We start from the raw sequence: 57,146 nt of genomic DNA, 5'->3' as shown, positions 1-57,146 counted from the left end.
CGGCCTTCACATCGATGTCGAGGCCATAGGTGGTCAGGATTTCGCGGGATTCGCGCTCCATCCGGCGCTTGTCGACCAGACCGAAGCGGTTGGTCGGCTGCCTGCCGATGAAGAGATTGTCGATGACGGTCATGTTCGGCAGGAGGTTGACCTCCTGATAGACCGTGCCGATGCCGAGTGCCTGGGCCTGCTGCGGCGTCGTGAAATTGACGTTCTCGCCATCGACGGAGATCATACCGCCATCGGGAATATAGGCGCCCGTCAGGATCTTGATCAGCGTCGATTTGCCGGCGCCGTTTTCGCCGAGAAGTGCGTGCACTTCGCCCCGATGAAACGCGATATCGACGCCGTCGAGCGCCGTATGATTGCCGAATGTCTTGGTGATGCCCGCCGCCGCAAGCACGATCGATGGATGCTCGGTCATATGCCTCTTCCCCCACTCCCTTGAAGCTATCCCCTGCTGACGCCGGGAGAAAGCGACAGCGACCCCGCCACCAGGGAGGGCGGGGTCGTGCCGGGAGGGTTACCTTAGTAACCGAGGCCCTTGCGGTTGTCATACTCGCCCTGCGGGTTGTCCGCAGGCGTGTAGAGCTTGGATTCCGTAATGATGAACTTCTCCGGCTGCTTGCCGTCCTTCAGGAATGCGTCGAGCGCATCGAAGGCAGGGCCGGCCATGTTCGGGGTCAGTTCCACGGTCGCATTGGCTTCGCCGGCAACCATGGCGGCGAAGATATCCGGAACGGCGTCGATCGAGACGACGAGGATGTCAGTGCCGGGCTTCAGGCCGGCATCCTTGATCGCCTGGATGGCGCCAACGGCCATGTCGTCATTGTGGGCATACATGGCGCAGATATCCTTGCCGCCGTTTTCAGCCTTCAAGAAGCCTTCCATGACTTCCTTACCCTTGGCGCGGGTGAAGTCACCGGTCTGGCTGCGGGCAATGGTGATGTTCGCCTTGCCGGCAATTGCTTCTTCGAAGCCCTTCTTGCGGTTGATCGCAGGCGTAGAACCGACGGTGCCCTGCAATTCAACGACCTTGCACGGCTTATCGCCGACTGTGGTGGCGAGCCATTCGCCGGCAACGCGGCCTTCCTTCACCTGGTCGGATGCGACCGAGGTCAGGTAGAGATCCTGCGGAGCGTCAACGCCGCGGTCGAGCAGAATAACCGGAATTTCGGCTTCCTTGGCTTCCGTCAGAACGTCTTCCCAGCCGGTTGCGACGACGGGAGCAACGAGAATGGCGTCAACGCCCTGGGCGATGAAACCACGGATGGCCTTGATCTGGTTTTCCTGCTTCTGCTGGGCGTCGGCGAACTTCAGTTCGATGCCGCGCTTTTCAGCTTCAAGCTTGGTGACGGAAGTTTCGGCAGCGCGCCAGCCCGATTCCGAGCCGATCTGCGAGAAGCCGACGGTCATGTCTGCAGCCATGGCAGACGAGCAGCCGAGTGCAATCACGCTTGCGCTGAGCGCAAGCTTGCGAAGAAATGTCATGATGTCCTCCCTTGAAAAGACACCGCCTCCACGGTGCCTGACACTATGCATAGGCAAAGGTTCGATAGCTGTAAAGTCCAAAAGTACTATTATATGTTGTGCAATGCAGCATAGCCTTGAGCTACACTTCACCGCCCAACACCGCAACCTGGAAGGTCAAAAGGTTAACAGGCCCCGAAAGCACTGGCCGAGTATAAACGAAGCACGAGAGGGAGGAAGCCCTGAAATACAGGGGTTACAGCCCCACCCCCCTAGATCTCGTAATTTTCTGTTAACCAGTTTTCTTTATATGTCCCGATGCACGATGCCTGTGCCTCCGCATGAGCGATTCCGGCTCCCGCTATTCGAGACAGGAATACCCAATGGCAGTGATCACCTTCGCGAATACGAAGGGTGGCGCAGGAAAAACGACTGCGGCCCTTCTTCTGACCACCGAACTTCTCCACCGCAACTACCGAGTTTGCGTGATAGACGCCGACCCCCAGCGATGGTTCTCGAAGTGGTACGAAGGCGCTGCACTGATGCCGAGGCTCTCCATCGAAACCTACGTGTCGGCGCCAACGATCCAGAAAATCGTCCATGAGCGCCGCAGCCAGTGGGATTTCGTCATCGTCGATCTTCCGGGCCTTCAGTCACCCCTGCTCGCCTCGGCCGTCGGCTTGTCGGATCACGTCATCGTTCCGATCCAGGGCTCGAGCATGGATGCCCAGGGTGGCGCCCAGGTGCTCGATCTCCTGCGCTATCTCGACCGCAAGGCAGGCATCCGCATTCCACACTCCGTCGTCCTGTCCAGGGTCAATCCGGCCATCACGACCCGTTCGATGCAGGCAGTAAAGCGCCTACTGTCGGAACAGGACATCCGCGTCTTCGACACAGCGATTGCCGAACGCGCCGCCTTCCGGGAAATGTTTGACATGCATCGCCCGCTTCGAAAGCTCGACAATGCCCCAACCGCGGGCGGCGAGAAGGCGATCCTGAACGCACGAGCCTTCGCCGACGAGGTGCTGTCGCACGTCGACGTCGGTGCAGCAGCAGCCCCCGCCTATGCCGCAAGACGCGATCCACAGCCCCTGGAGACAGCGGCCTGAGGGGCACACCCACAACACAACCACCGGAAGCAGAAACACCTGCGAGGCGCCGTGCCCAACAGCTCGGCGCCTCCTTGCGTTTTCTGGTCATTTTGCGACAGCGATGTCGCTGCTGCAATTTTGCCTGATAACTTCTCTAGCTTTCGCCAAATCACGATTCCGTCAGGCGTCGTGAGAGCCAATGAGGAGATTGCGGCGTAAGAGCTGACGGAACAATGCGGGAGATGGGGTCTGATCGCCACATTGCCGCCGGAATTAATCCGGACCTCAAGACCGGTCCGGACGAAATTCTCATCTGTCATTCCTTATAAAGCAGCTATCGAAAGGACCACCGGTGCACCAAAAAGATACAATTTTCCGCAGCGCAAAATTGCACTGGTACCATCTGCAACCGATTTACGGCACACCGAGAAGCCAACTAATTCACTGATAGAAGTACGTATTTTTTTGAGAAAGTGACATGAAACGCCAGAACCGGATGTTGCAGCCCAACAATTTGTCTAGAATTTTCGCGGCACTGCAACATCTTGACACCACGGACGTTCTCCCGGACCATTCCTGCACTTGGCTAAGTGGGTGAGACTTGTTCAACCGGTTGTGACCGAAGAAGGGTTTTGTGGCGTTGTCGAAAGATTGGAGCTGCAATGGATTACACTAGCAAGATCAGGGTGCTGGTTCTGGACGACAATCCGGTCCTCATCGACGGGCTGAACTTCCTCATCAACTCCACCCGCCAACTGCATGCGATTGCTCTGCCGCAACGCAACCAAAAGCTGTGCGAAGCCATCGAAAAGCTCGAGCCCGACGTGATCGTGGCGGACCCAAACTTTCTGGATGGACTGCTCTGCGAATGCGGCCTGGAACTCAAGGATCTTCGCGCCACTACCAAACTGATCGCCTATTGTGATACCCGGGAAACCCAATCCGGGGAAACCTACGTAAACCGCGGCTACAGTGGTGTGGTCACGAAGACAGTCGCCAGCCCACGCCTGCTGCGCGCGATCAAAAGCGTCCATGCCGGTGATATCGTGATCGACGAAACCGTGCTCGCTCTGCCGGATAGACCATCCATACCATGCGCAATCGACCAGCGGAAACTGTCCATAAAGGAGGAGTTCGTCCTCCGCCATGTGGCTCTCGGCAAGGCGATGAAAGAGATCGCGGCTGATATTCAACTGAGTGCGAAGACGGTTGAGACGTACAAGTATAGAGCAATAAAAAAGCTTGATCTTCGAACCAGATCAGACATTGTGAATTATGCGATAAGCGTAGGCTGGCTGCAGCACTAGTAATTTTACACAGAAATTTAAAAAGCCGCGTCATTTTGATTGCGGCTTTTTTGCGTGTCAATTTTTCGTTTATCATAAAATTCTGAAACTTACTTCCAGAAAGACGGGAAATTCCTGACACTCGTCGTATTTTCCTGACTTTGATCAGGACAGCAATGCTGCCAAGTCTACTGCCGACATTAACGGAAGTTAACAATCGGCAAGCCCCAAGCTCGGGTTCTGCCGTCAGGACAGAGGGCAGCAAATGGCTAGGATCAGCGTATTTGGGATCGGTTATGTCGGCGTCGTCGCCGCGTCATGCCTGGCAAAGGACGGCCATGAAGTGGTCGCGGTGGATATAAATCCTGCCAAGGTGGACACAATCAATCGCGGTAAGACCCCCATCGTCGAAAAGGGCCTTGAACCGCTGATCGAGATGACGGTGGCGAATAGGAGCCTCCGGGCCACACTTGATATTGATGAGGCGATCGCCGCCACTGATCTATCCTTTGTCTGCGTGGGCACACCGAGTGCGCCGGATGGTTCCGTCGGCCTGACCTATGTGGTCAAGGCCTGCGAAGCCATTGCTGCTGCGATCGCACGCAAGAAGGCTTTCCATTCCGTTGTCGTTCGTTCGACCATCGTGCCCGGTACCATGGACAAGGTCTGCATTCCGGCATTGGAAGCAGCCTCCGGCCTGATTGCTGGCAAGGATTTCGGGGTCGGTTACTACCCCGAGTTCCTGCGCGAAAGCACCGCCATCGAAGATTACTACGATCCGGGCCTGATCGTGTTCGGTGCGATCGACGAAACGACCGACAAGATCCTGCACGAGATCAATGCCGGTCTGCCCTGTGTCTGCCACTCGGTGCCGCTTGCGACCGCCGAGATGATTAAGTACACCAGCAACTCCTGGCGCGCCGTGAAGGTCACCTTCGCCAACGAAATCGGCAACATCGCCAAGGCCTGCGGCGTCGATGGGCAGCAGGTCATGAAGATCCTGTGCTCGGATCTCAAGGTCAACATTTCCCCCTACTTCATGCGCCCGGGTTTTGCCTTTGGAGGCTCCTGCCTGCCCAAGGACGTGCGCGCGCTCCGCCATCTGGCAAAGGAAGCGCATGTCGAAAGCGCCCTGCTCGACGCAGTCCTCGAAGCCAACGAAGCCCAGATCGACCGCGCTGAGACCATGGTTTCCCAGATGGGCGGCCAGACGATCGGGATGGTCGGCATCAGCTTCAAGACGGGCACCGACGACCTGCGCGAGAGCCCGCTGGCGAGCCTCGCCTCCCGCCTGATCGCGAAGGGCTATGACCTGAAGATCTACGATCCCTTCGTCCAGCAGGCCTATGCCGAGGGAATGAGCGGTGCAGGTCGCGGTAACGACACCTCGATCGATCTGAAGAACCGACTGGTCGGCGAACTCGACGATCTCATCGACTCCTCGGATGTCATTCTCGTCGGCAATCACTACGCCGAGGCCATGCAGGCACTCGACCAGTCGAGCGATAAGGTGCCGATGGTCGACCTGCTGCGCATCCGGCCGGACATCCGCTCGTCCGGCACCTACCAGGGCATCTGCTGGTAAGGAGCGCCGATATGCTGGCCCACGTCATCTATCTCTTGTCCATGACGATCCTGGCGCTCAGCGTGCCGCACCCGACCGTATCCGCGGTCTCCGGCACCCTGATCACCGTCGGACTGATTGGCGCCTGGCGTTATGCCTGGGCCGGGATCAACCTGGCGCGGGCCGCCTATTTCCTCAACTTCGCCTATCCTCGGCGGCGCCGTCAGGCCGCCGAGGCCTATACGGCCCGGGGTCTGAAGGATCATGCCTACTTCCTGGTCACGACCTACAAGATCGCCCCTGAGATCTCGACCCGCGTCTATCGCTCGATCTTCGAGGCCGCCTTCCGGGCAACCGGTGGCGCAACCATCGTCGCCTCTATCGTCGACGAGGCCGATGCGCGCCTCATCCGTCGGGTCATGGCATCGGTTGCCCTCCACCATCCCGGCCGCGAAGCGACCGTCGGCCTGAAGATCGACAAGATCGAGGGCACCGGCAAGCGTGACGCGCTCGCGACCTCGCTGCGCTCCATCGCAAGGCTCAATCCCGGCCGCAACGACATCGTCATCTTCGTCGACGGTGACAGCTGCGTGCCCCATGATGTCGTCGACCGCAGCATTCCCTTCTTCACAGATCCGAGCATCGGCGCCGTCACCACCGACGAACTCAGCGACACCCAGGGTGGCCGCCTGTTCCGCGACTGGTTCGACCTCCGCTTTTCGCAGCGCCACGTCATGATGTCGTCGATGTCGCTGGGCGGACGTGTACTCACCCTCACCGGTCGCATGTCGATCTTCAGGGCGAGTCTGGCGACCGATCCCGGCTTTGTCGACCTCGTCCGCAACGATTTCATCGACCACTGGCGTCTCGGCCGTGTCCACTTCTTGACCGGCGACGACAAGTCCACCTGGTTTTGGCTGCTGCAGCGCGGCTACAAGATGCTCTACCTGCCGGATCTCTGCACCCTGTCGATCGAGACGCAGCCCAAGGACGGTTTCTTGGAGTCCGCGACGACGCTGATGACCCGCTGGTTCGGCAACATGCTGCGCACCAATGCCCGTGCTCTTGCCCTTCCCGCCTCCCGCATCGGCTATTTCACCTGGTGGTCGATCCTCGATCAGGCGCTGTCGATCTGGACGACGCTGGCCGGCCCCGCGAGCATCCTGCTTGCCGCCTTCTTCGTCAGTCCCTGGATACTGCCGATCTATCTCGCCTGGGTCATGTTCACCCGCTACCTCTTCTGTACGGTGATCATGAGTTTCCGCGGCGAGAGCTTCCCGATCACCTACCCCTTCCTCCTGTATTTCAGCCAGGTCGGCGGCGCGATCGTCAAGAGCTTCATTCTCTTCCGCCTCGATCGCCAGAGATGGACCCGCCAGTCGGGCTCCGGCCCCAACCGGACCATCCCTCTCGGCCAGCGCTGGCGCGCCTTGAGCTCCACCTACATGCACTGCCTTGCCCTCGGATGGCTCATCCTCGGCGTGGCCTATGTCGGCAACATCATCTAACCCCCGAAGGACGGTAACCATGGATATCGAAACGAAGGCCGCACGCGACACCGCTTCCCAGGGCTACACCGGACAGACCGAGAGCTTTCCGGTCCTGCTTGACACGGGGACGGAACATCCAAAGACCAATATCCCCTTCGTAACTGTTATCGACGGGCGCCAGTTCACCGGCCGCAGCCTCTCCCTGGTGTCCGCCACGGTATCAGGTCTCGCTGGCCCGGAACTCGAGGGCAAGGAACGGATCGCGGTCCTGCGCTTCGACTTCGATGGCTACACGATCTCGCTGCAGGTTGATGTCCGCATCAGCCGCACCCATGCCGAAACCGGCGAGGTCCGCCTCGATTTCCTTGAGCCGACAGGCGAACACCTGCCGACCCTGCGTTACCTCCTGAACAGCTATATCGCGGGTGACATCACCTCGGTCGACGGCATCATCAGCCTGCGGGAGAGGGCAGCAGTTAGCGGCAGCAAGAAGCAGGCCGGTCAGGCGAGCATCGGCAACATCGTCGGTCGCGGCCTGAAGATGGCGGCAACCGTTGCCTTCAGCCTTGCCCTTGCAGGGATCGCCGCCAACCTCGTCTACGAGCGCGTCTTCTCCAAGGAAGTGAAGCAGCTTGCGGTGCTGTCTGCCGGCGGCCAGCCGTTGCGCGCCATAGCCAGCGGCCAGATTTCCTATCTCGATCTCGGCGCGACCCGCGGCGAAGTGCTTTACACTCTGCAATCGGTCTCCGGCACGACGCTCAGCGTCAACATGCCCTGCGATTGCCGCATCCTGCCGACCCGCGCCGGTGAAGGCTCGACCGTCATGGCCGGCGACGCGATCGTCGAGGTTGTCGACGAAACGGCAACCCCGGTCGTTCAGGCCGTGGTCTCCGCCGATCAGGCCAAGCAACTCGTCTCCGGTGACATCGCCGAACTGCGTTTCTCGGATGGCAAGGTTGCCTTCGGCGGCCTCGCCCAGAATGCCGAAGCCCTGACGGCGGTGGGCAACGAAGGCGAGATGCGTGCCTTGATCGAGCCGAATTCCGAACTCGGCAGCGAAGCCGTCGGCTCCCCCGTCTCCGTCCGCATCATCAGCCAGCGCATCTTCACGCTCCGCCAGAAGCTTGGCCAATGGTTCAGCGAAGGAGCGGCAAGCTGAGTAGCCCGTCCAGGCAGACTATCCCGCGCAATCACTCCAACGGATTCACAGGAGCAGCCATGCAAGACGTTCACCCCCTTATCCTCTGCGGAGGAATCGGCACGCGCCTCTGGCCTCTGTCGCGTACGGAACATCCCAAGCAGTTCCAGCGCATCGACGGCAATTCGGAGACCACGTTCTTCCACGCAACCGTTGAACGCCACCGGGCGCCGGGCTTCGCCGATCCGATCGTTGCCGTCAGCAGCGCACATGTCGCAACGGTGCTTCGCCAGCTGAACGACCTCAAGTGCCCGGCCCGCATTCTCGCCGAGCCGATCTCGCGTAACACCGGTCCGGCCGTACTCGCAGCCGCCATGACGCTTGCCAAGACGGATCCCGCATCGCTGATCTGCGTCATCCCCTCCGACCATATCGTGAAGGGCGACCTGCCGGCCAATGTGCTTGCCGCCCGCAAGGCTGCCGAACAGGGTCACATCGTCCTCTTCGGCGTTCCGCCGGAATACCCGGAAACCGGCTATGGCTACATCGTTGACGGCGGCGCGCTCGACGACCTCACCTGCGCCCGCAAGGTGTCGAGCTTCATCGAAAAGCCGCCGGTGGAAGTCGCAACGGCCCTTATCGACGCCGGCGGCGCCTACTGGGCCTCGGGCTTGAGCCTCTTTCGCGCCGACGTCCTGATCGAAGAGTTCAAGCGCCTAGATCCTGTTACCTTCGAGGCCGTGAAGAACGCGCTCGATCATGGCCTGGAGACCGTACACGCTTTCTATCTCAATGCCGAAGCGCTGCAGCCGGCCGCCAATCTGCCGACCGAGTCCATCGTCTTTGAACATTCGCCGCGCACCGTGATCGCTCCCCTCCTCGTGGCATGGAGCGATGTCGGGGCGTGGAATGCCCTGCACCACATCGCCGAGAAGGACGAGGACGGCAATGTTCTGAGCGGCGACGTCATCAGCATCGACACCCGCAACTCCTATGTGCGGGCCTCCGGCAAGCTCGTCGCCGTTGTCGGCATGGACGACGTGGTCGTGGTCGACACCGACGATGCCCTGCTCATCACCACGCGTGATCAGGCCCAGCAGGTCAAGCAGATCGTCAAGAAGCTCGAGAGCATCAAGCGCCGCGAACTCGCCCAGCACATGCGCAACCAGATGGCCTGGGGCGAGGTCCGCCGCGTCCAGTCAGGCCCGGGTTACGAGCTGCGAATGATGACGTTGCGTCCCGGCACCATGCTTCCGATCGCCGAAGATGCCTCGTCACACCGCATGGTGACGGTCACGACGGGATCGGGGCTTCTGAAGACAGGTGCCGTCACCCGACCGCTGCGCATCGGCGACAACTTCGAAGTGCCTGCCGGCGAGACGGCGTCGATCTATTGCGGCCCGGAAACCGAAATGCAGCTGGTCGAAGTCGTCTGCGAAATCGCAGTCGCCGCATCCGTCGATGCGGTGGCCACCCTGCAACTCGTGCACAGCTGAGGAATGGCGATGCGCAAGGGGCTCCCTCTCCTTCTGACACTCCTGATGACGTCGACCGCTCCCGGCCTGCGCGCAGAGAGCTCCGGCCACGCTGATGTGGCCGGGCTGACCCGCACGGTTTCGGAGATCAGAGGACAGCTTCGCGACCCCGCCTCACGAAAGGACGACGTGCGCGCGCTCCTCTCCGGTCGCTTGGCCGAGGTTCGGCAGGACGGCGCCGAAACGCCGCTCGCTTTCGACCGCCTCGCGACGGCCGGCAAACTGGATACCGTTCCGATCGACTTCATGTTGGCCCAACTGCACTTGCAGACAGCAAGGCATTTCAAGGTCGAAATCGAAAAGGCGCTGGCCAACCGCGCCGCCCCGGCGCTCTTCATCCGCGGCGGCTCGATGACGCTCGACCAGTTGCTAGCCGAAGCAGCCAGCAGCCACCCGGGCGCTGTCGAGCGCAAGGGAGGGAAAGTCGTCTCTCGTTGGCCGATCGTCATCTGGTCCGATTCCGCGCTTGTGATTTCCCCCGGGCAGTCGCTGGAACTGTCGACAGAGGATGGTGCCTTCATCCTCAATTCCGGACTTTTAACCGTGGATGGCGGCGAACTCTCCGCTTCCGACGGCACCAACGCGGGTCTCAACGCCTTCCGCCCCTTCGTGGCGACCGCCATGACCGGCGCCGTGCAGGCAAGAGGGGCCCGTTTCAATGGGCTCGGCTTTGGCGGCGCCGGCGCAACCAGCGGCCTGTCCGTTCTCGGCGCAGCCCTCTTCCCCTCCAGGATTGCTTCCTATTTGACGGACAGCAGCTTCGAGAACATGTCGGGCATCAGCCTCGAAAACACCCATCGGGTGGTCGTTTCGGACAATCACTTTTCCGGTGGAACAGGTCCGGCCATCGCACTGAAAGGCGTCGCCGGAGCACAAATCCGGGACAACGTCATCACCGGCACCACCGAAGCGCAGGCAATCGATGTGCAGAACACCAGTTCTTCGATCGACGTCACCGGCAATATCCTCATCGGCAATCGCGGCAGCGGCATCTTCGTTGCCAACGATGCGCGCGACATTGCAATCACCGGCAATCTCCTGTCGGGAAATGGACGCGGCGGTGTCTCCGTTGTTCGAAGCGCCTGCGTGACGATCGCCGACAATATCGTGCTGTCGAACAGCCAGGTCGGGATCAAGCTGCGCGCCAGCCACGCGTTGACCCTGTCGCGCAATGATCTGGTCGCCAATGCCGGCGCGGGTGTCTCGATCATCGACCAAGATGAGAACGCACGCGTCGTCGTCGACGGCAATGTCTTTACTGGCAACAAGTCCGGCATCCATGGCGGCGCCGCGAGCGAAGTAGCTCTGACGGCCAATGACTTTGGCGGCCAGTTGCCGATCCTGCTCGATGGCGAATTCGCCCCGTATGTGCCGCATCTCTTGCGGACAGCCGCCGGCCCCGAGGCGGGCAGTAGCGCTCTCACCATTCACGCCAACACGTCGTCCGCCGATCCGGTGGACTGCAAGACCGGGAGCTGACAATGGTTTTCTCGTCAGAGACTTTCCTGTTTCTCTTTTTACCGCTGTTCCTGGCCGCCTATTACCTCACGCCGGACCGGTTCAAGTCCTGGACCATTCTGTTCGGTTCCTACCTTTTTTACTGCTGGTGGCGACCGGACTTCCTGTTGCTGTTCGTCGGCGTGACGGCCTGGGCCTATGGCTGTGGCCTCATGATCGAACGGTGGGAAGGCCAGGCAAAGGCGAAGATCCCCCTTATTCTCGGTGTCGTGGGCTGCCTTTCGGTCCTGGGCGTCTTCAAGTATCTGAACTTCTTCGTCGACAGCTTTGCCGCCTTGCTCGGCACGACGCCAGATGAACTCGGTGTCCACTGGCGCCTCATCCTGCCGATCGGCATTTCCTTCTACGTCTTCCAGGCCGTAGGCTATGTCATCGACGTCTACCGCAAGGACACGCCGGCGACCCGCAGCTTCGTCGATTTCGCTGCATTCATCGCGCTCTTCCCCCAGTTGATCGCCGGCCCCATACTTCGCTTCAAGGATTTGGCAGACCAGTTCCACGAACGGACCCACAGTCTCGCCCTGTTCTCGACAGGCCTTGGCATCTTCACGATAGGCCTTGCCAAGAAAGTGTTGTTGGCCGATTCGATCGCCCCTGTTGCAGACGCAGCCTTCGCATCAGGCAACGTCACCTTCGTCGAGGGCTGGCTCGGTGCCGCTGCCTACACGCTGCAGCTCTATTTCGACTTCTCCGGCTATTCCGACATGGCCATCGGGCTTGGCCTGATGATGGGCTTCAAGTTCATCCGCAACTTTGACACGCCCTATGTCAGCGCCTCGATCACCGAATTCTGGCAGCGCTGGCACATCAGCCTGTCGACCTGGCTGCGCGACTACCTCTACATTCCGCTCGGCGGCAATCGCTTGGGACCGTTGCGCACCTACCTGAACCTCTTCCTGGTCATGCTGCTCGGCGGCCTCTGGCACGGTGCCGCCTGGACCTTCGTCCTCTGGGGGGCCTGGCACGGCGGCTGGTTGGCAGTCGAGCGATACACCGGCTACGCCCGCGCCGGCTTCAGCAAGGCCTTGACCGTCCCGACAACGCTCCTCCTCGTTATCATCGGCTGGGTCATGTTCCGCGCCGCAAGTGTTGGTGAAGCCTTCTCGGTCTATGCCGGCATGCTCGGATTGCACGGTATGGCGCCGAGCCTGGAATTCCTGGCAAGCGTCAACCAAGAGCACCTCGTCTTCATCATGATCGCCCTCGTGGCCGTGGTGATGGAGCCTCGCTTCAAGCACCTGACCGATCCGGACCGCGTGCCGCTCATCGGGGCTCCGCAGGTGGCGGCCGATGGCACGGTGATAGCAACGTCATCGATCGCCTATCCGCTCGCGATGACCGCACTCCTGGCGCTGACGATAGCACGCCTTGCCGAGCAGTCGGCCTCACCCTTCCTCTATTTCCAGTTCTGACAGGAGCAAGACCATGCCCAGTCTGCGCCAATACACAGCCACACTGCTTCTGCCCTCCGCCTTCTTCGGCTACGCGCTCTATGCGAATTCAGCCCTGCTGACGACTGCGGCCTCGCCGGCAGCCCAGGCCTCGGAGGCCAGGAACCTCTCGCTTTCCTATGTCATGGACGGCGAAGCGACACGCGATCTCGATACGCTATACAAGAACGAGCTGCCGCATCGCGCGGCGTCCGTTGGCCTCTTCGGCAATGCACGTTACGCACTTCTCGGTGCGGGCCGAAAGGGTGTCATCGTCGGCGACGATGGATGGTTCTTCACCGCCGAAGAATTCAAGACGGTATCGACCAGGGACCTAGACGACGCCGTCCAGCGCATCGTGGAAGTCCAACGAGAGCTCGAGGCCCGGGGCATCCATTTGGTGCTCGCGCCGCTCCCGGCAAAGTCCGACCTTTATGCCGAAGACGTGCCCTCGCTCGTCCGCAGCCCCGCGATGGCCGATGCCTACAGCGACTTTTCGACCGCTCTTCAGAAGCAGGGGATCATCGTCGCCGATACCCGCGCGGCAATGCTGACGGCAAAGCCCTTCGGCGACATTTTCCTGAAGTCGGACACGCACTGGTCGCCGGCCGGCGCAAAGGCCGCAGCGGAAGCAATCCAGTCGAGCCTCCAGATGAGCGGCGTCGATCTGGCCCCTCAGGAGCTGACGGCGCAGTGGCAGACCCCGGTCAGCCTGTGGGGCGATCTCACCAAGTTCGTCACCTCTCCAGACTATGCACCAACGGTCGGACTGGCGGAGGAAAGCGTGCCGATCTACCGGACGCGGGTCAGTGAGGCGGCAAACGGCGCCGACATCTTCGGCGACGATTCCTCTGTCCCGGTCATGCTGGTCGGCACCAGCTACAGTGCCAACGAGAACTGGTCATTTGCCGACTTCCTCCGCGAAACGCTGCAAGCCGACGTCGTGAACGTGGCGAAGGAAGGCCTCGGCCCCGGCGTTCCGATGATGGACCTGCTTGCCAGTTCCACGCTCGACGAAGCCGCCCCGACCGTCGTCGTCTGGGAGTTCCCAATCCGCTATCTCGGCACCAAGACGCTTTGGCAGCGTGACGGTGAGACCAAGACGGAGGGCGGCAATGTCTGATCGTCTCGTCCGCCTGCTCTGCTCGGCCCTGGTCGGGCTGCCTCTGATGGCGGCCTCACCCGCCCATGCGGTCAAGCCCTTCTTCCCGCGCAACCCGCCCGAAGCCGCCGAACCCGCCAAGCCGGCGAAGCAAAAAACGATGGGCCCCGCCTCGCACCTGCCCCTCGCCTTGCAGGAGGCACGCAAACGGCTGCTGGCCGGCAAGCGGGTTTCCTACCGGGAGCTTCAGGCGCTCGCCGATGCCAAGGACGGGATCGGCGCCTTCAAGCTAGCAGAGCGGATCCAGAAACAGGGCGACCCGAAGCTTGCAACCGACGCGCTGCACTACTTCGCCATCGCCGCCTACCACGATCGCGGCTACGCGGTGCGGCACATGATGGACATCCTCGGCAACGACAGCCTGGAGCTTAACCCTGCCCATGTCGAAAGCGCAGAGGCGGCCCTTCGGCGCGAGGCACGCAAAGGAAACGACCAGGCGGTCGAGGGTCTCATCAGGCTCTACAGCGAGGGCCGGCGCTTCGGCGACAAGCGCGACGAACTGGAATCCCTGCTCGCCTCCGGCAAGGGCAAGAAAAGCGGCGACACGGCCTTCAAGCTCGCCGTGCTTCTCCTCTCCGATCGCGACCGCACGCCTGAAAAGACCGAGCAAGCCAGTCGATTTCTGACGATCGCCAAAGAGAACGGCAGCATCGGGATGAAAGCGGCAGCCAGCAACCTTCTGGCCCAGCTCGAGCCGAAGTCCAGTGAAACAAACATGGAGGTTATGCCATGACCCGAGTTCGCAAGACACGCATACTCGCCGGCACCGCACTTGCGGCCGTCATCGTGGCGTCCGGCCATCACGCCCAGGCCGAAATGCCGGAGAGGGATGCTGCCTCGGGCTACGGATGCCGCAGCCTGGAGGAAATCGCCGAGCTTCAGATGATCGAAGGACAGGATGGGATGTTCTTCCGCATCCTCGCCGATCTGCGCCTTCAGCACGCTTTCACCGATCAGACCGTCGATCATCTTGCCGCCATGGCGAAAGCCCTGGAGAAGAATGGCACGACCCTGATCTATGTGCCGCTTCCAACCAAGTCGCAGGTTCTTCCGGAACTCGTGCCGGAACGCGCCTCCCTTTATGGCTTTGATGCCGGCATCGCGACGGAAATCTACGACGATGTCGTTCGCCGCCTGAACGACAAGGGCGTCGCTGCCGTCGACATCGCCACGCCGATGCGGAAGAACAACCGTAACAGTTTCGGCGAGTATTCCTTCTTCCAGGCAGACTTCCACTGGACGGCCCATGGCGCTGACGTCGCAGCCAAAGCGATCGGCGACCGGCTGAAGGCGTTGCCGGCCTATGCCGACGTGACCCCGGTCCGCTTCGACATGCGGGACGTTCCACCGCCGGAGGAATTCTCGAGCATGCGCGAAATGCTGCAGAAGCACTGCATCTCGCATGTCCCGACCGTGACAGCACACACCTACGAGGCTGTGCGCGTCGAGGACGACGCAGCCGATTCAGGGGCCATGGATATCTTCGGCAGCGGTGATGAGACCACCATTGCCCTGATCGGCACCAGTTACTCCGACAAGCCGATCAGCAACTTCTCTGGCTATCTGGAGCACTGGAGCAGCATCCCAGTCGAAAACTACTCAATCTCGGGCGGCAACCAGTTCGGCTCGATTCTCTCCTACATCACCTCCCGCGAATTCCAGGAGCGGCGTCCTCGTTTCCTGATCTGGGAGAACCCGATCTACAACAATCTCGGTCAGTATGGCGCAGCCCCCTGGGCGGAGATCGTCGCCGCCTCGCTGGGCGATTGCAGCCCAGCCATTCCCGCCAATGCCAGCGGAGAGAACGCGGTAGAAGCCGATCTTTCAACGACGAAGCTCAGCAACGACGATGTCATCCTTGCCGATATCGGCAGTGACGTCAGCCGCAAGGCAACCTTCACGCTCACCGGCGCCGACGGCACTGTGCGCACCCGCTCCATCGAACGCGGTGACCGACTGCGCTCCACCGGTCGCTATTTCTTTTCGCTCGGCGGCTTCCCCGAAGGTTCGATCGAGAAAGTGGCCGTCAGTTTCGACGCCCCGGTCGACGACACCACCACCCTATCCATCTGCAAAACCAATACTGGAGAACAGTCATGATGACCAAGGTCCCCACCCGCTTCGCCCTCGCTTCCTTCGCGGCCACCCTCGCGCTGTCGACTGCGGCTTTCGCCGACGACGGCGGGCTCTATGAAAAGCCGCTCGATCCCAACTCCGCCTTCGTCCGGGTGATTGCACCGGGCGCGACGACGGCATCCGTGCAGAACAGCGCATTCAACCAGCTTGAAGAGGGGGTCTCGCCCTATGTGGCCGTCGCCCCGGGAGACATTCCTGTCTCCTCCAGCTTTGGCGAAGGCAGCGTCAAGGCGAGCGCCGGCAAGTTCTACTCCGTCGTCGTCACAAACGCGGGTGCCACGACCGTCGTCGACGACATGACCAAGAACCCGTCCAAGGCGACGCTTTCGCTCTACAACCTCACCGAAAAGGCCGCGATCGATCTCTTCGTGCCCCAGGCAGGCGCAGAAGCCGTTTCGGATGTCGATAGCGGCGGCTCGAAATCCGTGGCCCTCAGAGCACCGCTTGCCGTCGATCTGGTCGTTCGCGAAGGCGACAAGGATCTCGCCAAGCTCGACAAGGTCGAATTCAAGCGGCTCGCCGGTGTGACCATCGTGGTCACCGGCGAAGGCGATCAGGTCGACGCAGTCGCCGTTCCCAGCACCATAGCCCGATAATTATTGAAGACAGGTTCCGGAGGTTTATCATGACGATTGCAAGAATGGCGAAATCGCTGCTGATGGCAGGCGTGATGACGATGGCCGCCGGAACCCCGGGGCGCACGGCCGCCATCGACGTCCGGTTCGCACCGCCGGACGTCGAACTGCCGAAGCAGGCGGTCTGCGCACCACGCGTCCGCGACGAAGACATGATCGCCGAATGGACGGCCTGGGACCAGAAGGCCCTGCCCAAGCGAGCGACCTTCGCGATCACCCGCGACATGAACCGCATGCGCGATCTCGATGCGCGCAGGTTCGAACCCATCATCACCCGCATCCAGGCGCTGATGCCGACGGTCAAGAAGAACTACGACGAAACCGACGCCCTGTTCGATCGTGTCAAACTCATGTTGGCCAAGGGTGAAGGCGACAAGGTGCGCGACGAGGGCCTGGTGCAGAAGCTCATCGACGCCGGCTCCCACCCGGCAGGCTCGCTCAACACACTCGCCGACTATCTGATCGAGGGCCGTGGTATCGCCCAGGACAAGCAGGCCGGTCTGAAGATGAAGGTGCAGTCGGCCTATGGCGGCAATGCCGATGCGATCCTCGATCTCGCCCGCATGACCGAAGAGGGCCAGACCGTCGACGGCTGGGACATCGAGCCGGACCTTGCCGTCAACATGGCCTTCGGCTCGCTGGTCGGTGTGCTGGACGAAGGCATCTGCGACCGCATCAGCCGCGTGGCCCGCGAGTATGACGATGGCGAAGTGGTGGTAAAGGACCCGCAGCTGAGCATGGCCTGGTATCGCTTCGCCGCCGATCTCGGCGACACGGCCGCAGCCTGGGAAGTCGCGGAATTGAACCTGCTCAGCGAGAAGATCGTCAAGGACAACAACGTACTTCTCAAATACCTGGAGAAGGCAGCCGACGGCGGCAACATGGCCGCTATCCTGGAAATGGGCCGCCTCTATGCCGAGGGGGCCCTCGTGCCGCGCGACAGAAAGAAGGCCTTCGACTATTTCAAGCAGGCGGAAGCCGCCGGAAACCAGGCCGGCATCATCAAGCAGGCGCAACTGCTCGAGCAGACCAAGGACCGGTCACCGGAAGATGCGGCTGCCTATGAAGATCTCCTGCGGCGGCTGATCGCCCGCAACGATCCGCCGCCATGGGCCTTCACTCGTCTCGCGCGTGTCATCCAGGCCCGCGACGGCATCTGGAAATCGGCAGCGGAGGTCAAACCGCTCCTGGAAGAGGCCGTCAAACTTGGCGACATCGAGGGGGGCATCGACCTGGCAGAGCTTCTCATGCGGGAAGACCTGTCGCCCGAGACTATAGCCCGGTCGACCGACCTTTTGTCCGGCGCCATCCACATCAATGGCGAAATCAATGCCATTGCCAAGCTGCAGCGCGTTTACCTCTGCATGGATCCGGCCGGCCCCGACATTGAGGCGTCCAGATACTGGTCGAATATCGAAGCTGGCGCTGGCAACAAGACCCTCAACCTTGCACCCGAACAGATCGACAAGCTGCCGGAACTGAAGGATCCGATGGTCATTGCGGCCATCCAGACCCAGGCGCTTTATGGCCGAGCCAGCGCACTGGCGCTTTACCAGCGCTACCTGAAGGGCGCGGGCTACTCCGACCAGGTGCTCAAGTTCTGGGCGGAGCGTGCGGAAGTTCGGCGCGGTGCCACCGTCGAAGCCGCACTCCTCGAGTTCAAGCAGAACCTGGAGAAGGGCCGCATCAACGATGCCAAGCGCAGCATCCAGATGACTGGCGAAGGCATGACCGTCGATGCCGGCCTGAGCTTTGCCCGCTTCCTCGTCAACAATTACGCGACCGATCCGGAAAGCGTCGCCCTTGCCAGGGAGATCCTGACGCCGCTGGCTGAGACCGGGTCGGGCCGGGCCGTCGGGCTGCTAAAGGACCTGGAGGGTTCCGACACGCAGACCAGTTCCTCTCCACTAGAGCGTTTTGGTGAGGTGATGCGCGACCGCGGCGACATGTCAGCGCAACTGCTGCTGGCCGAAAACGCGACCTCGGAAGAGGACCAGGCACGCCTGTATCGCCAGGCCATTAGCACGCAGCGCTGCGACTACGACGACACGATGGCTCTTGCCGAGTTCTCCATCCGGCATCAGCGCCAGGATGCCGAGCGTTGGCTCGCGATCGCAAGCCACATTGCTGGCGACGACGCCTGGCGCAAGGTCAAGATCGCCGATGTCTACATGGCGCTCAACCAGCCGAAGACCCGGGAACGGGCGCTTGACCTGTACCAGGAAGCGCGTCTCGGCGGCGAACCGGCCGCCTTCTACCGCCTCGTCAAATACTATGCCGACGACGCGACCGAGAGCTACGCCCCAGAGAAGGCGAGCGACATCTTTGTCGACCTCGTGGAAAGCTCTGACATCAAGGACGTGCCCGAAAAACTCCTCATGCTGGCCAACATGAAGCCGGATATCCGGCGTCAGGTGTCGCAGCGTATCGACGTACGCGGGCTCTATCAGCAGGCGGCTGAAAACGGCCAGCCCGTTGCCATGCGGGAAGTGGCGAAACTCCTGCGCAGCGATGCGAAGGACAGCACATCAATCCTCGCCGCCTTCATCTGGCTGAAGAAGGCGGCAGAGGCTGGCGATGCGGAGGCAATGTTCCTTCTGTCGCAATCCTACGCCTACGGGCTGGGCACGCGCCCGGCTCTCGACGACGCACAAACCTGGATGGCACGCGCGGCAGAAGCCGGGCATCCCGCAGCCACCCAGGTCCTGAAGCTCAACAACGCAGGAACGGAGGGCTGACCATTGGCCGATCTCACCCATTGGACACTGAACCGCCATATCGCAGCCTCGCTGCTCGCAATCACAACCGCCATGGCGACGGCACCAGCGGCGCAGGCCGCCGACGAGACCTGCTTCAAGACGCCCACGCCGGTCATGAGTCTCGGCTTCGGCAGTCGCTATGAGGCCGATTCCAAAAGTCGCTCCGACATCGATGAAGAGTCCGATGCGGCGGTGACCAAGGCACTGAAGCCGATAGACCAGTTCATCCAGAACCTCGCCAAGATCGTTTCAAAGGCACAAACCGAGAAGGACATCGCAACAAGGCGCGCTTACCATCGCTGCGTCGTGGATTCCGTTTACGCCTGGGCGAAAGCGGATGCTCTCAACGACATGCGCACATTCAACGCCAAACTGTCGGTACCAGCACGGATCGGCGGCCTCGCCATCCTCTTTGCCGAAAGCCGTGACCAGGTTCCGGGGCTCCATGACCGGGAACGCACAGTGGAGAAGTGGTTGCAGAAGCGCGCACAGGAGATCGTCTACTTCTTCGAAAACGAAGCGACCAAGGGGGCAGCCCGCAACAACCTGCGCGCCTGGGCCAGCATGGCTGTCGGCGAGGTCGGGGTGCTCAACCGGGACCGCGGCCTTGTCGAATGGTCGATCCTCAGCAACAACACAATGATTACCAATGCGGCGACCGATGGCAGTCTGCCGTTAGAAATGAACCGACAACGCTATGCCTTGCACTATCAATTGCATGCCATGACGCCGCTGGTCGCCTCCGTCGCAAGGCTCTGCGAGGCAGGCTACGGCAAGGGCGGTGCAGATCTCGAGAAACTGCGGACCATGGCGCACTTTTCGGTCAAGGCCGTGAAGGATCCGAAGATCGTGCAGAAGATCAATGGCAAGAGCCAGACGGTGAAACCGGGGCTGAAGAACAACCTCACGTCATTGGCCTGGCTCGAGCCCTATGTGGCGCTCACCAACGATCTGGACATGGAGAAGGAATTCGCTTCGCTGAGACCGCTTTCGAACTCGAAGCTGGGGGGAAACCAGACGAATCTCTACGACGATCAACGGATCAGTTGCACCATCACGGTACAGAACTGACCAGGATCAGTCCGAGGACAGCCGGATACGGTGACCGATCAGGGGCTGCTCGCTTCGGGCAGCTCCTGCCACGGCGGAGTCTGCTCCACGGTCCATCTGCCAGTCCTGGATTTCGAGCTGGACGAGCGAGCGGACGGCGTCGAGCGAACGCTCGCGGCCATGAGTACCAGCCAGCGCTTCGCCCAGGCGGCCCAGAAGGTCTTCGGTCGGATTATGCGGGGACTGCGTCACCTTGGTGCTCCTCTGACGACATCCTGCTACAAACATGGGCATTGCGGAAGTCGTTCGCCATCAAAGCTGGCCCCAAACACTTAAAAAAGTCGCAATTCCTCGTGAGCGGCGCCCCAAGCACGCCGCTTTCGAACAGAATGGCAAACAAAGTGTGATGGTCAGTCAGCGGCGGCCGGAAGGCTCAGGGGGCGTTGCGCCCCCGGAGTTGGATCAGGCTGCCATGCCCCAGGCGGACGGATCGTCATCGCCGAACATGCGCTCGAGGCTGAGGAAGCAGATCATGCTCTTGTCATGGGCGATGATGCCATCGGAGAAGGCCGCACTCGGGCCGGTCGCAGCCGGAAGAGGCTGCAGCGTGCTGCCGGACACGGTCAGAATGTCGGACACGCCGTCGACCAACAGACCGACGGTCATGCCGTTGACTTCGGTGACAACAACGGCACTGCGCTCCGTCGCCTGGGCGGCCGGCATGCCGAGCTTGACGGCGAGATCGACGATCGGGATGACCGTTCCGCGAAGGTTCATGACGCCGAGAACTTCATAGGGCGAGTGCGGGATGGGCGTAACGGGAGCCCAGCCGCGGATTTCGCGGATCGATGTCGTCTTGACGCAGAACTCCTGTTGATGAAGCCGGAAAGCGATGATCTCGAGGGCATCGGCGGCGTTCGACGTGGTATTCATCTGCGATTTCCTCCTGCTGCAAGCCTGCGTCGGCTGGCACCGTGTCACGATGTTGGTTCACCGGGGATCCCGGCGGCAGAGGCCTGCCCTGCACTCCAAATCAATTTAGCCCACCAGTAATTAAAGAATATCTAAATCAATCGGGAGAATGCACAGCTGGTGCCGCGGACATGGCCGTCACCGGGCGAGCATGGTGAAATGCGCCATCTGTCCGGCACTCCACCAGGAAAACTCTCGCAGCAGCGATGGCTCGACCGCGCCGATGCGACCACCGTGAAGACTGAGCCTCCCCGGGGTCGTCGCGATCGCCAGCACATTTCCAACATGCTGGCGAGAGACCTGAAACCGCTGTGACAGAGCATCGTAGGTGAGCGCGAGCGGCCAGTCTTCACCCAGCGCGCCGGCCAGGTGGGCGCCCATGACGGCACAGAGCATGAGATATCCGCTGTCGCGACCGGTGAAGTCGACGACCGTCTCGAAGGGCGTGAACAGGACATCCATGGACTGGAACGCCACAGTCGATCGACCTATGAGGCGGCATACACGGGATACATCGGCGTCGAGCGCCTCTCGCAGCGTGTGATGTTCGAGCAGGGCGGACGCGGAAATGAAGGTGAGAGGGGAGCGGGCGATCTCCATCACGAGGGGCGGCGTGGGCCGCAACCTGATCTCTCGCCTGTCTCGCGCATTCTGTTCTGCCACGACGTAGCCACCCGCCCGAAGGCCAGAGACGAGATCGCTGACCTGGCGAGCGCTGCCGGGCACCAGCGTCTGCAGCAGGGTCATGGTCGGTGGGGGGCCCGTGCCCTCATCAAAACGTGCCGACAACCCGATCAGCATATAGCAGGTGATGTAGCGCATCTTCTGCGCAAAGATCTTGTTGGCCGGCCAGCGGAAAGCACTGGCCTCCACCATGTTCCGGCAATAGGCGAACACAGCCCTGTCGAAGCCAGGATGGGCGAGATAGGTGCTCGCCAACTGCCAAACGGGTTCCCCCAGGTGCTTCTCGACACCCGGGTGGACGACCAATCGGTCCCGATCAAGTTTGGCACGCAATTGATCCATGGGCGCAACTCCAGATCAGAGTTGCGCATAGGAGGCCAATTTGCAGGCGACGTCGATTGGTAAATCTAGTAGTCAACCCTAATCAACGAAGACCTTAAGGCTCAGTATGACGCCTCGCTCTGATTTAGGGAACGCGTTTGGCAAGATCATAGGCTGCGGCGCATCGCTGGCCGGATGCGCAATAAGCGAGGATCGGCCCCGACTGCCGGCTGATGATCGCTTTCAGCTCGCGCGCCTGATCAAAGGATATGGAGCTTGGGACGACCGGAAGATAATGCGCGTCGAGCCCGACCTGATGCGCAGCGCTTTCGATTTCGTCGAAGGCCGGCTGGGAGAAACCTTCCCTGTCTGGGCGCATGCAGATCACGGTCTTGAACCCGAGTTCGGCAATCGCCTGCAACTGCTGTGGCTTGATCTGGGCGGTGACATGGAAACTTGGATCGATGCTGCGGATGCTCATGACAAGTCCTTCGTGCGGGCGCTGAGCTTCATACTCCGTCATCGCAATACATTACATTTTTCATATATAATAGTTATCTCGTCGCGTGTCAACACTTGCCAGTCCGAATTTCTCATATATATTCGTATCTATGAAGATTGATCCTGAACAGATGAAGGCTGGTGCCGATATGGCCAGCGAACTGCTCAAGTCGCTATCCAATCGATACCGACTGCTGATTCTCTGCCGGCTTGCCGACGGCGAGCACTCCGTCGGTCAGCTTGCCGAATTCCTCGGGATCCGCGACAGCACCGTGTCGCAGCATCTGGCGTTGTTGCGCCGGGAGAAGATCATCATGGGGCGGCGCGACGGCCAGACCATCTGGTACCGGATCGAGAGCGAACCGGCGCGCGCCATCATCGGCACTCTGTACGACAGCTTCTGCAAAACATCCGACTGCACCGCCTGACGCGGCAGCCGACACCGTCATCCATTCTGCGGATGACGGGTTGACACAGACTTACCTAATATATACGTATCATCGTAGATATGTATCTTAAGGAGAAAAACATGTCGATTGATCGCGCCGTTCTCGTCTTTGCAGGCTTCATGATCCTGCTTTCCCTTCTGCTGACATACTTCGTGCATCCGGGCTTCGTCTGGTTCACCGCCTTCATCGGCGTGAACATGATACAGTCGGCCTTCACCGGCTTCTGCCCGGCGGCCACGATCTTCCGCAAGCTGGGGCTGCGCTCCGGCACAGCATTCTGAGGAACAAGTCATGCCGAAATCCGCCTTCATCGCCCTGTTTGCGGCTGCGACAGCCATGGGACTGACCGTCAGCCATGCCGCTGATCTCAAACTCGAAGCCGTTGACATCACAGAGATGAAGGCGGTCTACGGCCAGATCCAGCCACGCAACAGCGTACTGGCCCGTGCAAGGCTGGGCGGCACCCTCGTCCAGCTGAATGTCACCGAAGGCGACATCGTCAAGGCTGGCGATGTGATCGCCGAGGTGAAGGACGACAAGATCGACTTCCAGATCAAGGCCGTCGATGCCCAGCTTCTGGGCCTGAACGCTTCCCTGCGGGATGCTGAGGTCGAACTGGATCGTGCTGACCGGCTGGTGCGCAGTGGCGCCACCAGCACACAGAGCCTCGATCAGCTTAAGACCCAGCTGGACGTCATGACCAACCAGGTACGCCAGGCAGAAGCTCAGCGCTCCGTACTCGTCCAGCAGGCGTTGGAAGGCGCAGTGCTCGCCCCATCTGAAGGGCGTATCATCGCTGTTCCCGTGACCCGCGATGCCGTCGTCATGGCGGGCGAGACGGTTGCGACCATCGCTGGTGGCGGTTTCTTCCTGCGGCTCGCGATCCCCGAGCGTCATGCGCAGGACCTCACACAAGGGGCACCGATCCGCATCGAGGCCAGCGGCACGACGCTCGAAGGCGAACTGGTCAAGATCTATCCGCAGATCGAAGGCGGCCGGGTAACAGCCGATGTCGAGGTCAACGGGCTCGATACCCATTTCGTCGCGGCAAGGGTTTTGGTGGAACTGCCGATCGGCAAACGCCCCGCACTGGTGGTGCCGGCAGCCTCACTGTCGAACCGATCAGGCGTCAACTTCGTCGCTGTGCGCGAAAACGACCAGATCGTTGAGCGCGCCGTGGTCGCTGGCGAAACCCTGGAGATCGGCGGAGTGACACAGGTCGAAATACTCTCAGGCCTCGCGGCCGGCGATATCGTGGTGACAGAATGAGCACTCCCGTCGACAACTCCCCCAATCCTCCAGGGCCGGATGACGATACGCCAATGACCAATCTGGGCATTGCCGGCCATTTGACGCACGCCTTCATCAAGTCGCCGCTGACACCGCTCTTCCTGATCGCCGCCTTCGCCTTCGGTCTTGTGGCCCTGCTCTCACTCCCGCGTGAGGAAGAGCCACAGATCTCCGTGCCCATGGTCGACATCATCGTCCAGGCCCCGGGCCTGCGCGCCGACGATGCGCAGAAGCTGATCACCGAACCGCTGGAAACCATCGTTAAGAGCATCAACGGCGTCGAGCACATCTACTCCCAGTCCATGGACAACATGGTCATGGTCACCGCCCGCTTCCTGGTCGGCACCTCCTCGGATGCCGCGGTGCTGCGCGTCCACGACAAGGTGCGCGCCAACATCGACCGCATCCCGGTCGGCATCGCCGAGCCGAAGGTGGTGGGCCGTGGCATCGATGACGTTGCGATCGTCACCCTCACTTTCTCCCCGACGAAAGACGCGAGCGGCCATGTGGGCGCAAACGACCTGACCCGCATCGTCCGCGAAGTCCGCAACGAGATCGCCAAGGTCGAAAATGTTGGCCTCACCTATGTCGTCGGCGAAACCAACGAGATCATCCGCATCTCTCCACAGCCGGAAAGGCTCGCCCTTTACGGCATTACCCTGCAACAGCTTGCCGGCAAGGTCGGCGGCGCAAATACCGCCATGCCGGCCTCTCAGGTCCGCGAAAACGGCCTCCAGATCGACGTAATCGCAGGCGAGACCCTGTCCACACCGGCCGAGATCGACAACCTGTTGCTGACAGCTCGCGATGGCCGCCCCGTCTACGTCCGCGATGTCGCGACCATCGACTTTGCCACCGACACCAGCGAAGCCCTCGTTTCCACCCTGCGCAAGGACGGCGACACAGTCGAACGCGTGCCCTCTGTCACGCTTGCCATCGCCAAGCGCGCCGGCTCCAACGCGGTCGTGGTCGCCGAAGCGATCCTCGCGCGCGTCGAAGCCCTGGAAGGCAAGCTGATCCCTGAGGACATCCGTGTCGAGATCACCCGCGACTACGGCGAAACCGCGAATGAAAAGGCGAACGAACTCCTCTACCACTTGGGCCTCGCGACCGTTTCGATCATCGCGCTGGTCTGGCTGGCGATCGGCAGGCGCGAAGCGCTGGTCGTGGCGATCGTCATTCCCGTGACGATCCTGCTCACCCTCTTCGCTTCCTGGCTGATGGGCTACACGCTAAATCGGGTGTCGCTCTTCGCGCTCATCTTCTCGATCGGCATTCTCGTCGACGACGCCATCGTCGTCATCGAGAATATCGCCCGCCACTGGGGCATGGGCGACAAGCGCTCGCGCCGTCGCAGCGCCATCGAGGCGGTCGCCGAGGTCGGCAATCCGACGATCGTCGCGACACTGACCGTCGTCGCCGCCCTCCTGCCGATGCTCTTCGTCTCCGGCATGATGGGCCCATACATGAGCCCGATCCCGGCCAATGCCTCGGCCGCGATGATCTTCTCCTTCTTCGTCGCCGTCATGGTCACCCCCTGGCTGATGCTGAAGATTGCCGGCAACGCACCCGTGCACACCCATGCCGATCACGAGACCGGCGGCATACTGGGCCGGATGTACGCGGCGACTGCCCGCCCCATCCTTGCAACAAAGACCCGCAGCTGGGTCTTCCTGATCCTCGTAGGCGTACTGACGCTCGGATCGCTGAGCCTCTTCTACACCAAGCATGTCACGGTGAAGCTGCTTCCCTTCGACAACAAGTCGGAGCTGCAGGTGACGATCGACCTGCCGGAAGGGTCATCCGTCGAGGCGACCGATGCCGTAGCCCAGGCCGTGGGGCGCACCGTGCTCAATATGCCGGAAGTCGTGTCCGTCCAAACGCATGCAGGAACAGCAGCCCCCTTCAACTTCAACGGTCTCGTCCGCCACGCCTATATGCGTGCCGCTTCCTATCAGGGTGACGTGGCCATCAACCTGACGCCCAAGGCAGAGCGTGATCGCACGAGCCACGACATTGCGCTTGATATCCGCCGGAAGATTTCGGGCATTGCCATGCCCGAGGGCACCAGCCTCAAGGTCGTCGAGCCACCACCGGGACCGCCGGTCATGGCAACTCTGCTCGCCGAGATCTATGGCCCGACGCCGGAGATCCGGCGCGCCGTGGCCGAAAAGGTCGAGGCAGCCTTCCGCTCAGTGCCCTTCATCGTCGACGTCGACAACTCCTATGGCGTGGAAGCACCGCGCAAGCGGCTGGTCATCTCGACCGACGACGCGGAATTCTACCGTGTCGAGGAAGGCGATGTCTTCGACACCATCGCGATCCTCGCGAACGGCAAGACCATCGGCTACTCGCATCGCGGCGAAGGCCGTCCGCCGATCCCGATCCGGCTGGAACGCGCCAAGAGTGAGAAGGTGATCGACGAGCGTTTCCTCTCGACGCCGATGCCGGCCAACGTCCTGCCCGGCGACAAGGGTGTCGTCGAACTCGGCGATGTCGTGCGCGTCATCGACGAGAAGACCACGCTGCCGATCTTCCGCCACAACGGCATCAATGCAGAAATGGTGACGGCGGAACTCGCCGGAGACTTCGAAGCGCCCCTTTATGGCATGCTGGCCGTGCAGGAAGCGATCGATGCGCAGGACTGGGCGGGCCTTCCCAAGCCGGTGATCTCGCTCAACGGCCAGCCGACCAACGAGGATCGGGCAACGCTTCTCTGGGATGGCGAATGGGAAGTCACCTGGGTGACCTTCCGCGACATGGGCGCCGCCTTCATGATCGCGCTGCTGGGCATCTACATCCTCGTCGTCGCCCAGTTCGGTTCGTTCAAGGTGCCGCTGGTGATCCTCACACCCGTGCCGCTGACCTTCATCGGTATCCTGGGCGGCCACTGGCTCTTCGGCGCGCCCTTCTCCGCCACCTCGATGATCGGCTTCATCGCGCTTGCCGGCATCATCGTCCGCAACTCGATCCTGCTGGTGGATTTCATCCGCCACGCCGATCACACCGGGAAAACGCTGACCGATGTCCTGATCGAAGCCGGGTCGATCCGGTTCAAGCCGATCCTCCTGACGGCGATTGCCGCGATCATCGGTGCGGCCGTTATCCTGACGGACCCGATCTTCCAGGGTCTGGCAATCTCGCTGCTCTTCGGCCTGATCTCGTCGACCCTGCTGACGGTTTTGGTGATCCCCGCAATCTACCGGGTGCTACGCACCTGAAAGGACTGAGCTGAGGAGATATGGCCGCGCCGCAAGCGCGGCCATTTTCATTTGGACAGAAGATTCTCGACATACCCCCTTCAAAGCGACATTAAAAAGTGTAAACTAAATTTTACACTCAAGCTGAGGCGGGACCCATGGCCCAACCGTTCCCATTCGCCGCCATCGTCGCCCAGGAGGACATGAAGAAGGCCCTCCTGATGGCGGCCGTCGAGCCTCTGCTCGGCGGCGTGCTGATCTTTGGCGATCGCGGCACGGGAAAATCCACGGCAGTCCGCGCCCTGACGGAGCTGCTGCCACCGATCGAAACGCGCGACGGTTGCCGCTACAACTGCCTTCCGGCAGAGCCGCAACCCGCCTGCACCATCTGCAATCCCTCGAGCGGCCTGAAGCCACCTGCTGTCGTCAAGCACCGCGCACCGATGATCGATCTTCCTCTGGGCGCAACGGAAGATCGTGTCTGCGGCTCGCTCGACATCGAAAAGGCCCTGGTCGCCGGGGAAAAGCACTTCGAGCCCGGGCTCCTGGCCGCCGCCAACCGCGGCTTCCTCTACATTGATGAGATCAACCTGCTGGAGGACCATCTGGTCGACCTCCTCCTCGATGCAGCAGCCTCTGGCGTCAACGTCGTGGAGCGCGAAGGCCTGAGCATCCGTCACGCGGCACGCTTCGTCCTTGTGGGCAGCGGCAATCCGGAAGAGGGAGATCTCAGACCGCAATTGCTCGATCGCTTCGGTCTTTCCGTCGACGTCCGCACCATCGACGATCTCGACCAACGCATCGAGGTGATCCGTCGTCGTGATACCTACGAGACGGATCCGCGCGGTTTCATCAAGCTCTGGTCCAAGCGCGACGCGGCGATCGGTCGCCGGGTCATCGCCGCGCGAGAAATTCTCCGTCAGGTGGAGATCCCTGATCATGTGGTGAGGCGCATGTCGCAGCTCTGTTTGCGTCTCGGGATCGACGGCATGCGCGGCGAACTGACCCTGATGCGCGCAAGTCGCGCCGCGGCCGCGCTTTCGGCGCGCCTGCTGGTCACCTGGGACGATGTCGCGGATATCGCACCCATGGTGCTTTGCCACCGCCTGCGCCGCGACCCACTTGACGATGCCGGGTCTGCACCCCGCATCGAGCGCGCTCTGGCGTCGATCGACGACACCGGCAAAGACCGTCACGCCCATGGCTGAACTTGGTTCCCACGACGCCTATGAGAAGGCCCTTGACGACAGGGGCGCGGAACTGTGGGCGGATGCGCGGCTGGCGATCGAGCTACTTGGCCTGGGAGGCGCCAGCCTTGGCGGCGTCTGGCTCAAGGCCCGGTCTGGTGGCGTACGCGATCACGTCATTTCCCTCCTGCAGGAACGCCTCGGGATCGGCTTTGTCCGCCTGCCACCCGGCACATCTGCGGCCAATCTCTCAGGCGGCGTCGATCTCGCGGCAACCGCTGCCACAGGAAGCCTCGTCCGGCAACAGGGTCTTCTGGCTCGGGCCGAAGGCGGCGGACTGATGGTTCCCATGGCGGAGCGCCTCGATCCGTCGCTCGCGGCTATGGTCGCCCGCGCAATGGATCAACCTCGAGAGAGCGGCTTTTTGCTGGTCGCCCTCGACGAATCCCTCGATGATGAAGCCCCGCTTTCCAGCGGACTGGCCGATCACCTCGCGCTGCGCATCGATCTCGACGGCATCGGCTGGCATCACGTGAGCGCCCTGGAGTCAGAGCCGGCACGACCGTGGAACTCGCTGACCAATTGGCAGGATGTGACGATCAATGATCGACTGCTGAAAGGCCTTGGCACCCTCTCGCAGATGGCCGACCATGGCTCGACACGCATATTGGCGCATCTCGCACGCACGGCACGACTTCTGGCGTGTCGCGAGGACCGCACGGCAGTTGAGGAGCGCGACGCGCTGACAGCCCTTCGCCTGTGCCTTGGTCTGCGACTGACGCCTCAGGCTGAGGCGCCCGCCGAGCAGCCGGAGGATCCATCGACAGATGCTCATCCGAAACACGACGAAGAACCGATCGGCCCCTCGGATTCGACAGACCCGGCCGATCAGGATCAAGACAGCAATACCGACAAGCCGACACAGCTCGACGCGCTGACGGAAATGCTGGCGGCCATCAAGGCAGGTGCGCTATCGGCAGATCCCTGGCTCACCATCGCCCAGCGCCCCAGCCGCAATGCGGGTGGGGCGGGTAAATCTGGTGACCTGCACAAGAACACCCGGCGGGGCCGGCCTTTCGGCATCGGGCTGGCGCCGCCCCATCCGGAGGCCCGGCCCGACATCATCGCGACCCTGCGCGCAGCAGCGCCCTTTCAGCGTATCCGCGCGGCCCAACGTCAGGCTCTGGGTGTGGCGAACCCACTTTCTTCGACAGGGACCACGGCGCCGCGCGCCTATGTCAGCCGCGATGACTTCCGGTATCTGCGTCTGCGCCATGCAGCCCCATCCACGGCAATCTTTGTCGTCGACGCCTCCGGTTCCACCGCACTGGAACGCCTCGGCGAAACCAAGGGCGCGATCGAACAGCTTCTGGCGCGCTGTTATGTCCGCCGCGACGAAGTAGCCTTGATCGCCTTCAGGGGCACAAGCGCCGAGCTGCTTCTGCCACCGACCCGGTCGCTCACTGCCGCGAAACGCAAACTCGCCGCCCTTCCCGGCGGCGGGCCAACGCCGCTTGCCGCGGGGCTGAAAGCCGGCCTTGAGCTGGCGCTCTCCGTCGAGCGACGCGGCAGCAGCCCTGTGCTTGTTCTGCTGACCGATGGCAGCGGCAACATCGCCCTTGACGGCACCCCTGACCGGGCCCTGGCCGCCGAAGAACTCTCGCGTCTTGCCCGAACCTGCAAATCCAGGGACTTGAAGACGATCTGCATCGACATTGCACGCCGCCCCCGCGAAAGCGTGACCACTCTTGCAAGCATGCTCGGCGCCGACTTGCACATCTTGCGAAAAGCCGATGCCGGTCATGTGTCGCAGCTTGTGGACCGTTCGATGCAGGAGGCGCGCGCATGACACTCGGGCGCGATCGACTGAACTGGGAAACGGACGGCCGCAACTGGCCGAACCGCAGCGCAAGCCAGTTCGTGAAGACCAACGCTTGTGACTGGCATGTCCAGATCGCGGGGCCGGACACCGCACCGATGATCCTGCTGCTGCACGGCACAGGCGCGTCCTCCCATTCCTGGCGGCATCTCCTGCCGCTGCTCAGCACGCGCTTCCGCGTCGTGGCGCCTGACCTCCCAGGCCACGGCTTCACCCGTCCGCGCGGACCAACGGACCTCTCGCTTCCCGGCATGGTGCGGGCACTCACGGAACTGCTCTCCGGGCTCGATCGCTGCCCCGCCGTCATTCTTGGACATTCGGCAGGTGCGGCCATCGCCGTCACGCTGGCGGCCAGCAAGGCCTCTGCCGTGCCGCGCCATGTCATCGGCATCAATGGCGCCTACCTGCCGATCCGTGGCAACGCACTGTTTTCGCCGCTGGCCAAGGCGCTCTTCGCCAACCCCTTTTCCGCCTCGATGTTTTCCCTGATGTCACGGGCGACCCCGCTCGGCGGCAATCTGCTGACCGCGACCGGCTCACCGATCGATGAGGAAGGGCGCGCGATCTACCGCATGTTGCTCGCCTCCCCCGCCCATGTTCGAGGCGCGCTCGGCATGATGGCCGCCTGGGACCTGTCCCGCTTTGACGCCACCTTGCAGCGCCTGCCCTTTCCTATGACGCTCATCGCCGCCAAGGACGACCCCATGGTACCGATCGAAAACTCCAGCCACGCAGCGCGACAGGCTCCTGGGAGCCGGCTCGTGCTGACCGACACGGGCGGACACCTTCTGCATGAATGCCGGCCCGCCGACATCGTGCGGTGGCTGGACGAGGCCATCGGAAACGAAAGACCGAACGGAGCGGACGCAGCATGAATGTCGCCAGCCGTTTTCCCAGACACAGACCCAAACCCGTCGACAACCGACCGCATGCCGTCGTGATCGGTGCGGGTGTCGGAGGTCTCGCGACCGGTGCCCTGCTCGGTGCCAAAGGTTATCGCGTCACGATTATAGATCCGCTGGACGAACCCGGTGGACGGGCCTATGCCCATCGCCAAGACGGTTTCACCTTCGACGCCGGGCCGACCATCATCACCGCCCCCTGGCTTTTCGAAAAGCTCTGGCATGACTGCGGTGGTCGCCTGAGTGACGATGTCGAACTCCGGCCAAACACCCCCTTTTACCGAGTGCGCTTCGACGACGGTACGGTCTTCGACTATTCCGGCGACCGCGCGGCGATGGAAACGCAGATCGCGAGGATCGAGCCCAGGGATGTCGCGGGCTATCGCAGTTTTCTCGAAGAGAGCCGGCGGATCTATGAAGTTGCGTTCGAGCAACTGGCGCACAAACCCTTCCACAGCCTGCTGTTCACGGCAAAGACGCTTGCCGGTCTGGTGCGCCTGGGCGGCTATCGCTCCGTCTATTCGGTCGTCTCGAAGCATTTCAAGAACGACAAGCTGCGCACCCTCTTCTCCTTCCATCCGCTGCTGATCGGCGGCAATCCCTTCTCGGCCACCTCTTTCTACTGCCTGATCGCCCATCTCGAGAGCAAATACGGCGTGCACCATGCCATCGGCGGCACCAATGCGCTGGTGCGCGGCATCGCATCGCTCGTCACCCGCAATGGCGGACAGATACGGCTGAATGAAACAGTGACCGAAATCGAGACGGAGGGGCGTCGGGCAACGGCCGTACGCCTGGCATCCGGCGAGCGGATCGCTGCCGACATTGTCATCTCGAATGCTGATCCCGCCACCACCTATGGCACGCTCCTGAAGCACCATCCCCGGAAACGCTGGACCGATGCCAAGCTCAAACGTGGCGACTATTCGATGAGCCTCTTCGTCTGGTACTTCGGCACGAACCGCCGCTATGACGATGTCCTGCATCACACGATGATCTTCGGCCCGCGCTATCGCGGACTTCTAGACGACATCTTCCGGAACCACCGCCTCGCAGACGATTTCAGCCTCTACCTGCATCGACCGACGGCCAGCGATCCCTCTCTGGCTCCGCCCGGGGGGGATGCCTTCTACGTCTTGAGCCCGGTGCCGAACCTTCAAAGCGGGACCGACTGGAACGAGGCAGCCGAAATCTACCGGCGCAAGATCGAAGAACGGCTCGAGGAAACCATGCTGCCCGGTCTTTCAGAGAGCATCGTCTCCTCGCGAATTGCGACCCCGCTCGACTTCCGGGACAAGCTTCTCTCCTGGCAGGGGGCCGCCTTCGCGCTTGAACCCAAGCTCTTTCAGAGCGCCTGGTTCCGCCCCCACAACAAGAGCGAGGAACTCGACAATCTCTTCCTCTGCGGTGCCGGCACCCATCCCGGTGCAGGTCTGCCCGGTGTCGTGTCGTCGGCGCGCATCGTCGCCGATCTGGTGCCGGATCCGGCGACCCTGCCTGCCGGCAATTGGGAAGGAAATGGAAGAGGATCTGCACAATGACAGACACACACACGTCCTACTCCGAAGCCCATCTGGCACGTCCGGCGATCCGTCGACCAATTCTCTTGAACTATGGCTTTTCAGGCGATTTCGAGGATCAAAGAGCCTGTTCGGCCGCCATTCGCCGGGGGTCGAAATCCTTTCACCTCGCCTCTCTGCTTCTGCCAGGACCGACCCGCGAGGCCGCGCGAGCGCTCTATGCCTTCTGCCGGCATTCCGACGACCTGATCGATGATCCACGCAGCGGCATGCCAGCCCTCCAGCGCCTGCGCGAGCGACTGGACCTGATCTATGCCGGTGACCCGGCGCCCTTTGCCTGCGACCGTGCCTTCGCACGGGTGGTGCATGACCATGCCATCGCCAAGCCGGTCGTCGAAGCCCTGCTCGACGGCTTCGCCATGGATCTCGACGGACGGCGCCACGCGACCATCGACGACGTAAAGGCCTATGCAACCTGTGTTGCTGCAAGCGTCGGGCTGATGATGGCATCGGTGATGGGCGTCAGCGACAGGGCAGCACTTGCCCGCGCGGCTGATCTCGGGATCGCGATGCAACTGACCAACATCGCCCGCGATGTCGGAGAAGACGCGCGAAACGGAAGACTCTATCTGCCGCTCGACTGGCTGGAAGAACAGGGTATCGACGTCGCGGCCTTCCTCAAAAATCCGCAATTCACCCCCGCGCTCGGCCTGGTGGTCAGGCGGCTGCTCGACGAGGCTGCCCGCCATTACCGGCTCGGCCATGCCGGCATCCGAAGCTTGCCGAAACCCTGTCGTCACGCGATCCGCACAGCCGCCTTGGTCTATGAGGCGATCGGCCAGGGCATCGCGGACAATGGGTATGACAGCGTCAACCATCGCGCGACGACAGGGCTCAGCACCAAGTTCGGCCTGCTGCTGAAGGCACGCTACGACGACAGCCGCTGGACAGCGACGGCTGTGCGCGACCTTCATGCAAGCACCGAGCCCGTAGCGCGCGCGCTGGTGACACTGAGTGGCCTCTTGCGGGAGACGTCACCAACGCAACGCTCCGACACGCCAGCCTCTGATGGAGAGACCGCAGTGGGACGGGTGACGGACATTCTGCTGAGGCTGCATGCTGACGCTCGACTTGAGACGCTGAGACGCCGAGAGGCCGCGCGAGAAAAGGCGGCGAGCCTTGCTTGAGCATTATTTCGGCATCATCGAAGCCATCTTCATCTTCAGCCTGGCAATCGCCTTCTACGTCTGGCAGATGCGCGATCTGAAGAAGGCGAAGCTCGAAGCGGAAGCCCGCGAGCGGCAAGCGAGCCAGCCTCTTACGGACGAGCCGAAAACCGACTAGGCGCGGCGCGGCATGCGAAACGGAAGCATCAGCCTGACGACCGGATTTGCCAGTCGGCGACAATCGAGCGTCTCGTGCATCATTTCGACCGGATCCCCGGCGATCATCGTTTCGACCAGCGAACGCCGGTAAAACGGCGTGTCTTCGAGCGCGCTTTTCAAGACGGGAGTTGGACCACCGTCGCAGGCGATACCGCCGCCAACGCCCCAGAACCCGCGCTTCAGAAGTTTTCGGGGCGGGGGGTCGAAGTCCGCTATCGCACCGTCACGACCACAGACGAGCCCAAAACGACTGTTTGTCCCGTCGGCAAGCACGGAATCGTAGAGGATCACCGTACGGCCATCGCCCGTATTGCCCCTGGCCCAGTCCCAGCCGGAAAAATCCGTCTCAAGCGGACGGGCGCCATTGTTCATGTCGTGATAGCCCGTGCCCGTCCATCCACCATCGGGCAGCGCATCGCAGGCGACGGTGACGCGCCCATTGGGGGCGACCGGCTGCCAGGTATGAAACCCGTCGGGATCGAGACCATAGGCCAGCGCACCGAGAAAATCCGGCGCTAGCCGGATTTCGCCACGCATGCGTTTTGGCAGCAAACGCTGTCCGGGCCAGGGCAGAAAGATCTCGTTAAAGCTGATCACGAAACCTGAACCATCGTAGCGGAACGAACTATTGCCGATCGCCAGGGAGTGCTTGTCACGATTGAGCCGGGTCTTGCCACGCTCGGTCATCGCCCAGGCATGACCTTGCGGCCCATAGAGTGCAACATTGAAAGCGATATGCTCTTCCGGATCACGCCGGCCCGACCAGTGATAATAGGGCGAAAACACGGAGCCGATGAAGGCGATCACCGTGAAGGCGAAATGTCCGCAGTCGCTCGTTCCGTCTGCATACCACCAGTGATAGCCGCTAGGTGCGACCGCCGGGTCAAAGGCCGGTCCGCCATCAACCGTTCGGCCGCGAGCTTGCCGGACAGCGCCGCCATCGGCAGCCCCGGCCCCGGATGTACGCTGCCCCCCGCCAGATAAAGTCCCGGCAACGGCCCCTCCGATCCCGGCCGGGCGAAGGATGCCATCCACCCGTGTGATGCCATCCCGTATAGCGCACCCCCCGTTCCCGGATAGAGGCTCGCAAAGCGATCCGGCGTGGTGATACTCGCCGAGCCCTGCTGGTTCGAGAGCGTCAGACCGTTCAGTGACAGTCGCCGTTCCATGCTCTTCAGACATGCATTGACCTCGCTTTCATCGAACCGGTGACGATCGCCATCCGCCGGGAGGTTCATCAGGGCATAGATGCGCTCCTGCCCGATACCGCCGGCCTGCGGGCGACCGGTCGCATCGCGGTCCTGAGCGCAGAGATAGACGGTCGGATCGGAAGGCGCCTCGCGCCGTTTAAAGATCGCCTCGAACTCGCGCTCGTACTCGTCGGAAAAGAACACCGTATGATGCGCAATCTCGACACCTTTGGGCTCGGCGACGCTGCAGGACACAAGGGCTGACAGAGACCGTTGTGCCCGGCTGCGAGCTGGGTCCGGAGGCGCGGCGCCGATCAGCCGGGGCAGCGCGGCGACATCTCCGTTATAGACGATCTGTCGAGCCTCGACCTTTCGGCCACTGCGGGTGACCAAACCGGACACGGCCCGACGCGAGGGATCGATGAGGATCTCGCTGACGGGATCGCCATAGCGAAACTCAACGCCGAGCTCGACAGCCAGCGCTTCGAGACGCATGGCAAGCGCCCTGATCCCGCCCTCGACGGTCCAGACACCCTCCTGCTCGACATGCGCGACCAGCATCAGCGTCGCTGGGGACAGATAGGGCGAGGAGCCGCAATAAGTGGCATAGCGGCCGAAAAGCTGGCGAAGGCGCGCATCGGAAAAATAGCTGCCAAGCGCCGACCAGAGCGTCGAGAACGGCTTGATCGCGAGCAGATCAGCCGGCCGACCGAGCCCGATGCGACGAGACAGGGAAACCGGATTGGGTCTGGTGGCGTCGATGAAACTGTCTTTCAACACCTCGAACGTCCGTCGGCTGTCGGCGGCGAAGCGTCGATATCCCTCGGCCTCGCGCCGTCCGGCAAAGTCTCCGATGGCCCTGATCGTTTCGTCCTGGTCGACATGCAGATCGAGACAGCCCCCGCCCCGCCAGTAATGGCGCGCGATCACGGTGGATGGGACCAGCTTGAGGTCATCGTCCATCCTGCGCCCTGCAGCGGCAAAAAGCGCCTCGAAGACCCATTTCATCGTCAAGACCGTCGGGCCCGCATCGAAGCCTTTGCCGTCGACTTCGACACGACGCATCTTACCGCCGGCCTCGGTTTGCGCCTCGCAGACGACGACGCGATATCCGGCAGCTGCGGTTCGAATGGCAGCCGAGAGCCCAGCCATGCCGGCACCGATCACCAGCACGGTATCGTCTGTCGAAACAGGCACCTTCGTCTCCTGTGGCCAGTTGACTTACGGACTTAATGTGTCAATCTTGATTTACACATTATTGAGTTGCGTGAAATTTACAACAGCGCATTCTCCGGAGGTCAACCCAATGGATTTCCCCGAGCGCATCGAAACCGGCATGCAGCGCGCCTTGCGTTATGCGACCGCCAACGGATGCCCACCCATCCTGGCGAAAGCCCTGAGGCATGCGGTGTTTCCCGGTGGTGCGCGCATAAGGCCACGGCTTTGCCTTGCTGTCGCGGCCGCCTGCGGTGACCGCGAGCCGAACGCCGCCGACAGTGCTGCCGTGGCCATCGAACTCCTGCATTGCGCATCCCTGGTGCATGACGACATGCCATGCTTCGACAATGCGATGACGCGTCGAGGCGCGCCGAGTGTGCATGCCCAATTCGGCGAAGAGATAGCACTTCTTGTCGGCGACGGCCTGATCATCGCAGCTTTCGAGACGGTCGCCCGGGAAACACAGCAGACACCGTTGCTGACTGCACCGATGATCGCCACCATCGCCAATGCTGTGGGCAGCCCCTATGGCCTCGTCGCCGGCCAGGCCTGGGAAAGCGAACCCGAAATCAACATCGCCGCCTATCATCGCGCCAAGACTGCCTCGCTGTTCAGCGGCGCCGTGTCGACCGGCGCCATCGCCTCGGGTGGCAACCCGCGTGAATGGCTGGTACTCGCAGACGCGCTTGGCGCTGCCTACCAGGTGGCCGACGATCTCTATGACGCGGTGGGACAGTCCGATGCCGGCAAACCGGCCGGACAGGACAGCCGCAACGGGAAGCCCAACATCGTCGCAAGCATCGGCCTCGAAGCAGCACTGGTTCGTCTGAAGCGTCTTGTCACCGAAGCCGTCGAGAGTGTGCCCGACTGCCCCGGTGCGGAAGCTTTCCGCGCGATGATCCGCAACGAAGCGACACGGCTGATGCCGAAGACGCTCGCCACCAGCGCGGCGTAAGATCATGGATACCGGAGGCGGAAGAGGCTTCGATGCCAGCCCGCCGATCCGCACCAGCGAGGCGCGATCGGAGCGTCGACAAAGCCTCCTGCAGTCGGTCGCGATCGGTATTCGTCTCTGGCGAAGCCGCCAGATCGCCTCGCCCCGCTTCCGCGCGTTTGTTTCGCGGATGCCGCTGCTGCGGCAGATCGCCAACCGCAAGGCCAATCATCTGTTTCGCCTGACAACAGGCTTCGTCCACACCCAGATCCTGTCTGCATGTGTGGGTCTAGGAGTGTTCGAGGCCCTGGACGGCGAGGCATTGTCCACGAATGCAATTGCTGCACGCTGCGGCATGCCGTCGGATGCCATGCGGCGTCTACTTGAGCAGGCAAGAAGGCTCGATCTCGTCGTCAGCCTCGCCCCCGATCTCTGGCTGCTCTCCGATGCCGGAACGGTACTCGCCGCCGACCGCGGTCTGCGGGAGATGATCCGGCACCATGACATGTTATACCGCGATCTCGCCGATGCGCCCTCCTTTTGGCGCGGCAATCACGGCGACACCGAACTTCGGCGATACTGGGCCTATGTAAGGGGCAGCGACCCCGCCAGCCTCGGCAACGAGGAGGCCGCGCCCTACTCCGCCCTGATGCGCGAGAGCCAGGCGATGCTGGCCGACTGCCTTCTTTCATCCCACGACTTCGGCCAATACCGATCCGTCCTTGATGTTGGCGGCGGCGAAGGCGCATTCCTCGCAGCCATGGGCGCGCGGCATCCCTCGACACGGCTCGCGCTGTTCGACCTGCCTGCCGTCACCCAGCTTGCAACCCATCACCTGCAGGAGTGCGGTCTTTTGAACCGCAGTAGACTGCACCCCGGTGATTTCACGCGCGATCCCATTCCGGCCGACCAGGACTGCGTGACGCTGATCCGGATTCTCTGCGATCACGATGACGACCGCGTCCTGAAGATCCTTGCCAACCTGCACCGGCATCTCGCACCCGGCACCCATCTCCTGGTCGCGGAAGCCATGGCCGGCACGGCGGACGGCCCCAATCTCGCAGCTATCTATTTCACCAGCTATTTCACCGCCATGGGATCCGGCCGCTGCCGGACCGCCGGTGAAATCATCGCCCTTCTGGCCCGCAGTGGCTTCACAGGTGCCGGGGTTGCCACCACTGCCAATCCCCTTCTGGCAGGCCTCATCATCGCCAGGCGCTGATTGTCCACTGAACTTAACGGTTCAAAGTGTAAATTTAGATTGACACTTTGAACCGTAATCTTAAGATGACAATTGGGAGCAGAAGAGCATCCCGTGTCCGGGGAGGGCACGACAATGCGCAGTTCAGCCATCGTCTTTGAAAAACCGGGAATACTCGCCGTCAGGCGATTGGCGCTCCGTGCGCCCGAGGCGTCGGACGTGGTTGTCGAATCCCGCTTCAGCGGCATCTCGAGTGGCACCGAAAAGATGCTCTACGAGGGCACCATGCCAGCCTTTCCGGGCATGCGTTATCCCCTCGTCCCTGGCTATGAAACAGTTGGCACGGTGATCGAGGCTGGGCCCGACTCGGGCCGTTCCGTCGGCGATCAGGTCTTCGTCCCGGGCGCCAATTGTTATGAAGATGCTGCCGGACTGTTCGGTGCCAGCGCCGCAAGGCTCGTGGTTCCCGGTGCCCGCACCGTCAAGACCCAATTTCGGCACGAGGAAGAGGCAGCCCTGCTCGCGTTGGCGGCAACCGCACACCACGCCGTCTGCCGATCGGCACATCCAGCCACACTTATCATAGGCCACGGCGTTCTTGGCCGACTGATTGCCCGAATTGTCATGGCAACCGGACACTCTGCCCCGACCGTATGGGAAACACGCCTTGCCCGCCGCGATGGAGCCACCGGATATGCCGTTGAGGCACCGGAAGCAGCCGGCGACAAGCGTCACGACGTGATCATCGATGCAAGCGGCGACCCCAGCGTTGTCGACAAGGCCATTCAGCGCCTCAACCGGCGCGGAGAACTCGTGCTCGCCGGCTTCTATGGAGAACGGGTCGACTTTGCCTTCCCGGCGGCCTTCATGAAGGAAGCCTCGATCGCCATCTCCGCGGAATTTACGCCTGACGACGTGCAGGCGGTGCTCGCGCTTGGCGACGCCGGCCGTCTTTCCTTAGGCGGCCTGATTACCCACCATTCTGCCCCCGCGGACGCGGCCTCCGCCTATCGGACCGCGTTCAACAACCCCGACTGCCTGAAAATGATCATCGACTGGAGGAATGCTGCATGAGCCTCGACCTCGCACAAGACGGCCTGGAGCGCCTGCAGGAAAACCTTCGTGAAGAAGCCGCCATCGAACCCGATGCCCCGGCGACCGGCAAGGTGACCAAGGAAACGCAGATCATTGCTATCTACGGCAAGGGCGGCATCGGCAAGAGCTTCACGCTCGCCAATCTCTCCTACATGCTGGCCCAGCTCGGCAAGAAGGTCCTTTTGATCGGCTGCGATCCCAAGAGCGACACCACGTCACTGCTGTTCGGTGGACGCGCCTGCCCAACGATTCTCCAGACCGCCTCGCGCAAGAAAGAAGCCGGCCAGGAAGTCTCGATCTCGGATGTCTGCTTCAAGCGCGACGGCGTCTACGCCATGGAACTCGGCGGGCCGGAAGTCGGTCGAGGCTGCGGTGGCCGCGGCATCATCCACGGCTTTGAAACGCTGGAAAAGCTCGGCTTCCACGACTGGGACTTCGATTTCATTCTGCTCGACTTCCTAGGCGACGTGGTCTGCGGCGGCTTCGGCCTGCCGATCGCCCGTGACATGTGCCAGAAGGTCGTCGTTGTCGGGTCGAATGACCTGCAGTCGCTCTACGTCGCCAACAATGTCTGCTCCGCGGTGAAATACTTCCGCAATCTCGGCGGCAATGTCGGCGTGGCAGGCCTTGTCATCAACAAGGACGACGGCACGGGCGAGGCCCAGGCATTTGCGGACGCGGTTGGCATCCCGGTGCTAGCGTCGATCCCGCAGGATGACGATATCCGCCGCAAGAGCGCCAATTACCAGATCATCGGCACGCATGAGAGCCAATGGGGCCCGCTCTTCGAGGCGCTGTCGATCAATCTCGCCGAAGCCCCACCCGTCTTGCCCAAGCCACTCGATCAGGACGGCCTGCTCGGCCTCTTCGACGCCAGCGAGACAGGCGCCGATTACAAGCTCCAACCAGCCCTGCCGGAAGACATGTGCGCCACGGGCGCGCTGAAACGGCCGTCGCTGGAAGTCGTCTACGACAACGTCTGAGATTAGGTGAGCATCATGGATGACCTTCGCAAGGAATTCGAGCCGGACGACGCCAACGGGATCGCTCCCGTCGGCAACGATGCCGCCGTCCTTGCAGACGGTGCAGACGGAAATGGTATCGGTTGCCACGGCGGCGCAGAGCTCTCCAAGGCAGCCGCCCGTGCGGCCGGCCAGGGCGAATTGATGGATCGCTTCGAGGCTGACTACCCCAAGGGCCCGCATGACCAGCCGCAATCCATGTGCCCCGCCTTCGGATCGCTCCGCGTCGGCCTTCGCATGCGCCGCGTCGGCACGATCCTCTCGGGCTCGGCCTGCTGCGTCTACGGCCTGACCTTCACATCGCATTTCTACGGCGCCAAGCGCTCTGTCGGCTACGTGCCGTTTAACTCGGAGACCTTGGTCACCGGCAAACTCTACGAAGACATCGTCGAGGCCGTGCACCAGATGGCGGATCCAGAGAAATTCGACGCCGTCGTCGTCACCAACCTCTGCGTTCCCTCGGCCTCCGGTGTGCCGCTTCGGATGCTGCCACGCGAAATCGATGGCGTCCGCATCGTCGGCATCGATGTTCCCGGCTTTGGTGTCCCGACCCATGCAGAAGCCAAGGACGTTCTATCAGGCGCGATGCTCGCCTATGCCCGCCAGGAAATCGGCGAAGGCCCGGTCCAGCGTCCGCGCGGCGGGCTGAAGGACAGGCCGACCGTCACCCTGCTCGGAGAAATGTTCCCGGTTGACCCCGTTGTCATCGGTGGCATGCTGGAGCCGATGGGCCTTGCTGCCGGCCCGACCGTTCCCGTCCGCGAATGGCGCGAGCTCTATTCCGCTCTCGATTGCGCCGTCGTTGCCGCAATCCACCCGTTCTATACGGCGAGCATCCGTGAATTCCAGGCGGCCGGCCGCCCGATCGTCGGCTCTGCCCCTGTGGGTATCGACGGAACGGATGCCTGGCTGAAGGCGATCGGTGACAGCTGCGGCATTGCCGAAGCAAAAACCAATATCAGCCGCAATGCGATGCGCGGCGCAATCAAGGCGGCACTCGCCGAGCACAAGATCAACGGCCGCATCACGCTGTCAGGCTATGAAGGCTCCGAACTGCTGGTCGCTCGCCTGCTCGTCGAACTCGGTGCAGATCTCCGCTATGTCGGCACGGCCTGTCCGAAGACACCTTACAACAGTGAAGACGCCGAATGGCTTGCCGCGCATGGTGTGCAGCTGCGCTTCCGCGCATCGCTGGAGCAGGACCTCGCCGCCTTCCATGAGTTCAAGCCAGATCTCGCCATCGGCACGACCCCCGTGGTGCAGAAGGCCAAGGAGAGCGCCACCCCGGCCCTCTACTTCACCAATCTGATCTCTGCCCGTCCCCTGATGGGACCAGCCGGCGTCGCCTCGCTTCCGGCCGTTATCAACGCCGCGATTGGCAACAAGGACCGCTTCCTCGCCATGAACGCCTTCTTTGAAGGCGTCGGCTCGGGCGATAGCGCAGGCATCTGGGAAAAAGTGCCAGAAGACCGCAGCGCCTATCGCAAGAAATTCGCCGCCAAGGTCAAGCAGTCCCGCAACGCCGTCGACAATGGGGAGAGCGTCGGATGCTGATCCTCGACCACGACAGAGCCGGCGGCTATTGGGGCAGCGTTTATGCCTTCACCGCGATCAAGGGCCTCCAGGTCATCATCGATGGACCGGTGGGCTGCGAGAACCTGCCCGTCACTTCGGTGCTCCACTACACGGACGCCCTGCCTCCGCACGAATTGCCGATCGTCGTCTCCGGCCTGTCGGAAGACGAACTTGGCCAGCATGGCACCGAAGGCGCGATGAAGCGGGCTCGCCTGGCGCTCGATCCGGACCTGCCGGCCGTCGTCGTCACAGGTTCGATCGCCGAAATGATCGGCGGCGGGGTGACGCCGGAAGGTTCCAACATCGTCCGCTTCCTGCCGCGCACCATCGACGAGGATCAGTGGCAGAGCGCCGATCGCGCCCTGAAATGGCTCTGGACCGAATTCGGCCCCAAGGGCGGCAAGGTGCCCGCACCGCGCAGACGTCCGGAAGGTGCCAAGCCCCGCGTCAACATCATCGGCCCGATCTACGGCACCTACAACATGCCCTCGGATCTCGCCGAGATCCGCCGCCTCGTCGAAGGCCTTGGCGCCGAGATCAACATGGTCTTCCCCTTGGGCAGCCATCTGGAAGACGTCCGCAAGCTCGCCGATGCCGATGCCAATATCTGCCTCTACCGCGAGTTCGGCCGTCTGCTCTGCGAGACGCTCGACCGTCCCTATCTGCAGGCGCCGATAGGCATCCATTCGACGACGGCCTTCCTGCGCGAACTTGGCGACATGCTCGGGCTCGACCCTGAACCCTTCATCCTGAAGGAAAAGCACACGACGCTGAAGCCGCTCTGGGATCTGTGGCGCTCCGTCACCCAGGACTTCTTTGCGACCGCGAGTTTCGCGATCGTGGCGAACGAGACCTATGTGCGCGGCATACGCAACTTCCTTGAGGAAGAGATGGGCCTGCCCTGCAACTTCGCGATCCCCCGCAAGGCGGGCTCGAAGACCGACAACATCGAGGTCGCGGAGCTCACGGCCAAGAAGCCGCCGATGATCATGTTCGGCTCGTTCAACGAGCGGATGTACATGGCCGAGCGCGGTGCCCGCGGCAAGTTCGTGCAGCTCTCCTATCCGGGCGCCATCGTCCGCCGCCATCCCGGCACGCCTGTCATGGGCTATTCGGGTGCGGCCTGGCTGATCCAGGAAGTCTGCAACGCGCTGTTCGACATGCTGTTCGACATCCTGCCGCGCGCCGGAGAGCTCGATGCGATCGAGGCGACAACCGCCCGTCCACGCACGGAGATGGCCTGGCAATCCGATGCCCAGGCATCGCTTGAAAAATTCATCGGCAACGAGCCGGTCCTCGTCCGCATCTCGGCCGCCAAGCGGCTGCGGGAAGCAGCGGAACGCGAGGCCCGCCGCGCCGAAGACAACGAAGTTACCCGCGATCATGTCGAAACGGCCGCCCGCCTCGAGGGAGCCTACGCATGAACACCGGAACGAGACCCATCAACGGGACAACTGGAGGCAAAGCCATGATCACTGCAACCCGATCCGATCAGGACCTGCGTCGACATCGCGCCCGCCAGTCCGAGCGCCAGAACATGCGGCGCCTCTATCTGCTGCTTTATCCGCTCTGCCTGTTTGCGGCCGTCGCGTCGCGCATGACGGGCCACGCGGAAGAGGCCGCCGAGCGGCCCGCTCAATCGATCTTCGCCGAGGCTCGCTCCTCGGCCTACGCAGCTGCCGGTTACGCCTTCCACGCGTAACCCGATCCCTTTGCCGGTGTTCTCGACACCGGCAGAAACCCGGAGGGTCTTATCGACCTTCCGAAACCCTGCCGCGGGGGCGCCGCGGTGTTCGAGACTAGGAGGTGAATTTGATGGCTGAAACATCAAATGTTTCGCTTTCGGGTCTGACCGAAAGCGAAGCGCGCGAGGTCCATGGATTCTTCATCCAAGGCTTCATGATATTCACGGCGATTGCCATCGTCGCGCATATCTTGGTCTGGATGTGGCGTCCCTGGATCCCGGGTCCGGAAGGTTACAGCTCTCTCGAGGGCATAAACCAGACGGCTCTCACGCTTCTGCCGATGTTGACCTGAGGAGGACGCGATATGTGGAGAGTCTGGCTTATGTTCGACCCGCGCAAAGCGCTGGTTGCACTGTCTGTATTCCTGTTCACGCTTGCGATCCTGATCCACTTCATCCTGCTGAGCACGGAACGCTTCAACTGGCTGGAGGGCAAGCCCCTGACCACCAGTTCAATCGAGCATTCCATCTCTGAAGGTGTGGATCTCCGGCTCATTGGCTGAAGAACCAAGACGGCAGCGGGCGGCACTTCGGTCTCGCCCGCCGCCAAATGGCATGACCCGACAACGCCGCCTGGCTGATCACCTCTGGAGGAAACGAACATGGCGCTGCTGAGTTTTGAACGCAAATATCGCGTACGAGGCGGGACGCTACTCGGAGGCGATCTCTTCGATTTCTGGGTAGGGCCCTTCTATGTGGGGTTCTTCGGAGTCACCACGGCATTCTTCGCGATCCTCGGGACGGCACTTCTGATCTATGGCGCGGCCATCGGTCCGACGTGGAACATCTGGCGGATCTCGATCGCGCCACCCGACCTCTCCTACGGTCTGGCGCTGGCGCCACTAAAGGAAGGCGGCCTCTGGCAGATCGTGACCGTCTGCGCGCTGGGCGCCTTCATATCCTGGGCGCTGCGAGAAGTGGAGATCTGCCGCAAGCTCGGCATGGGCTACCACGTACCCTTTGCCTTCTCCGTCGCGATCTTCGCCTATGCGACGCTCGTCGTTATCCGTCCGTTGCTGCTCGGCGCCTGGGGGCATGGCTTTCCCTACGGCATCTTCAGCCATCTCGACTGGGTTTCGAACGTTGGCTACCAATATCTGCATTTCCATTACAATCCGGCGCACATGATCGCGGTGACCTTCTTCTTCACTACGACGCTTGCACTGTCTCTGCATGGTGGCCTCATTCTGTCAGCCGCCAATCCAGGTTCATCGATCACGGAAGCCGGAAAGCAGGCCGAAGTGAAGACGCCTGAATATGAAGATACCTTCTTCCGCGACATCATCGGCTACTCGATCGGCACGCTCGGCATCCACCGCCTCGGCCTGATCCTGGCGCTGAACGCGGGCTTCTGGAGCGCCGTCTGCATCGTCATCAGCGGACCGTTCTGGAACCAGGGCTGGCCGCAATGGTGGAACTGGTGGCTGACGCTGCCGATCTGGAACTGAGGGGGACCGGACCATGTTCTTAGCGCAATATCAAAACATCATCACACCGATACAGGTCAGCGGTCCGCTGGAAGAAGGCATGCCTCTGCCCGCCGGCGATAGTCCGCGCGTCGGCAAGCCAATGCTGGTGCAACTGTTCGGCATGATCGGCAACGCCCAGATCGGACCGATCTATCTCGGCTATCTCGGGACGCTCTCGCTGGTCTTCGGCTTCATCGCCTTCGAGATCATTGGTCTCAACATGCTGGCTTCGGTCGGCTGGGATCCGATCCAGTTCGTACGCCAACTCTTCTGGCTGGGGCTAGAACCGCCGTCAGCACAATACGGCCTGAAGGTCCTGCCGCCGCTCGCGGAAGGTGGCTGGTGGCTGATCGCGGGCTTCTTCCTCACCATCTCGGTCCTTTTGTGGTGGGTACGCGTCTATCGTCGGGCACGCCAGCTCGAGATGGGGACTCATGTCGCCTGGGCCTTTGCAGCAGCAATCTGGCTCTTCCTGGTGCTCGGCTTCATCCGTCCGCTGTTGATGGGCAACTTCTCGGAAGCCGTGCCCTTCGGCATCTTCCCGCATCTCGACTGGACGGCGGCTTTCTCGATCCGCTACGGCAACCTCTACTACAACCCGTTCCACTGCCTCTCGATCGTCTTCCTTTATGGCTCGGTACTGCTCTTTGCGATGCATGGCGCGACGATCCTGGCCGTCGGCAAGTATGGAGGTGAGCGCGAGCTGGAACAGATCACCGATCGCGGCACCGCTTCCGAACGCGCAGCCCTCTTCTGGAGATGGACCATGGGCTTTAACGCCACCATGGAATCCGTCCACCGCTGGGCCTGGTGGTTCGCCATTCTGACCCCGATCACCGGCGGCATCGGCATCCTGCTGACAGGCACCGTTGTCGACAACTGGTACCTTTGGGGCATCAACCACGGGATCGTGTCCCCGTTGCCGGGCTATCCCGGCGTCGTCGACCCGGCGCTTTGAGGAGAACGACGATGAAACTCTGGATTCCCTTCGCCGTCTCCGCCGGTTCCCTGCTGACGATCGCAAGTTTCGTCGGCGCCGGTTGGGATGCTCCGCCCGTCGAGAGCGAACAGATCGGCTTTCGCGGTACCGGCATGTATATCCATCGGGATGTAGAAAACCAGGAAGCACTGAAGCTGGCGAACGTTGTGCCGCCAGCCCCCTGGGAAGCCGACCCCTCGGGGGACAGGGCTGGTGACATATACGAAAATGTGCAGATCCTCGGGGATCTCTCAGACGACCAGTTCAACCAGTTCATGGCCTCGATCACCGAGTGGATCGCGCCAGAGGAAGGCTGCAACTACTGCCACAATCCGGAAAACCTCGCATCTGACGAAGTTTACCAGAAAGTCGTCTCCCGCCGCATGATCCAGATGACCCAGGCGATCAATGTCGACTGGCAGAGCCATGTCGGTCAGGTTGGCGCCACCTGCTACACCTGTCACCGCGGACAGGCGATCCCCGCCAATTACTGGTACGAGGATCTCGAGCCGAAACCAGCCGGCGGCATGACACAGAACCGTGCGGGACAGAATGTCGTCGCAAAGTTCGCCGGCAATTCTTCTCTGCCGCAGAACGTCCTCAAAGACTATCTGCTCGATGCAAAGCAGATCCGAGTGCATTCGACGACGGCTCTGCCGACGAGCGCCAATCTGGCTGGCACCAAGGAAACCGAAGCGACGTGGTCGTTGATGATGCACATGTCGGAATCGCTCGGTGTGAACTGCACCACCTGCCACAACTCCAGAGCCTTCAACGCCTGGGATGAAAGCCCGCCGCAGCGCGTCACCGCCTGGCACGGCATCCGCATGGTCAGGGACATCAACGCCAACTACATGGTCGGCCTGACGCCGGTCTTCCCGGACATTCGCAAAGGGCCGGAAGGCGATGTCTTCAAAGTCGGCTGCGGCACCTGCCATGCTGGTGTGCAGAAGCCGCTCTACGGTGTCTCTATGCTCCAGGACTATGTCGACTCCCTGGTAAAGAAGGGCCCGATCACGGTACCGGACTACACAACCTACCAGCCCGGCGTGACGCAACGGATGGCACCTGCAGAGCAGAGCAGTGCACTTCCGATGCAGACAACCTCTCAGACGGCCGCTGCAGCGCTACCGGCCGAGAACCAGACCACCAGCGATTGACGGCCACCAACCCAAGGCGGGCCGCAAGGGGAAGGGGAGCTCTAGGGCTCCCTTTCTTTTTGCGCTCCCTTTCTTTTTTGCGCACTGCGCCCGGCTGCATGCCCAAGCACAGCAGAAACAGCCAGCATCGGTAACCTTCAGGCTACCGATGCTGGCTGTTTATAAATAAGGAAAATGGGGGATAGGTGTGTGCATCAGGCCGCTTCGGCGAAACTCAAGCCCGGAAAGCGCTGAAGATAGATGCGGAACCAGGGCGTGAAATCCTGCGGGCGCTGGCGCACTTCCCGCATCAGTTCACGAGGGCCAATCCAGCGGGTCTCTTCGACCTCACCTTCAACAGGCGCAATCTGCAGGGTATGGCTGTCGACCTGGGCGCTGAACAGCGTCACGCGCTCATGCTCCTTCAGCCCCTGCCCCACATCGGCAGCATATTCCACGGTCTGATGGCGAATGAGCGGTAAAGTAAAGCCGAGCTCTTCGGTCAGGCGGCGCTCAGCACAGTCCTCGACCGTTTCGTCCCAATGAGGATGGGTACAGCAGGTATTCGCCCAGAGTCCGGCACAGTGATACTTCGTTGATGCACGTTTCTGGATGAGCAACAGGTCGCCGTCGAAGACGAAGACGGACACGGCAAGATGCAGCTGGCCGTCTAGATGCGCCTGCATCTTTTCGATCGGATAGAGCGATCCGTCACCGGCAATCGCTGGAATGTAAATGCTGTCCGTCATCCTGTCCGGCTCCAAACTCCTGGCTGCGCCGTGCCGATACGGCTTTTGTAACCCTCAGGCAACCGCCCTGGCCAATGCGCATTTCGACCATAGCGAACAGAGCGCTTCGGCGAGGTGTTCGATATCCGAGTCTGTGTGAAGCGGCGTCGGCGTAATGCGAAGTCGCTCCTTGCCAACGGCGACCGTTGGATAGTTGATTGGCTGGACATAGATGCCGAAGTCGTCGAGCAACACATCCGAGATCCATTTGCACTTGGCCGCATTGCCGACCATGACGGGCACGATGTGGCTAGGGTTGTGCATGTGCGGGATACCACGCACGTCGAGCGCTCGGCGAACCTTCGCAACCGTCGCCTGATGCATATGGCGCTCGAAGGGGCTTTCCTTGAGATGGCGGATCGACGCAGTCGCCCCGGCAGCAAGCGCCGGCGGGATGGCTGTGGTGAAGATGAAGCCTGAGGCAAACGAGCGAACAAAGTCAACGAGCACGGCCGGACCGGTGATATAGCCGCCCATAACGCCGAAAGCCTTGCCGAGCGTGCCCTCGATGACCGTCAACCGGTCCATAAGGCCTTCGCGCTCGGCTACGCCACCGCCGCGCGGCCCGTACATGCCGACTGCATGTACCTCATCGAGATAGGTCAGGGCACCAAACTGGTCGGCGACATCGCAGATCTCCTTGATCGGCGAGATATCGCCATCCATCGAGTAGACGCTCTCGAAGGCGACCAGCTTCGGCGCTGCCGGATCGTCGGCTGCCATCAGCTCGCGCAGGTGCTTGTAATCGTTGTGGCGGAACTGCCGCTTGATGCAGCGGGAATGACGGATGCCTTCGATCATCGAGGCATGATTGAGTGAATCAGAATAGCAGATGATGCCGGGGATCTTTGCGAGCAGCGTACCGAGTGCTGCCCAGTTGGACACGTAGCCCGAGGTGAAGATCAGCGCCCCTTCCTTACCGTGCAGGTCCGCCAGCTCCTGCTCGAGCAGGACATGATAATGATTGGTCCCGGAGATGTTGCGCGTGCCGCCGGCACCGGCGCCGCACTTGCGAACAACCTCGATCATCCGTTCAGTCACGAGCGGGTTCTGGCCCATGCCGAGATAATCGTTAGAGCACCAGACGGTGACCTCGCGCGCCGTTCCGTCACCACTGTGAAACGCGGCTTTCGGAAAGGCCGAGCAGTGACGCTCCAGATCCGCGAATACGCGGTAGTTGCCGGCAGTATGCAGTCCGGCTAGCGCCTCTTCCATGTGCTGGAAAACAGTCATCAGTCTTTCCTCTTCCCGATCGTGTCTTGTGCAATTGCTGTCCAGGAGGTGTGTGGCACGGACACAGGCCCACCCTCCTTGAGTGCGGAAACGCCGTCCGCCGCAGGGCGAATGGCAAGGTTCGCCCGCTCCTGCTTCGCCATCGCCCAACGCCACAGCGCGGTATCGGAAATGGGAAGCACGAGAACGAGGTGTTCGATGATGGCGAGCGCCATGAAGGTCGCGAGCAGCGTGTGCCCGACCACAGAATGCGCCTGCGTAGCCCGGTTGGCACCGACGACGAGGACGGCAAAGATGCCGGCCGCGATCGCCAGGAAGATCGGAAAGAGCGGAGTCATCCGATCGGTCTTGAAATAGCTTTTGAGATGGCGGATGCCCTTTGGCATCAACTCGCTGACGGCATGCGGCGCGCCGAGGAAGATCACCAGCTTGGCGGAGATCCGCATGCCCCATAGCAAACCGAAGGCGGCGAGCCCGAAGAGATTGGCCGATCCCTCGAGCGCTAACCACAGAGCAATCGCGGTCACCAGAATGGCGATCTCATGATCGCTGACTGCCTCCCAGGCCGCCCGGAAGCGACTGAAACCGGTCAGTCCGGGAGGGCATTCACCCGTCCGTCGTCCTGTCAGTAGCCCTGTCAGGAAAGCAGCCTCGTGCCAGGCCCAGACGAGCAATGCACCGAAAAAGCCGACATAGGAACCGAGCACCGTCGGCTCCTGTGCGCCCCAGAGCATCAGCCCGAAACCGAATGCGCCGACCACGGTCATCAGCCCCATCAGAACAAGGCCCCTGCCCCGCGGCCCGTCGGAGCGATTGACCATGGCGAGCACCAGCCCGGTCGAAAGCCACCATACGGAGATGGCGACCAGAACGACGGCGAGCGGGTGCGTGAAGGTCATGGCAATCTCCTCACCAGACCGGCTGCAGGCGGGACGTCGCCGGGATGGCGTTCGACTTGGTCGGGATCGCATACATCCGGACGAAATTGACCGCTGCGGCCGCCGACCAGAAACCCTTGGCGATCTTGCCGGAGAGCCCACCCTTTGCGTCAGCCGCCATGACTTTGCGGTTGATCCGCTCCATCCGGCGGAAGCCTTCATGCAGGGCAGGATTGTCGAGATCGAGCACGAGCGGGAAGCACTGGCGCGAGATCTCGCTCGTGAGCCGGAAGACCTTCATGTCGTAATCGTCGATATCGACGCCGAGCCCCTTGTGGAAGGCCGGCCGCATGTGATCGCGCACATACATAGTGGCAAAGACGGCAAGCAGGAAGAACTTGATCCAATACTTGTTCATGCCCTCCATCAACCGCTTGTCGGAGCGGATAATCAGCGAGAAAGCTTCGCCGTGGGAGAATTCGTCATTGCACCATTCGCGGAACCACTTGAAGATCGGGTGGAAGCGCTTGTCCGGATGCTTTTCGAGATGCCGGTAGATGGTGATGTAGCGGGCATAGCCGATCTTCTCGGACAGATAGGTCGCGTAGTAGATGAACTTCGGCTTGAAGAAGGTGTACTTCTTCGCCTTTGCCAGAAAGCCCATGTTCACGCCGATACCGAATTCCTTCAGCGCATCATTGATGAAGCCGGCATGACGGGACTCGTCGCGGCTCATATAGCCGAAGAGCTCGCAGATTTCCTGGTTCTTGCCGCGCCGCTTCATCTCCTTGTAGAGGACGCAGCCGGAAAATTCAGAGGTGAGCGAGGAGACGAGGAAGTCGATGAACTCCTCGCGAAGATCGTCCGGCAGGGCGTCGATGTCGATATCGTCCCACTGCTCGTTACGCTTGAAGTGCCCGCGGTTCGGATCGCTCTTCATCTGCGCGATCAGCACGTCCCATTCGTCGCGCACCGGCTCGACATTGATCTTGTCCATCTCTTCGAAATCGGTGGTGTAGAAGCGCGGTGTCAGCATGGTCGAGACGAGCGCGCTGCGGGTCGTGTCACTGACCCCGGCCATGCGTTCTTCGACGGTCGGCTCGTGATCGGCAAGATCAACAGGCGAAACATGGTTGTTCATGACAGTGCCCTCTCCGTGAAGCTGAATTCGCACAATTCCATCATGTCGAGATCGCCGGTGGCGCGGGTCCAGGCCCGCTCCAGGAAACCCGCCCGGGTGATGGTCGCCTTGCGGCGAAAATTCTGGCAGGAGCCATAGGGGATGGAGACCGGCGCGCCATGCACCTGCACTTCGTCACCGGGATGGACCACCACGCCGTTGTCGAACCTCAAGTGCGCACCGAGCGCCTCGAACGTGTTGTTGATCTCGACGGTACAATCGACCGTCTCCTTCCGTCGCATCAAGGCAAAGACCGGGTTCATTGGTTTTCTCCTCCCTGTGAGCCCAGAAGGGCTTCGAATGCGGCCACGTTGTCAGGCCCGAATGCATCGAGATAGATCCGCTCGCCGGTGCCCGTATCTGACAAGCTGATTCCACCGGCGTCCCACTTGATCAGTCGGTATGGCGTGTCGAACGGTACCTTGGAGACCTGGCGCATGCGCTCGAACGCGCGCAACGAACCAGGCACAAAGCCACCGGCTTGTGGCGCATAGCTTGCGATTTCCTGACCAGTCCCAGCGTCTCTCACCACGACGAAGTCCGAAGTGCTGCGGGTGATGGTGAGGTCGCGGATGGCGATCGGTGCAGCCTGCTGCTGCTTGACGAGGCCGAGCCCGGTCGTCTTCCCGAACAGAATTGCCCCTGCCGTGAAAGCCAGCAGACCGACAAGACCAAGGAACAAACCACGGGGGACCCGATTGGGCGTCTTGCCCTTGCGGTCTGCCCAGTAGCCGAGATGTGAGGCCGATCCCATCACATGGCTCCTATTCCGCTGCAACGACAGAAGGCGGCATGGCGCTTCCGGCCGTCTCTTGCATGATGATCCGCGGCTGTTCGGCACGGGAACCACGATACTGGCCGATCGCGGCCGACAGCACATTCGCCACCTTGTCCGCGTCGGGCAGGCAGATCAGGCTCGGCTCCGGCCTCGCGAACCGGAATCCCCGCACATGCGGCCACTGGATAAGCCAGGACAGGCGCTGCTCTGGCAGAAGGGCGATGGCGATCATACCAGCCTTTTCGCCAAGCCGTGCCAGAGCCACGCCATCGACTTGACGATACGGCAGGTTCAGCGTCATCGAAATCGCCACACCAAAGCGAATGACGATGCGCTCCGTGGTGACCGTGTAGAGGGTCGTCTTTTCAACGGCCCAGGCGAAAAGCTCGATCATGCCGATCAGCACCCCGGCCAAGGCGGTCAGAACAGCCACCGAGAAGACGATGCCGCCGACAGGTTGAGCATCGTTCAAGCCGGCCAGCACCGCCCAGCTGGAGAGGATCAGGAAGTAACCGACGATCCAGCGAACTTTCAGAAGGTGGCGGGCGACGAGGGCGGACGATGGCCGCCCTTGCCAGAGGATGACCTCGCCGGCCGGAGGCACACCTGGAAGGCCTGGCAGCGGCTCGATCTCATGTTCTCGCGTGACAAACTGTTTCACAGCAGTGGCTCCTGACGAAAGCGATCCGCATAGAGGAGACCCGCACCGAAGTAGGCGGCGATCTTGTCTTCCTCGAGCAGGGTCACGAGTTCCGGACGAGCGGTGGCTGGCACGTCGGCAAACTGCGCGGCGGTGACAGCATGCACATAGAGATATCGGACATTGCCGCGACCAGTCTGGAAGACGACGAAGTTGTTCGGCAACAGCACGGTGCGTCCGCCATCGGCGAGTTCCACCTCATAGTAGCGGATCAGATGCTCGGCCCGGTCGACCCAGATATCCTTGACTGTGCCGGCAATCTGCTTGTCGCAACCGAGGACGGCAAGGCCACGCGGATCGGCAGCGCCTTTGGCAAGGTCGAAGCCTTCGGCAACACGGAGCGGCACGATGCGGGCATCGCCATGAGCGGTCACATCAGGCTTGTCGGAACGCTCGGCCCAGGAGCCGGGGCCGATGCCCGCAAGCAGCGGATTGCCAACCGGCTCGATGGGATAGCCCGGCGCCGGTGCGATGCGGCGGCTTGAGAACGTCCGCTCGTCTCGCTTGAAATCAGGAGCATGCCGCACGCCCTGACCATGCGGCAGGATGAAGGTCTTCTTCGGTGGCACGAAGAGCCAGGGGCTCTTGTTGTAGCGGCCCGACACGTCCTCTTCGAGAGGATAGCCCTCACGACGATCTTCCTGGCGCAGATACCAGATCAGCCCCGCGAAGAAGAGCCAAAACGCATAGAGCACCACTTGTGCGACATCGATATTCCCAACCAGCGACCCGGTCATATTCAGACCCTCCCGTGTAAAGCGCATCCGCCGGCGGTCAGCCGGGCAGCTCCGCCAATCCAAAACGCATGTTATGCAGATAGTCCCTCTGATAGCGCCGGCCGGTGAGCGGACCGAGAACCGCGAGGCACAGGAACAGAAGAACGATTTCAAAAGCATAGACGACAAGATATCCAGCCGCCGGCGTCATCATGGCCTCGCCCAGCGAACCGTTGAGCGCGAGCGCATTGATGGTGTTCTTGATCACGCCACCGGCCAGCATGCTGGCGCCGATGGCCGTCGCCTGGACGGCACCCCAGGCACCGACGACAAGGCCACTGTCCGATCTTTCGGCAATGCCCATGGCGGCCAGCATGGTGCCAACGGCAAACAGACCGCCACCCAAACCGATGCCCAGAGCACCGAGATGAAAGAGCGCGTTGAAGCCGAGCGGTGAGGCAAAGATGACAGCGCAGAATGCCCCAAGACCAATCAGCAGGCCCCGCGCCGCTATCCGATACATTTGGGCGCCGTGCTGGAGGCTGTGGGCTGCCCAAGCAAAGCCGATCATGGTTCCGAAGGCCCAGATCCCCGTCAGGCGCGTTGTTTCGCCGACAGACAAGCCGAGGATTTCGCCGCCATAGGGCTCAAGCAGGATGTCCTGCATCGAAAAGGCCGCTGATCCGATGGCGACTGCCAGCAGAAGCCGCATGACGCCAGGCGCGCTGCGATAGTCTTCAAGCGCGTCGAAGAAGCTCGACAGATCCCGGTCAACGGCCGTGCGGCGCACATCGCGCGCCTCCTGCTTCCAGATGGCGATCACGTTGATGATGATGGTGAGCAGTGCCGTTCCCTGGATCACCTGGATCAGGAGCATCGGGGAAAAATCGACCAGGAAAAAGCTGTAGAAGGTCGACGCACCAATCATGCCGGTGAGCAGCATGAAGTAGAGAAGTGCGACGACGCGCGGGCGCTTTTCCTCCGGCACAAGATCACTTGCGAGTGCCAAGCCTGCGGTCTGCGACATATGCATGCCGAAGCCGGTGAGAATGAAAGCGAGGCTCGCACCCGCAGCCCCGGCCCATTCAGGGCCAAGCGTCTGCGATTGCAACAGAAGCAGCGCAAAGGGCATGATGGCGAGACCGCCGAACTGCAACAAGCTGCCGAGCCAGACATAGGGCACCCGCCGCCATCCGAGCACCGATTTATAGGTGTCGGAGCGGAAGCCGAACAGCAAGCGCAGGGGTGCGGCCAGAACCGGAATGGCGACCACCGCCGAAACGAGCGCAACGGAAACGCCGAGTTCGACGATCAGCACCCGATTCAACGTTCCGGTCAGAAGAACGAGCACGCAACCAGCGGAAACCTGAAAAAGCGAAAGACGCAGCAGCCTCGAAAGCGGCATCTCGGCCGACGCCGCATCCGCAAACGGCATGAAGCGCGTTCCGAGCTTCTGCCAGAACGAGATCATCTTGCGGTTGGCGGCAGCGATCGTCATGACCGGATCACCTCCATGGCTTGCGACGTGTAAAAGCCGACGCCGACCTTGTGTTTGCGGCCGGCCTGCCAATCAGCAAACTCCGGATGGTTGACCATCTGTGCGACAAGCCTCTCCGGATCGACCGGGTAGATCGCCGGCGCACGATTACCACGCGGGAAAACCTTGCCCGCGGCCAGCATCGCCCGCAGCAGGCGCGAGCCCGGAGCGAGCGTGAAAATCATCTGGCGCGAGGTGCGCTCGGCCAGCGTATGGAGCACGCGCACGGCGTCCGCCGGGCGATAGTGGATCAGCACATCCATGGCGACCACGGCATCGAACCGTCCATGACGGGGATCGAGCATATCGCCGCTGTGGAAAGTGACCGAACCCTTGAAACGACCATGGGAGGCTTCGAGGTCGTGCGCCCGTTGGCGGGCATGCGCGATCATTTGCGCCGAGAGATCGATGCCGACGACTTCGGCACCACGTGCGATCAGTTCGAACGAGAGAACGCCGGAGCCGCAGCCCGCATCGAGGATGCGCCAGCCGGTGAGGTCAGCCGGAAGCCAGGAGGCGAGCGTGCCGCGCATTTCTTCGCGGCCTTTGCGCACCGTGGCACGGATGCCGCTCACCGGCTGGTCGCCGGTCAGCCGCTTCCAGGCATCGAGCGCGGTGCGGTCGAAGTAGTGCTCGATCTCGCCGGTGCGTCTGATGTAATCGGCCTGGCTCATGACAACCTCACTCAAAACCGAGAAATTCAAAGATTTCCCGGTCTTTCATGGGTTCCGCTTCCAGAGCGGGCGTGCCCGCCCAGAGCCGCTCTGCCAGTTGCGTGTATTCGTTTTGAAGGCCGAGGATCTCCGGGCTATCGCCCATCTCGAACAGCGTGCACTTCTTTAATCGGCTGAGCCGCACATGGTCCGAATCCTGGATATGGGCAAGACGTGTCAGCCCGATCGCCGCATTGTAGCGATCGATCTGGTCGGTCTCGCGCGAACGGTTGGCAATCACGCCGCCGAGCCGCACCTCATAGTTCTTCGACTTCGCCTTGATGGCAGCAACGATCCGGTTCATCGCAAAGATGGAATCGAAGTCGTTTGCGGCCACGATCACGGCGCGTTCTGCGTGTTGCAGCGGCGAGGCAAAACCACCGCAGACCACGTCGCCGAGCACGTCGAAGATTACGACGTCGGTATCGTCGAGCAGATGGTGTTCCTTGAGCAGCTTGACCGTCTGGCCGACCACATAGCCGCCGCAACCGGTCCCGGCCGGC

General features: G+C 61.8%; 55 protein-coding genes (2 of these 55 running past the window's edge). 36 read left to right on the top strand and 19 right to left on the bottom strand.

From position 1 onward, the window contains the following. Together BW978_RS06790 and ytfQ are read right to left on the bottom strand one after the other, a co-directional pair. Nucleotides 1-424: the beginning of a sugar ABC transporter ATP-binding protein gene (locus BW978_RS06790; protein ID WP_076393515.1), read on the bottom strand. Its footprint begins 1,100 nt before the window's first position; the window shows 424 of its 1,524 coding nt (coding positions 1-424); its start codon is at nt 422-424; the stop codon falls past the left edge of the window. Between the two features lie 104 nt (nt 425-528). After that, nucleotides 529-1,491: a galactofuranose ABC transporter, galactofuranose-binding protein YtfQ gene (ytfQ, locus tag BW978_RS06785; protein ID WP_076393513.1), complete on the bottom strand. Its 963-nt coding sequence runs from the start codon at nt 1,489-1,491 to the stop codon at nt 529-531. A gap of 362 nt (nt 1,492-1,853) precedes the next feature. On the opposite strand from ytfQ, the gene BW978_RS06780 reads away from it, so the two are divergent. From BW978_RS06780 to BW978_RS06715, 14 genes are all read left to right on the top strand, one after another. Beyond that, a complete protein-coding gene (locus BW978_RS06780) occupies nt 1,854-2,579 on the top strand; it encodes a ParA family protein (RefSeq protein WP_076393511.1) in 726 nt (241 codons plus the stop codon). A 644-nt stretch (nt 2,580-3,223) separates the two neighbouring features. Further along, nucleotides 3,224-3,868, top strand: a complete 645-nt coding sequence (locus BW978_RS06775) for a LuxR C-terminal-related transcriptional regulator (protein ID WP_076393509.1) — start codon at nt 3,224-3,226, stop codon at nt 3,866-3,868. 244 nt (nt 3,869-4,112) lie between these two features. Next, nucleotides 4,113-5,432 (top strand): nucleotide sugar dehydrogenase, encoded by a 1,320-nt coding sequence (locus BW978_RS06770; RefSeq protein WP_076393507.1) that lies wholly within the window; start codon nt 4,113-4,115, stop codon nt 5,430-5,432. 11 nt (nt 5,433-5,443) lie between these two features. After that, nucleotides 5,444-6,919: a glycosyltransferase gene (locus tag BW978_RS06765; RefSeq protein WP_076393505.1), complete on the top strand. Its 1,476-nt coding sequence runs from the start codon at nt 5,444-5,446 to the stop codon at nt 6,917-6,919. A 19-nt stretch (nt 6,920-6,938) separates the two neighbouring features. Beyond that, a complete protein-coding gene (locus BW978_RS06760) occupies nt 6,939-8,060 on the top strand; it encodes a pilus assembly protein PilZ (protein ID WP_076393503.1) in 1,122 nt (373 codons plus the stop codon). Between the two features lie 59 nt (nt 8,061-8,119). Further along, on the top strand, nt 8,120-9,535 hold the full coding sequence (locus BW978_RS06755; RefSeq protein ID WP_076393501.1) for a mannose-1-phosphate guanylyltransferase: 1,416 nt from the start codon (nt 8,120-8,122) through the stop codon (nt 9,533-9,535). Nucleotides 9,536-9,544: 9 nt separating this feature from the next. Beyond that, complete coding sequence (locus tag BW978_RS06750) at nt 9,545-11,053, top strand: NosD domain-containing protein (RefSeq protein ID WP_076393499.1); 1,509 nt, start codon at nt 9,545-9,547, stop codon at nt 11,051-11,053. 2 nt (nt 11,054-11,055) lie between these two features. Beyond that, a complete protein-coding gene (locus BW978_RS06745) occupies nt 11,056-12,504 on the top strand; it encodes an MBOAT family O-acyltransferase (RefSeq protein ID WP_076393497.1) in 1,449 nt (482 codons plus the stop codon). A gap of 13 nt (nt 12,505-12,517) precedes the next feature. Then, nucleotides 12,518-13,645, top strand: a complete 1,128-nt coding sequence (locus BW978_RS06740; protein WP_076393495.1) for an alginate O-acetyltransferase — start codon at nt 12,518-12,520, stop codon at nt 13,643-13,645. 46 nt (nt 13,646-13,691) lie between these two features. Next, on the top strand, nt 13,692-14,417 hold the full coding sequence (locus BW978_RS06735; protein WP_244551912.1) for a hypothetical protein: 726 nt from the start codon (nt 13,692-13,694) through the stop codon (nt 14,415-14,417). Continuing rightward, nucleotides 14,414-15,784: an alginate O-acetyltransferase AlgX-related protein gene (locus BW978_RS06730; protein ID WP_076393491.1), complete on the top strand. Its 1,371-nt coding sequence runs from the start codon at nt 14,414-14,416 to the stop codon at nt 15,782-15,784. The genes BW978_RS06735 and BW978_RS06730 overlap by 4 nt, the downstream gene beginning before the upstream one ends. Continuing rightward, entirely contained in the window at nt 15,781-16,416 is a 636-nt protein-coding gene (locus BW978_RS06725; protein ID WP_076393490.1) for an alginate O-acetyltransferase AlgF, read from the top strand. The genes BW978_RS06730 and BW978_RS06725 overlap by 4 nt, the downstream gene beginning before the upstream one ends. A 29-nt stretch (nt 16,417-16,445) precedes the next feature. Next, nucleotides 16,446-19,193, top strand: coding sequence for a tetratricopeptide repeat protein (locus BW978_RS06720; protein WP_244551911.1), 2,748 nt, complete (start codon nt 16,446-16,448; stop codon nt 19,191-19,193). Nucleotides 19,194-19,196: 3 nt separating this feature from the next. Continuing rightward, nucleotides 19,197-20,285 carry an alginate lyase family protein gene (locus BW978_RS06715; RefSeq protein ID WP_076393489.1) on the top strand — a complete coding sequence of 363 codons (1,089 nt, stop codon included), beginning with the start codon at nt 19,197-19,199 and terminating at the stop codon, nt 20,283-20,285. Between the two features lie 6 nt (nt 20,286-20,291). Here the strand turns inward: BW978_RS06715 and BW978_RS06710 are convergent, their stop codons facing one another. The 4 genes from BW978_RS06710 to BW978_RS06695 all read right to left on the bottom strand — a co-directional run bounded on the left by BW978_RS06710 (nt 20,292) and on the right by BW978_RS06695 (nt 22,722). Further along, complete coding sequence (locus BW978_RS06710; RefSeq protein ID WP_076393488.1) at nt 20,292-20,516, bottom strand: hypothetical protein; 225 nt, start codon at nt 20,514-20,516, stop codon at nt 20,292-20,294. Between the two features lie 210 nt (nt 20,517-20,726). Then, nucleotides 20,727-21,197, bottom strand: a complete 471-nt coding sequence (locus BW978_RS06705) for a chemotaxis protein CheW (protein WP_076393487.1) — start codon at nt 21,195-21,197, stop codon at nt 20,727-20,729. A 177-nt stretch (nt 21,198-21,374) separates the two neighbouring features. Further along, nucleotides 21,375-22,262, bottom strand: coding sequence for a hypothetical protein (locus BW978_RS06700; RefSeq protein WP_076393486.1), 888 nt, complete (start codon nt 22,260-22,262; stop codon nt 21,375-21,377). Nucleotides 22,263-22,386: 124 nt separating this feature from the next. Next, nucleotides 22,387-22,722, bottom strand: a complete 336-nt coding sequence (locus tag BW978_RS06695; protein WP_076393485.1) for a protein tyrosine phosphatase family protein — start codon at nt 22,720-22,722, stop codon at nt 22,387-22,389. A 130-nt stretch (nt 22,723-22,852) separates the two neighbouring features. Between BW978_RS06695 and BW978_RS06690 the strand changes: the two genes are divergently transcribed. The 10 genes from BW978_RS06690 to BW978_RS23515 all read left to right on the top strand — a co-directional run bounded on the left by BW978_RS06690 (nt 22,853) and on the right by BW978_RS23515 (nt 34,513). Next, on the top strand, nt 22,853-23,170 hold the full coding sequence (locus tag BW978_RS06690; protein WP_139330376.1) for an ArsR/SmtB family transcription factor: 318 nt from the start codon (nt 22,853-22,855) through the stop codon (nt 23,168-23,170). A gap of 101 nt (nt 23,171-23,271) precedes the next feature. Beyond that, nucleotides 23,272-23,472 (top strand): YgaP family membrane protein, encoded by a 201-nt coding sequence (locus BW978_RS06685; protein ID WP_076393484.1) that lies wholly within the window; start codon nt 23,272-23,274, stop codon nt 23,470-23,472. 10 nt (nt 23,473-23,482) lie between these two features. After that, nucleotides 23,483-24,460 carry an efflux RND transporter periplasmic adaptor subunit gene (locus BW978_RS06680; protein WP_083697524.1) on the top strand — a complete coding sequence of 326 codons (978 nt, stop codon included), beginning with the start codon at nt 23,483-23,485 and terminating at the stop codon, nt 24,458-24,460. 53 nt (nt 24,461-24,513) lie between these two features. Beyond that, nucleotides 24,514-27,702 carry an efflux RND transporter permease subunit gene (locus BW978_RS06675; protein ID WP_076393483.1) on the top strand — a complete coding sequence of 1,063 codons (3,189 nt, stop codon included), beginning with the start codon at nt 24,514-24,516 and terminating at the stop codon, nt 27,700-27,702. A 137-nt stretch (nt 27,703-27,839) separates the two neighbouring features. Continuing rightward, a complete protein-coding gene (gene bchI, locus BW978_RS06670) occupies nt 27,840-28,889 on the top strand; it encodes a magnesium chelatase ATPase subunit I (protein WP_076393482.1) in 1,050 nt (349 codons plus the stop codon). Then, on the top strand, nt 28,882-30,717 hold the full coding sequence (locus BW978_RS06665; protein ID WP_076393480.1) for a VWA domain-containing protein: 1,836 nt from the start codon (nt 28,882-28,884) through the stop codon (nt 30,715-30,717). The genes bchI and BW978_RS06665 overlap by 8 nt, the downstream gene beginning before the upstream one ends. Continuing rightward, nucleotides 30,714-31,622, top strand: coding sequence for an alpha/beta fold hydrolase BchO (gene bchO, locus BW978_RS06660; protein WP_076393478.1), 909 nt, complete (start codon nt 30,714-30,716; stop codon nt 31,620-31,622). The genes BW978_RS06665 and bchO overlap by 4 nt, the downstream gene beginning before the upstream one ends. Further along, nucleotides 31,619-33,190 carry a phytoene desaturase gene (locus tag BW978_RS06655; protein WP_076393476.1) on the top strand — a complete coding sequence of 524 codons (1,572 nt, stop codon included), beginning with the start codon at nt 31,619-31,621 and terminating at the stop codon, nt 33,188-33,190. The genes bchO and BW978_RS06655 overlap by 4 nt, the downstream gene beginning before the upstream one ends. Further along, the gene (locus BW978_RS06650; protein ID WP_076393474.1) at nt 33,187-34,356 is read left to right on the top strand and encodes a phytoene/squalene synthase family protein; all 1,170 of its coding nucleotides are present in this window, start codon (nt 33,187-33,189) and stop codon (nt 34,354-34,356) included. Before BW978_RS06655 ends, BW978_RS06650 begins: the two co-directional genes overlap by 4 nt. After that, the gene (locus BW978_RS23515) at nt 34,349-34,513 is read left to right on the top strand and encodes a hypothetical protein (protein ID WP_175616854.1); all 165 of its coding nucleotides are present in this window, start codon (nt 34,349-34,351) and stop codon (nt 34,511-34,513) included. The genes BW978_RS06650 and BW978_RS23515 overlap by 8 nt, the downstream gene beginning before the upstream one ends. On the opposite strand, the gene BW978_RS06645 is transcribed toward BW978_RS23515, so the two are convergent. Beyond that, complete coding sequence (locus BW978_RS06645; protein ID WP_076393471.1) at nt 34,510-35,361, bottom strand: carotenoid 1,2-hydratase; 852 nt, start codon at nt 35,359-35,361, stop codon at nt 34,510-34,512. The two genes, BW978_RS23515 and BW978_RS06645, sit on opposite strands and share 4 nt — an antisense overlap. Beyond that, nucleotides 35,358-36,941, bottom strand: a complete 1,584-nt coding sequence (gene crtD / locus BW978_RS06640; RefSeq protein ID WP_076393469.1) for a 1-hydroxycarotenoid 3,4-desaturase CrtD — start codon at nt 36,939-36,941, stop codon at nt 35,358-35,360. Before crtD ends, BW978_RS06645 begins: the two co-directional genes overlap by 4 nt. A gap of 109 nt (nt 36,942-37,050) precedes the next feature. Between crtD and BW978_RS06635 the strand changes: the two genes are divergently transcribed. The 12 genes from BW978_RS06635 to pufC all read left to right on the top strand — a co-directional run bounded on the left by BW978_RS06635 (nt 37,051) and on the right by pufC (nt 48,141). Next, the gene (locus BW978_RS06635) at nt 37,051-37,917 is read left to right on the top strand and encodes a polyprenyl synthetase family protein (RefSeq protein WP_076393467.1); all 867 of its coding nucleotides are present in this window, start codon (nt 37,051-37,053) and stop codon (nt 37,915-37,917) included. A gap of 4 nt (nt 37,918-37,921) precedes the next feature. After that, nucleotides 37,922-39,118 (top strand): methyltransferase, encoded by a 1,197-nt coding sequence (locus BW978_RS06630; protein WP_083697522.1) that lies wholly within the window; start codon nt 37,922-37,924, stop codon nt 39,116-39,118. A 114-nt stretch (nt 39,119-39,232) separates the two neighbouring features. Then, nucleotides 39,233-40,171 (top strand): chlorophyll synthesis pathway protein BchC, encoded by a 939-nt coding sequence (bchC, locus tag BW978_RS06625; protein WP_076393465.1) that lies wholly within the window; start codon nt 39,233-39,235, stop codon nt 40,169-40,171. Next, nucleotides 40,168-41,175: a chlorophyllide a reductase iron protein subunit X gene (locus tag BW978_RS06620; RefSeq protein ID WP_076393463.1), complete on the top strand. Its 1,008-nt coding sequence runs from the start codon at nt 40,168-40,170 to the stop codon at nt 41,173-41,175. The genes bchC and BW978_RS06620 overlap by 4 nt, the downstream gene beginning before the upstream one ends. Before the next feature lie 15 nt (nt 41,176-41,190). Beyond that, the gene (gene bchY / locus BW978_RS06615; protein ID WP_083697521.1) at nt 41,191-42,768 is read left to right on the top strand and encodes a chlorophyllide a reductase subunit Y; all 1,578 of its coding nucleotides are present in this window, start codon (nt 41,191-41,193) and stop codon (nt 42,766-42,768) included. Next, nucleotides 42,762-44,213 (top strand): chlorophyllide a reductase subunit Z, encoded by a 1,452-nt coding sequence (gene bchZ, locus BW978_RS06610; RefSeq protein WP_076393460.1) that lies wholly within the window; start codon nt 42,762-42,764, stop codon nt 44,211-44,213. The genes bchY and bchZ overlap by 7 nt, the downstream gene beginning before the upstream one ends. Before the next feature lie 44 nt (nt 44,214-44,257). After that, nucleotides 44,258-44,491: a hypothetical protein gene (locus BW978_RS06605; protein WP_139330372.1), complete on the top strand. Its 234-nt coding sequence runs from the start codon at nt 44,258-44,260 to the stop codon at nt 44,489-44,491. Nucleotides 44,492-44,604: 113 nt separating this feature from the next. After that, nucleotides 44,605-44,826, top strand: coding sequence for a light-harvesting antenna LH1, beta subunit (gene pufB / locus BW978_RS06600; protein WP_006724822.1), 222 nt, complete (start codon nt 44,605-44,607; stop codon nt 44,824-44,826). Between the two features lie 12 nt (nt 44,827-44,838). Then, nucleotides 44,839-45,036, top strand: coding sequence for a light-harvesting antenna LH1, alpha subunit (gene pufA / locus BW978_RS06595; protein WP_076393456.1), 198 nt, complete (start codon nt 44,839-44,841; stop codon nt 45,034-45,036). A gap of 99 nt (nt 45,037-45,135) precedes the next feature. Next, nucleotides 45,136-45,981 carry a photosynthetic reaction center subunit L gene (pufL, locus tag BW978_RS06590; RefSeq protein ID WP_076393454.1) on the top strand — a complete coding sequence of 282 codons (846 nt, stop codon included), beginning with the start codon at nt 45,136-45,138 and terminating at the stop codon, nt 45,979-45,981. Between the two features lie 13 nt (nt 45,982-45,994). After that, the gene (gene pufM, locus BW978_RS06585; RefSeq protein WP_076393452.1) at nt 45,995-46,960 is read left to right on the top strand and encodes a photosynthetic reaction center subunit M; all 966 of its coding nucleotides are present in this window, start codon (nt 45,995-45,997) and stop codon (nt 46,958-46,960) included. Nucleotides 46,961-46,971: 11 nt separating this feature from the next. Next, a complete protein-coding gene (gene pufC, locus BW978_RS06580) occupies nt 46,972-48,141 on the top strand; it encodes a photosynthetic reaction center cytochrome PufC (RefSeq protein ID WP_076393450.1) in 1,170 nt (389 codons plus the stop codon). 194 nt (nt 48,142-48,335) lie between these two features. On the opposite strand, the gene idi is transcribed toward pufC, so the two are convergent. The 11 genes in view from idi to bchL are tightly spaced (at most 56 nt apart) and all read right to left on the bottom strand, a layout consistent with a single transcriptional unit that may run on beyond the window. After that, nucleotides 48,336-48,869: an isopentenyl-diphosphate delta-isomerase gene (idi, locus tag BW978_RS06575; protein WP_076393448.1), complete on the bottom strand. Its 534-nt coding sequence runs from the start codon at nt 48,867-48,869 to the stop codon at nt 48,336-48,338. 54 nt (nt 48,870-48,923) lie between these two features. Further along, on the bottom strand, nt 48,924-50,141 hold the full coding sequence (gene hemA / locus BW978_RS06570; RefSeq protein WP_076393446.1) for a 5-aminolevulinate synthase: 1,218 nt from the start codon (nt 50,139-50,141) through the stop codon (nt 48,924-48,926). Beyond that, nucleotides 50,141-51,040, bottom strand: a complete 900-nt coding sequence (gene puhE / locus BW978_RS06565) for a putative photosynthetic complex assembly protein PuhE (protein ID WP_076393444.1) — start codon at nt 51,038-51,040, stop codon at nt 50,141-50,143. The genes hemA and puhE overlap by 1 nt, the downstream gene beginning before the upstream one ends. Before the next feature lie 10 nt (nt 51,041-51,050). Next, entirely contained in the window at nt 51,051-52,100 is a 1,050-nt protein-coding gene (gene acsF, locus BW978_RS06560; RefSeq protein ID WP_139330428.1) for a magnesium-protoporphyrin IX monomethyl ester (oxidative) cyclase, read from the bottom strand. A gap of 56 nt (nt 52,101-52,156) precedes the next feature. Then, nucleotides 52,157-52,462, bottom strand: coding sequence for a hypothetical protein (locus BW978_RS06555; RefSeq protein ID WP_082347540.1), 306 nt, complete (start codon nt 52,460-52,462; stop codon nt 52,157-52,159). Further along, the gene (gene puhC, locus BW978_RS06550; protein ID WP_076393440.1) at nt 52,459-52,953 is read right to left on the bottom strand and encodes a photosynthetic complex assembly protein PuhC; all 495 of its coding nucleotides are present in this window, start codon (nt 52,951-52,953) and stop codon (nt 52,459-52,461) included. Before puhC ends, BW978_RS06555 begins: the two co-directional genes overlap by 4 nt. Nucleotides 52,954-52,963: 10 nt before the next feature. Next, on the bottom strand, nt 52,964-53,638 hold the full coding sequence (gene puhB / locus BW978_RS06545) for a photosynthetic complex putative assembly protein PuhB (protein ID WP_076393438.1): 675 nt from the start codon (nt 53,636-53,638) through the stop codon (nt 52,964-52,966). Further along, a complete protein-coding gene (puhA, locus tag BW978_RS06540; protein WP_076393436.1) occupies nt 53,635-54,414 on the bottom strand; it encodes a photosynthetic reaction center subunit H in 780 nt (259 codons plus the stop codon). The genes puhB and puhA overlap by 4 nt, the downstream gene beginning before the upstream one ends. Nucleotides 54,415-54,451: 37 nt before the next feature. Beyond that, nucleotides 54,452-55,891: a BCD family MFS transporter gene (locus tag BW978_RS06535; protein ID WP_139330370.1), complete on the bottom strand. Its 1,440-nt coding sequence runs from the start codon at nt 55,889-55,891 to the stop codon at nt 54,452-54,454. Next, nucleotides 55,888-56,604 carry a magnesium protoporphyrin IX methyltransferase gene (gene bchM, locus BW978_RS06530; RefSeq protein WP_076393434.1) on the bottom strand — a complete coding sequence of 239 codons (717 nt, stop codon included), beginning with the start codon at nt 56,602-56,604 and terminating at the stop codon, nt 55,888-55,890. The genes BW978_RS06535 and bchM overlap by 4 nt, the downstream gene beginning before the upstream one ends. 7 nt (nt 56,605-56,611) lie before the next feature. Then, a protein-coding gene (gene bchL, locus BW978_RS06525) for a ferredoxin:protochlorophyllide reductase (ATP-dependent) iron-sulfur ATP-binding protein (RefSeq protein WP_083697520.1) crosses the window boundary here: on the bottom strand, nt 56,612-57,146 show its 3' portion. 395 nt of this gene lie beyond the right edge of the window; 535 of the gene's 930 nt are visible here — the last part of the coding sequence; its start codon lies off the right edge, out of view; it ends in the stop codon at nt 56,612-56,614.

The sequence above is a fragment of the Rhizobium sp. RU33A genome (genome assembly GCF_900156055.1).
GTDB lineage: Bacteria > Pseudomonadota > Alphaproteobacteria > Rhizobiales > Rhizobiaceae > Allorhizobium.
Note: the sequence above shows the minus strand (reverse complement) of the source record. Positions and strands in the feature narration are given on the sequence as shown.

Excerpts from the sequence above, each read along its gene's own strand:
- ytfQ (WP_076393513.1), bottom strand. The coding sequence starts at position 1,491 with ATGACATTTCTTCGCAAGCTTGCGCTCAGCGCAAGCGTGATTGCACTC.
- BW978_RS06780 (WP_076393511.1), top strand. The coding sequence starts at position 1,854 with ATGGCAGTGATCACCTTCGCGAATACGAAGGGTGGCGCAGGAAAAACG.
- BW978_RS06775 (WP_076393509.1), top strand. The coding sequence starts at position 3,224 with ATGGATTACACTAGCAAGATCAGGGTGCTGGTTCTGGACGACAATCCG.
- BW978_RS06770 (WP_076393507.1), top strand. The coding sequence starts at position 4,113 with ATGGCTAGGATCAGCGTATTTGGGATCGGTTATGTCGGCGTCGTCGCC.
- BW978_RS06765 (WP_076393505.1), top strand. The coding sequence starts at position 5,444 with ATGCTGGCCCACGTCATCTATCTCTTGTCCATGACGATCCTGGCGCTC.
- BW978_RS06760 (WP_076393503.1), top strand. The coding sequence starts at position 6,939 with ATGGATATCGAAACGAAGGCCGCACGCGACACCGCTTCCCAGGGCTAC.
- BW978_RS06755 (WP_076393501.1), top strand. The coding sequence starts at position 8,120 with ATGCAAGACGTTCACCCCCTTATCCTCTGCGGAGGAATCGGCACGCGC.
- BW978_RS06750 (WP_076393499.1), top strand. The coding sequence starts at position 9,545 with ATGCGCAAGGGGCTCCCTCTCCTTCTGACACTCCTGATGACGTCGACC.
- BW978_RS06745 (WP_076393497.1), top strand. The coding sequence starts at position 11,056 with ATGGTTTTCTCGTCAGAGACTTTCCTGTTTCTCTTTTTACCGCTGTTC.
- BW978_RS06740 (WP_076393495.1), top strand. The coding sequence starts at position 12,518 with ATGCCCAGTCTGCGCCAATACACAGCCACACTGCTTCTGCCCTCCGCC.
- BW978_RS06735 (WP_244551912.1), top strand. The coding sequence starts at position 13,692 with ATGGCGGCCTCACCCGCCCATGCGGTCAAGCCCTTCTTCCCGCGCAAC.
- BW978_RS06730 (WP_076393491.1), top strand. The coding sequence starts at position 14,414 with ATGACCCGAGTTCGCAAGACACGCATACTCGCCGGCACCGCACTTGCG.
- BW978_RS06725 (WP_076393490.1), top strand. The coding sequence starts at position 15,781 with ATGATGACCAAGGTCCCCACCCGCTTCGCCCTCGCTTCCTTCGCGGCC.
- BW978_RS06720 (WP_244551911.1), top strand. The coding sequence starts at position 16,446 with ATGACGATTGCAAGAATGGCGAAATCGCTGCTGATGGCAGGCGTGATG.
- BW978_RS06705 (WP_076393487.1), bottom strand. The coding sequence starts at position 21,197 with ATGAATACCACGTCGAACGCCGCCGATGCCCTCGAGATCATCGCTTTC.
- BW978_RS06700 (WP_076393486.1), bottom strand. The coding sequence starts at position 22,262 with ATGGATCAATTGCGTGCCAAACTTGATCGGGACCGATTGGTCGTCCAC.
- BW978_RS06695 (WP_076393485.1), bottom strand. The coding sequence starts at position 22,722 with ATGAGCATCCGCAGCATCGATCCAAGTTTCCATGTCACCGCCCAGATC.
- BW978_RS06690 (WP_139330376.1), top strand. The coding sequence starts at position 22,853 with ATGAAGATTGATCCTGAACAGATGAAGGCTGGTGCCGATATGGCCAGC.
- BW978_RS06685 (WP_076393484.1), top strand. The coding sequence starts at position 23,272 with ATGTCGATTGATCGCGCCGTTCTCGTCTTTGCAGGCTTCATGATCCTG.
- BW978_RS06680 (WP_083697524.1), top strand. The coding sequence starts at position 23,483 with ATGCCGAAATCCGCCTTCATCGCCCTGTTTGCGGCTGCGACAGCCATG.
- BW978_RS06675 (WP_076393483.1), top strand. The coding sequence starts at position 24,514 with ATGACCAATCTGGGCATTGCCGGCCATTTGACGCACGCCTTCATCAAG.
- bchI (WP_076393482.1), top strand. The coding sequence starts at position 27,840 with ATGGCCCAACCGTTCCCATTCGCCGCCATCGTCGCCCAGGAGGACATG.
- BW978_RS06665 (WP_076393480.1), top strand. The coding sequence starts at position 28,882 with ATGGCTGAACTTGGTTCCCACGACGCCTATGAGAAGGCCCTTGACGAC.
- bchO (WP_076393478.1), top strand. The coding sequence starts at position 30,714 with ATGACACTCGGGCGCGATCGACTGAACTGGGAAACGGACGGCCGCAAC.
- BW978_RS06655 (WP_076393476.1), top strand. The coding sequence starts at position 31,619 with ATGAATGTCGCCAGCCGTTTTCCCAGACACAGACCCAAACCCGTCGAC.
- BW978_RS06650 (WP_076393474.1), top strand. The coding sequence starts at position 33,187 with ATGACAGACACACACACGTCCTACTCCGAAGCCCATCTGGCACGTCCG.
- BW978_RS06635 (WP_076393467.1), top strand. The coding sequence starts at position 37,051 with ATGGATTTCCCCGAGCGCATCGAAACCGGCATGCAGCGCGCCTTGCGT.
- BW978_RS06630 (WP_083697522.1), top strand. The coding sequence starts at position 37,922 with ATGGATACCGGAGGCGGAAGAGGCTTCGATGCCAGCCCGCCGATCCGC.
- bchC (WP_076393465.1), top strand. The coding sequence starts at position 39,233 with ATGCGCAGTTCAGCCATCGTCTTTGAAAAACCGGGAATACTCGCCGTC.
- BW978_RS06620 (WP_076393463.1), top strand. The coding sequence starts at position 40,168 with ATGAGCCTCGACCTCGCACAAGACGGCCTGGAGCGCCTGCAGGAAAAC.
- bchY (WP_083697521.1), top strand. The coding sequence starts at position 41,191 with ATGGATGACCTTCGCAAGGAATTCGAGCCGGACGACGCCAACGGGATC.
- bchZ (WP_076393460.1), top strand. The coding sequence starts at position 42,762 with ATGCTGATCCTCGACCACGACAGAGCCGGCGGCTATTGGGGCAGCGTT.
- BW978_RS06605 (WP_139330372.1), top strand. The coding sequence starts at position 44,258 with ATGATCACTGCAACCCGATCCGATCAGGACCTGCGTCGACATCGCGCC.
- pufB (WP_006724822.1), top strand. The coding sequence starts at position 44,605 with ATGGCTGAAACATCAAATGTTTCGCTTTCGGGTCTGACCGAAAGCGAA.
- pufA (WP_076393456.1), top strand. The coding sequence starts at position 44,839 with ATGTGGAGAGTCTGGCTTATGTTCGACCCGCGCAAAGCGCTGGTTGCA.
- pufL (WP_076393454.1), top strand. The coding sequence starts at position 45,136 with ATGGCGCTGCTGAGTTTTGAACGCAAATATCGCGTACGAGGCGGGACG.
- pufM (WP_076393452.1), top strand. The coding sequence starts at position 45,995 with ATGTTCTTAGCGCAATATCAAAACATCATCACACCGATACAGGTCAGC.
- pufC (WP_076393450.1), top strand. The coding sequence starts at position 46,972 with ATGAAACTCTGGATTCCCTTCGCCGTCTCCGCCGGTTCCCTGCTGACG.
- idi (WP_076393448.1), bottom strand. The coding sequence starts at position 48,869 with ATGACGGACAGCATTTACATTCCAGCGATTGCCGGTGACGGATCGCTC.
- hemA (WP_076393446.1), bottom strand. The coding sequence starts at position 50,141 with ATGACTGTTTTCCAGCACATGGAAGAGGCGCTAGCCGGACTGCATACT.
- puhE (WP_076393444.1), bottom strand. The coding sequence starts at position 51,040 with ATGACCTTCACGCACCCGCTCGCCGTCGTTCTGGTCGCCATCTCCGTA.
- acsF (WP_139330428.1), bottom strand. The coding sequence starts at position 52,100 with ATGGCCGGGGTCAGTGACACGACCCGCAGCGCGCTCGTCTCGACCATG.
- BW978_RS06555 (WP_082347540.1), bottom strand. The coding sequence starts at position 52,462 with ATGAACCCGGTCTTTGCCTTGATGCGACGGAAGGAGACGGTCGATTGT.
- puhC (WP_076393440.1), bottom strand. The coding sequence starts at position 52,953 with ATGGGATCGGCCTCACATCTCGGCTACTGGGCAGACCGCAAGGGCAAG.
- puhA (WP_076393436.1), bottom strand. The coding sequence starts at position 54,414 with ATGACCGGGTCGCTGGTTGGGAATATCGATGTCGCACAAGTGGTGCTC.
- BW978_RS06535 (WP_139330370.1), bottom strand. The coding sequence starts at position 55,891 with ATGACGATCGCTGCCGCCAACCGCAAGATGATCTCGTTCTGGCAGAAG.
- bchM (WP_076393434.1), bottom strand. The coding sequence starts at position 56,604 with ATGAGCCAGGCCGATTACATCAGACGCACCGGCGAGATCGAGCACTAC.